51 protein-coding genes and 2 tRNA genes (1 of these 53 cut by a window edge) are annotated in these 57,671 nt (G+C 38.2%); 28 read left to right on the top strand and 25 right to left on the bottom strand.

Annotation, left to right across the window (positions count from 1 at the left end; all coding sequences use genetic code 11):
* Positions 1-41: 41 nt before the first annotated feature.
* The 6 genes from yihA (at position 42) to rpsA (ending at position 5,702) form a co-directional block, all read left to right on the top strand.
* On the top strand, positions 42-647 hold the full coding sequence (yihA, locus tag G7Y56_RS03215) for a ribosome biogenesis GTP-binding protein YihA/YsxC (protein WP_165023733.1): 606 nt from the start codon (positions 42-44) through the stop codon (positions 645-647).
* Positions 648-676: 29 nt separating this feature from the next.
* Positions 677-1,126 carry a nucleoside deaminase gene (locus G7Y56_RS03210; protein ID WP_165041088.1) on the top strand — a complete coding sequence of 150 codons (450 nt, stop codon included), beginning with the start codon at positions 677-679 and terminating at the stop codon, positions 1,124-1,126.
* Between the two features lie 43 nt (positions 1,127-1,169).
* Positions 1,170-1,814, top strand: a complete 645-nt coding sequence (locus tag G7Y56_RS03205; protein WP_165041030.1) for a carbohydrate-binding family 9-like protein — start codon at positions 1,170-1,172, stop codon at positions 1,812-1,814.
* 172 nt (positions 1,815-1,986) lie between these two features.
* Entirely contained in the window at positions 1,987-2,637 is a 651-nt protein-coding gene (locus tag G7Y56_RS03200) for a DUF47 domain-containing protein (RefSeq protein WP_165023739.1), read from the top strand.
* 12 nt (positions 2,638-2,649) lie between these two features.
* Entirely contained in the window at positions 2,650-3,690 is a 1,041-nt protein-coding gene (locus tag G7Y56_RS03195) for an inorganic phosphate transporter (protein ID WP_165023742.1), read from the top strand.
* Positions 3,691-3,887: 197 nt separating this feature from the next.
* Positions 3,888-5,702 (top strand): 30S ribosomal protein S1, encoded by a 1,815-nt coding sequence (rpsA, locus tag G7Y56_RS03190; protein WP_165023744.1) that lies wholly within the window; start codon positions 3,888-3,890, stop codon positions 5,700-5,702.
* A gap of 156 nt (positions 5,703-5,858) precedes the next feature.
* Here rpsA and G7Y56_RS03185 read toward each other — a convergent pair whose 3' ends face one another.
* Positions 5,859-6,641 (bottom strand): NUDIX hydrolase, encoded by a 783-nt coding sequence (locus tag G7Y56_RS03185; RefSeq protein ID WP_165041028.1) that lies wholly within the window; start codon positions 6,639-6,641, stop codon positions 5,859-5,861.
* Positions 6,642-6,672: 31 nt separating this feature from the next.
* Positions 6,673-7,506, bottom strand: a complete 834-nt coding sequence (locus G7Y56_RS03180) for a hypothetical protein (RefSeq protein ID WP_165041026.1) — start codon at positions 7,504-7,506, stop codon at positions 6,673-6,675.
* Positions 7,507-7,686: 180 nt separating this feature from the next.
* Between G7Y56_RS03180 and G7Y56_RS03175 the strand changes: the two genes are divergently transcribed.
* The 4 genes from G7Y56_RS03175 to G7Y56_RS03160 all read left to right on the top strand — a co-directional run bounded on the left by G7Y56_RS03175 (position 7,687) and on the right by G7Y56_RS03160 (position 10,456).
* Positions 7,687-9,129: a CCA tRNA nucleotidyltransferase gene (locus G7Y56_RS03175; protein WP_165041024.1), complete on the top strand. Its 1,443-nt coding sequence runs from the start codon at positions 7,687-7,689 to the stop codon at positions 9,127-9,129.
* Positions 9,126-9,626 carry a dihydrofolate reductase gene (locus G7Y56_RS03170; protein ID WP_165041022.1) on the top strand — a complete coding sequence of 167 codons (501 nt, stop codon included), beginning with the start codon at positions 9,126-9,128 and terminating at the stop codon, positions 9,624-9,626. Before G7Y56_RS03175 ends, G7Y56_RS03170 begins: the two co-directional genes overlap by 4 nt.
* An 83-nt stretch (positions 9,627-9,709) precedes the next feature.
* On the top strand, positions 9,710-9,862 hold the full coding sequence (rpmH, locus tag G7Y56_RS03165; RefSeq protein ID WP_165023758.1) for a 50S ribosomal protein L34: 153 nt from the start codon (positions 9,710-9,712) through the stop codon (positions 9,860-9,862).
* 99 nt (positions 9,863-9,961) lie between these two features.
* The gene (locus tag G7Y56_RS03160; protein WP_165023761.1) at positions 9,962-10,456 is read left to right on the top strand and encodes a CvpA family protein; all 495 of its coding nucleotides are present in this window, start codon (positions 9,962-9,964) and stop codon (positions 10,454-10,456) included.
* Here the strand turns inward: G7Y56_RS03160 and trxA are convergent.
* Entirely contained in the window at positions 10,446-10,880 is a 435-nt protein-coding gene (trxA, locus tag G7Y56_RS03155) for a thioredoxin (protein ID WP_165041020.1), read from the bottom strand. The two genes, G7Y56_RS03160 and trxA, sit on opposite strands and share 11 nt — an antisense overlap.
* Before the next feature lie 182 nt (positions 10,881-11,062).
* On the opposite strand from trxA, the gene G7Y56_RS03150 reads away from it, so the two are divergent.
* Genes G7Y56_RS03150 through G7Y56_RS03130 form a run of 5 tightly spaced genes read left to right on the top strand, consistent with a single transcriptional unit; the run spans position 11,063 to position 16,409 of the window.
* Positions 11,063-11,893 carry a 1-acyl-sn-glycerol-3-phosphate acyltransferase gene (locus G7Y56_RS03150; protein ID WP_165041018.1) on the top strand — a complete coding sequence of 277 codons (831 nt, stop codon included), beginning with the start codon at positions 11,063-11,065 and terminating at the stop codon, positions 11,891-11,893.
* Positions 11,894-11,896: 3 nt separating this feature from the next.
* Positions 11,897-12,892: a GNAT family N-acetyltransferase gene (locus G7Y56_RS03145; protein WP_165041016.1), complete on the top strand. Its 996-nt coding sequence runs from the start codon at positions 11,897-11,899 to the stop codon at positions 12,890-12,892.
* A gap of 7 nt (positions 12,893-12,899) precedes the next feature.
* The gene (locus G7Y56_RS03140; protein ID WP_165023773.1) at positions 12,900-13,361 is read left to right on the top strand and encodes a methylated-DNA--[protein]-cysteine S-methyltransferase; all 462 of its coding nucleotides are present in this window, start codon (positions 12,900-12,902) and stop codon (positions 13,359-13,361) included.
* Positions 13,362-13,364: 3 nt separating this feature from the next.
* Positions 13,365-13,940: a Maf-like protein gene (locus tag G7Y56_RS03135; protein WP_165041014.1), complete on the top strand. Its 576-nt coding sequence runs from the start codon at positions 13,365-13,367 to the stop codon at positions 13,938-13,940.
* A 21-nt stretch (positions 13,941-13,961) separates the two neighbouring features.
* Positions 13,962-16,409 (top strand): P-loop NTPase fold protein, encoded by a 2,448-nt coding sequence (locus G7Y56_RS03130; protein WP_165041012.1) that lies wholly within the window; start codon positions 13,962-13,964, stop codon positions 16,407-16,409.
* Between the two features lie 74 nt (positions 16,410-16,483).
* On the opposite strand, the gene G7Y56_RS03125 is transcribed toward G7Y56_RS03130, so the two are convergent.
* The 10 genes from G7Y56_RS03125 to lysS form a co-directional block, all read right to left on the bottom strand.
* On the bottom strand, positions 16,484-17,779 hold the full coding sequence (locus G7Y56_RS03125) for an inositol-3-phosphate synthase (RefSeq protein ID WP_165023779.1): 1,296 nt from the start codon (positions 17,777-17,779) through the stop codon (positions 16,484-16,486).
* A gap of 230 nt (positions 17,780-18,009) precedes the next feature.
* The gene (locus G7Y56_RS03120) at positions 18,010-18,735 is read right to left on the bottom strand and encodes an HAD family hydrolase (RefSeq protein WP_165041010.1); all 726 of its coding nucleotides are present in this window, start codon (positions 18,733-18,735) and stop codon (positions 18,010-18,012) included.
* 22 nt (positions 18,736-18,757) lie between these two features.
* Entirely contained in the window at positions 18,758-19,672 is a 915-nt protein-coding gene (locus G7Y56_RS03115) for a CDP-alcohol phosphatidyltransferase family protein (RefSeq protein ID WP_165023785.1), read from the bottom strand.
* 43 nt (positions 19,673-19,715) lie between these two features.
* Positions 19,716-20,579, bottom strand: a complete 864-nt coding sequence (locus G7Y56_RS03110) for a hypothetical protein (protein WP_165023789.1) — start codon at positions 20,577-20,579, stop codon at positions 19,716-19,718.
* A 28-nt stretch (positions 20,580-20,607) separates the two neighbouring features.
* Entirely contained in the window at positions 20,608-21,303 is a 696-nt protein-coding gene (locus G7Y56_RS03105; protein ID WP_165041008.1) for a sugar phosphate nucleotidyltransferase, read from the bottom strand.
* A gap of 83 nt (positions 21,304-21,386) precedes the next feature.
* Entirely contained in the window at positions 21,387-22,469 is a 1,083-nt protein-coding gene (pdxA, locus tag G7Y56_RS03100) for a 4-hydroxythreonine-4-phosphate dehydrogenase PdxA (RefSeq protein WP_165041006.1), read from the bottom strand.
* Between the two features lie 8 nt (positions 22,470-22,477).
* Positions 22,478-23,524: a 23S rRNA (adenine(2503)-C(2))-methyltransferase RlmN gene (rlmN, locus tag G7Y56_RS03095; protein WP_165041004.1), complete on the bottom strand. Its 1,047-nt coding sequence runs from the start codon at positions 23,522-23,524 to the stop codon at positions 22,478-22,480.
* Positions 23,525-23,534: 10 nt separating this feature from the next.
* Complete coding sequence (locus tag G7Y56_RS03090) at positions 23,535-24,881, bottom strand: glucose-6-phosphate isomerase (RefSeq protein ID WP_165023800.1); 1,347 nt, start codon at positions 24,879-24,881, stop codon at positions 23,535-23,537.
* 15 nt (positions 24,882-24,896) lie between these two features.
* Positions 24,897-25,895 carry an NAD(P)H-dependent glycerol-3-phosphate dehydrogenase gene (locus tag G7Y56_RS03085; protein WP_165023802.1) on the bottom strand — a complete coding sequence of 333 codons (999 nt, stop codon included), beginning with the start codon at positions 25,893-25,895 and terminating at the stop codon, positions 24,897-24,899.
* A gap of 31 nt (positions 25,896-25,926) precedes the next feature.
* Entirely contained in the window at positions 25,927-27,654 is a 1,728-nt protein-coding gene (lysS, locus tag G7Y56_RS03080) for a lysine--tRNA ligase (RefSeq protein ID WP_165041002.1), read from the bottom strand.
* 253 nt (positions 27,655-27,907) lie between these two features.
* Here lysS and G7Y56_RS03075 point away from each other — a divergent pair, with 253 nt between their 5' ends.
* Entirely contained in the window at positions 27,908-29,275 is a 1,368-nt protein-coding gene (locus tag G7Y56_RS03075; RefSeq protein ID WP_165041000.1) for an MATE family efflux transporter, read from the top strand.
* Between the two features lie 15 nt (positions 29,276-29,290).
* The gene (locus tag G7Y56_RS03070; RefSeq protein WP_165040998.1) at positions 29,291-30,718 is read left to right on the top strand and encodes a TldD/PmbA family protein; all 1,428 of its coding nucleotides are present in this window, start codon (positions 29,291-29,293) and stop codon (positions 30,716-30,718) included.
* Positions 30,719-30,889: 171 nt separating this feature from the next.
* On the opposite strand, the gene G7Y56_RS03065 is transcribed toward G7Y56_RS03070, so the two are convergent.
* Positions 30,890-33,190: an outer membrane beta-barrel protein gene (locus tag G7Y56_RS03065; RefSeq protein ID WP_165040996.1), complete on the bottom strand. Its 2,301-nt coding sequence runs from the start codon at positions 33,188-33,190 to the stop codon at positions 30,890-30,892.
* Between the two features lie 153 nt (positions 33,191-33,343).
* Between G7Y56_RS03065 and G7Y56_RS03060 the strand changes: the two genes are divergently transcribed.
* The 3 genes from G7Y56_RS03060 (at position 33,344) to G7Y56_RS03050 (ending at position 36,604) form a co-directional block, all read left to right on the top strand.
* Positions 33,344-34,663: a TldD/PmbA family protein gene (locus tag G7Y56_RS03060; protein WP_165040994.1), complete on the top strand. Its 1,320-nt coding sequence runs from the start codon at positions 33,344-33,346 to the stop codon at positions 34,661-34,663.
* 3 nt (positions 34,664-34,666) lie between these two features.
* Complete coding sequence (locus tag G7Y56_RS03055) at positions 34,667-36,115, top strand: glycoside hydrolase family 10 protein (RefSeq protein ID WP_165040992.1); 1,449 nt, start codon at positions 34,667-34,669, stop codon at positions 36,113-36,115.
* Between the two features lie 78 nt (positions 36,116-36,193).
* The gene (locus tag G7Y56_RS03050; protein WP_165023821.1) at positions 36,194-36,604 is read left to right on the top strand and encodes a group III truncated hemoglobin; all 411 of its coding nucleotides are present in this window, start codon (positions 36,194-36,196) and stop codon (positions 36,602-36,604) included.
* Here G7Y56_RS03050 and folK read toward each other — a convergent pair.
* From folK to G7Y56_RS03010, 8 genes are all read right to left on the bottom strand, one after another.
* The gene (folK, locus tag G7Y56_RS03045; protein WP_165040990.1) at positions 36,578-37,066 is read right to left on the bottom strand and encodes a 2-amino-4-hydroxy-6-hydroxymethyldihydropteridine diphosphokinase; all 489 of its coding nucleotides are present in this window, start codon (positions 37,064-37,066) and stop codon (positions 36,578-36,580) included. The two genes, G7Y56_RS03050 and folK, sit on opposite strands and share 27 nt — an antisense overlap.
* Complete coding sequence (queA, locus tag G7Y56_RS03040) at positions 37,067-38,116, bottom strand: tRNA preQ1(34) S-adenosylmethionine ribosyltransferase-isomerase QueA (RefSeq protein WP_165023826.1); 1,050 nt, start codon at positions 38,114-38,116, stop codon at positions 37,067-37,069. It abuts the gene before it with no gap.
* Positions 38,117-38,128: 12 nt separating this feature from the next.
* Positions 38,129-38,833 (bottom strand): tRNA pseudouridine(55) synthase TruB, encoded by a 705-nt coding sequence (truB, locus tag G7Y56_RS03035; RefSeq protein WP_165040988.1) that lies wholly within the window; start codon positions 38,831-38,833, stop codon positions 38,129-38,131.
* The gene (locus G7Y56_RS03030; RefSeq protein ID WP_165040986.1) at positions 38,833-39,720 is read right to left on the bottom strand and encodes an undecaprenyl-diphosphate phosphatase; all 888 of its coding nucleotides are present in this window, start codon (positions 39,718-39,720) and stop codon (positions 38,833-38,835) included. The genes truB and G7Y56_RS03030 overlap by 1 nt, the downstream gene beginning before the upstream one ends.
* Before the next feature lie 29 nt (positions 39,721-39,749).
* Complete coding sequence (locus G7Y56_RS03025; RefSeq protein WP_165040984.1) at positions 39,750-40,004, bottom strand: DUF3098 domain-containing protein; 255 nt, start codon at positions 40,002-40,004, stop codon at positions 39,750-39,752.
* Between the two features lie 4 nt (positions 40,005-40,008).
* Entirely contained in the window at positions 40,009-40,887 is an 879-nt protein-coding gene (locus G7Y56_RS03020) for an ABC transporter permease (RefSeq protein ID WP_165040982.1), read from the bottom strand.
* A gap of 146 nt (positions 40,888-41,033) precedes the next feature.
* On the bottom strand, positions 41,034-41,975 hold the full coding sequence (gene coaA, locus G7Y56_RS03015) for a type I pantothenate kinase (protein WP_165040980.1): 942 nt from the start codon (positions 41,973-41,975) through the stop codon (positions 41,034-41,036).
* 166 nt (positions 41,976-42,141) lie between these two features.
* Positions 42,142-43,224, bottom strand: a complete 1,083-nt coding sequence (locus G7Y56_RS03010) for a choloylglycine hydrolase family protein (RefSeq protein ID WP_165040978.1) — start codon at positions 43,222-43,224, stop codon at positions 42,142-42,144.
* A gap of 208 nt (positions 43,225-43,432) precedes the next feature.
* On the opposite strand from G7Y56_RS03010, the gene G7Y56_RS03005 reads away from it, so the two are divergent.
* Positions 43,433-43,780: a hypothetical protein gene (locus G7Y56_RS03005; protein ID WP_165040976.1), complete on the top strand. Its 348-nt coding sequence runs from the start codon at positions 43,433-43,435 to the stop codon at positions 43,778-43,780.
* A 224-nt stretch (positions 43,781-44,004) separates the two neighbouring features.
* A complete protein-coding gene (gene sufB / locus G7Y56_RS03000; RefSeq protein WP_165040974.1) occupies positions 44,005-45,462 on the top strand; it encodes a Fe-S cluster assembly protein SufB in 1,458 nt (485 codons plus the stop codon).
* Between the two features lie 77 nt (positions 45,463-45,539).
* Here sufB and G7Y56_RS02995 read toward each other — a convergent pair whose 3' ends face one another.
* From G7Y56_RS02995 to G7Y56_RS02985, 3 genes are all read right to left on the bottom strand, one after another.
* Positions 45,540-47,666 carry an alpha-L-fucosidase gene (locus G7Y56_RS02995; protein ID WP_165040971.1) on the bottom strand — a complete coding sequence of 709 codons (2,127 nt, stop codon included), beginning with the start codon at positions 47,664-47,666 and terminating at the stop codon, positions 45,540-45,542.
* Between the two features lie 88 nt (positions 47,667-47,754).
* Complete coding sequence (locus tag G7Y56_RS02990) at positions 47,755-50,415, bottom strand: transglutaminase domain-containing protein (protein ID WP_165040969.1); 2,661 nt, start codon at positions 50,413-50,415, stop codon at positions 47,755-47,757.
* A 52-nt stretch (positions 50,416-50,467) separates the two neighbouring features.
* Positions 50,468-53,224, bottom strand: a complete 2,757-nt coding sequence (locus G7Y56_RS02985) for a putative LPS assembly protein LptD (RefSeq protein WP_165040966.1) — start codon at positions 53,222-53,224, stop codon at positions 50,468-50,470.
* Between the two features lie 193 nt (positions 53,225-53,417).
* Here G7Y56_RS02985 and G7Y56_RS02980 point away from each other — a divergent pair, with 193 nt between their 5' ends.
* The 6 genes from G7Y56_RS02980 to hflX form a co-directional block, all read left to right on the top strand.
* Positions 53,418-54,698 (top strand): M64 family metallopeptidase, encoded by a 1,281-nt coding sequence (locus G7Y56_RS02980; RefSeq protein WP_165023857.1) that lies wholly within the window; start codon positions 53,418-53,420, stop codon positions 54,696-54,698.
* A gap of 98 nt (positions 54,699-54,796) precedes the next feature.
* Entirely contained in the window at positions 54,797-55,507 is a 711-nt protein-coding gene (locus G7Y56_RS02975) for a hypothetical protein (protein WP_165040964.1), read from the top strand.
* 188 nt (positions 55,508-55,695) lie between these two features.
* On the top strand, positions 55,696-56,193 hold the full coding sequence (gene ribH / locus G7Y56_RS02970; RefSeq protein ID WP_165023862.1) for a 6,7-dimethyl-8-ribityllumazine synthase: 498 nt from the start codon (positions 55,696-55,698) through the stop codon (positions 56,191-56,193).
* 36 nt (positions 56,194-56,229) lie between these two features.
* Positions 56,230-56,312, top strand: a tRNA-Tyr gene (locus G7Y56_RS02965).
* Positions 56,313-56,321: 9 nt separating this feature from the next.
* Positions 56,322-56,394, top strand: a tRNA-Gly gene (locus G7Y56_RS02960).
* 229 nt (positions 56,395-56,623) lie between these two features.
* Positions 56,624-57,671, top strand: partial view of a GTPase HflX gene (gene hflX / locus G7Y56_RS02955; RefSeq protein WP_165040962.1) — the 5' portion only. Its footprint extends 176 nt past the window's final position; 1,048 of the gene's 1,224 nt are visible here — the first part of the coding sequence; it begins with the start codon at positions 56,624-56,626; the stop codon falls past the right edge of the window.

Below are 57,671 nucleotides of genomic sequence, written 5' to 3'. Positions count from 1 at the left end.
TTAGTGTATTTTCGTGTAATCAAATCAATCTCAATCAGAAGATGATAATTAAAGACGCTAAATTTCTAATAAGCAATACCGATTATAAACTTTGCCCGCAAGATGGCAGAGCAGAATATGCTTTTATCGGACGTTCCAATGTAGGTAAATCCTCTTTGATCAATATGATCACCAATCGCAACGGACTGGCGATGACATCGTCGAAGCCCGGAAAAACCCAATTGATAAACCATTTTATCATAAACGATGAATGGTATTTGGTCGATCTGCCCGGATATGGATATGCCCAACGAGGAAAAGACGGACGTGAACAGATACGTAAAATCATTGAAAGTTATATATTAAACAGAGAAGATCTTACGTGCCTTTTCCTCCTACTCGACTGTAGGCACGAACCTCAAAAAGTAGATATGGATTTCATGAACTGGCTAGGAGAACTAGGTGTGCCGTTTTCGATCATATTCACTAAGATCGACAAGATCAGCAAAAGCCGCCTAAAAGAAAATATTGCTGCATATACCGACAAACTAAAGGAAACATGGGAAGAACTGCCTCCTATATTCTACACATCAGCCGAAGCGAGAGTAGGTGCAGATGAAATACTCAACTATATAGATCAGATTAATAAGGATTTACAATCAAAATGAAAAAACAAGACGAAATAAACCCTGAATATATGCTCAAGGCCATAAAATGGGCAGAAAAAAGTGTAACCAAAGGTGGTGGCCCTTTTGGAGCGGTTATCGTAAAAAATGGAGAGATTATAGCACAAGGTCACAACTGCGTAACGTTACATAACGATCCGACGGCACATGCCGAAGTCACCACAATACGTAAAGCTTGCAAAAAGCTGAATACTTTTGATTTAGCTGGCTGCGAAATATATACATCTTGCGAACCATGCCCCATGTGTCTTGCTGCAATCTATTGGGCACGAATGGATAAGATATATTACGGATGTACAAAAGATGATGCTAAGAATATAGGCTTCGACGACTCGTTCATCTATGAGCAGATAGATTTGAAACCAGAGGATAGGAGTATTCCTGCAAAGCAAATTCTTCACGACAAAGCAATAGTCGCTTTTCAAAAATGGGAAGAGAAAGAGGATAAAATAGAATATTGAAAAATACAACCCAGATATATTATTATACCTAAATCTGAGTACAATGCTAGTACCAAAAATCAGAATCACAGAGACTAACAATGCAAGCCTGATAACAGAGGCGCTGGATGCAGTATCGTTAAATGCAATAGGCTCTGTCAATTGGGAGAGTCAATATCCCTACAAACCCGATGTTTCGTTTAAGATTGCCCATAATGGAGATTATCTATTCCTTCAATATTTTGTTGAGGAAAATGAAATATTAGCAAAGACAACCAAAGACAATGGCCCTGTCTGGACAGATTCGTGTGTCGAATTCTTCATTTCCTTCGGAGAGTCTCCCTATTATTACAATGCCGAATTTTCGTGTATAGGTAAAGCCTTGTTTGGCTACCGCAAAGACAGAAAAGATTCCGTATATGGTGATTTTGACACAATGTCATCTATAAAACGATATCCAAGTCTGGGAACCGACAATTTCGAAAGAAAAGAAGGCAATTTCAAATGGAATCTACTTCTTGTTATGCCCACTTCCGTTTTTTGGAAAGACGACATTAAATCATTTAATGGAGTAAAAGCTCGCGCCAATCTCTACAAATGCGGAGATGATTTGTCTAAACCTCATTTTCTTTCATGGAACCCTATAAATAACGAGAATCCTAATTTTCATTTACCTAACTTCTTCGGATTTTTAGACTTTGAAGATTAATATAACGAATCCACACAAGTATCAGTAAATCAATACCATATATTGCGCTAATTTTGTGTTAAAAAATCTTTCGTTATATGTTTTTTTTCTTATCTTTGCGCCAATTCAGAGTTTTAAGATAGTATTAAGATGCTCTTAATTTTCTGTTAAATATGGATATATTTAATTTTTTATGAAAAATAATCTATTCGATAGGTTTAAACCTAAAGAAACTAAGTTCTTTCCACTTCTTAGTGAGATGACGGAAGTTATAAGTGCAGCTTCCGACCTGATCGTTGAATGCGTTCAAACAGCAGCAGACCATAATTCTGCAGTAGAGTACTACAAAAAAATAAAAGAGCAGGAACGCCGTGGTGATCAAATTCAAAACCAAATTTTTGAAGAGTTGAACAACACATTCATCACTCCATTCGACCGAGAAGACATCAACAACCTCTCTTCTAAAATGGACGATGTGACCGATCTTATCAATAGCTGTGCCAAACGCATCATGCTATACAGCCCGAAAACAATGCCCGAAAGCGCAGTTCGTTTAGCTTTATTGGTTAAAGAATCGGCAGCTTGTCTTAATCTGGCAATCAAAGAGCTGGACGTTCTAAAGAAAAGTCCTGCAAAAATTAAAGAATACTGCGCACAATTAGATGTGATAGAAACAAAGGCTGACGACGTATACGAGCATTTCTTAATAGACTTGTTCGAAAACGAAACAAACGCCATAGAAGTTATCAAACTAAAAGATATCCTTCACGAATTGGAACGCGCAACCGATGCAGCCGAAACTGTAGGTAAAATAATCAAAACAATTATTGTTAAGTACACATAACTAAAAAAAGAAATGACCCTACTTATAATAATTATTGTATTAGCCATTGTTTTCGACTTTATCAACGGATTCCACGATGCAGCTAACTCAATAGCCACTGTGGTATCCACAAAGGTACTGACACCTACACAAGCCGTTATCTGGGCGGCATTTTTCAATTTCGTTGCATTTTTTATCGCTAAATATATTATTGGTGGTTTTGGTATTGCCGATACTGTATCCAAAGTGGTAAATATGGGAGTGGTCGCAAACCCTTCTCATGTTATCATAGCCGGACTAGTCGCTGCCATTACATGGAATCTTGTAACCTGGTGGCTAGGCATCCCTTCCTCATCATCGCACACCCTTATCGGTGGTTTTGCAGGCGCAGGTATTGCAGGCGCAGGCTTCCATGCGGTGCACGCAGGAGTAATCGGTGTGATAGCACTATTTATCGTTGTAGCACCACTTATCGGTATGGTGGGAGGTAATATCATTACACTCATCACCCTTCATTTTGCCCAAAAGGCAAAACCGGGAAAAGCCGACCGGTGGTTCAAGAATCTCCAACTCATATCATCCGCATTGCTTAGCATAGGGCATGGACTGAACGACTCACAAAAGGTAATGGGTATCATCGCCGCCGCCTTGATAGCATTTACACAAACAAATCCGGAGGTTCACGAATGGCTGCGTATGTCATCCATGGACGACATGCACGACTGGGTTCCGATAGCCTGTTTTACGGCTATTGCAATAGGAACGATGTGTGGTGGATGGAAGATTATGAAAACTATGGGTAACCGTATTACGAAAATCACTCCTATCGAAGGCTTCTGTGCCCAAACGGCAGGATCATTAACCCTCTTTATTACTGAGATACTACACGTACCGGTAAGTACTACACATGTTATAACAGGTAGTATAATCGGAGTAGGGTCGGTAAAACGCCTTTCGGCTGTTCGCTGGGGTGTAACAAAAGACCTTTTGATTGCATGGATACTAACAATACCCGTTAGTGCAGTTATGGCAATGCTTTGCTATTATGCACTAGGAATATTTATTGTAGATTAAAATATTACCAGACAAATAGATACAAAAGAGGATAACCTTAAGCGGTTACCCTCTTTTTTCATTTAACACCTAACATTTTCCAGATTAAAATATTGCTTTATTCATTGAAAAACAATATCTTTGCACCGCTTTTAATTAAGCAATTATGTTTAACCCTTTAAAATTACTGATCAGATCAGGTATCAGATCCTTATTAGATGATTGAATCAGAAATATTGAAACACGTACAACCACTTGCAGATTTTGATTGGGATTCGTACGAAAAAGGTGACACTTATTCAGATAAGAGTCAAGAAGAATTAGAAAAAACCTACGACCAGTCGTTAAGTAAAATCAACGACAAAGAAGTGGTAATGGGTAAGGTAACATCGATGAACAAACGTGAAGTTGTTATCAACATCGGTTACAAATCGGATGGTGTTATTTCACTAAACGAATTCCGTTACAACCCTGATCTTAAAATTGGTGACGAAGTAGAGGTATACATCGAAAGCCAAGAAGACAAAAAAGGACAACTTGTTCTTTCTCACAAGAAAGCACGCGCTTCTCGTTCTTGGGAACGTGTTAACGCAGCTCTTGATAATGATGAAATTATTAAAGGTTACATCAAATGCCGTACTAAAGGTGGTATGATTGTTGACGTATTTGGTATCGAGGCGTTCTTGCCGGGTTCTCAAATCGACGTTAAACCAATCCGCGACTACGACGTATTTGTTGGTAAAACAATGGAATTCAAAGTTGTTAAGATCAATCACGAATTCAAAAACGTTGTTGTTTCTCACAAAGCTCTTATCGAAGCTGAACTGGAACAACAAAAGAAAGATATTATTTCGAAATTGGAAAAAGGTCAAGTGCTTGAAGGAACTGTTAAAAACATCACATCATATGGTGTATTTATCGACCTTGGTGGCGTAGATGGTCTTATTCATATTACTGACCTATCTTGGGGACGTGTACAACATCCTGAAGAAGTGGTTAAATTGGATGAGAAAATCAACGTTGTTATCCTTGACTTCGACGATGATAAAAAACGTATCGCTCTCGGCTTGAAACAATTGACTCCACACCCTTGGGATGCACTAGATGCTAATCTTAAGGTAGGTGACAAAGTTAAAGGTAGAGTAGTGGTAATGGCTGACTATGGTGCATTTATCGAAATTGCTACCGGAGTAGAAGGTCTTATCCACGTATCTGAAATGAGCTGGGCTCAACATCTACGCAGCGCACAAGACTTTATGAAAGTTGGTGACGAAGTAGAAGCTGTAGTTCTTACACTCGATCGCGAAGAGCGCAAAATGTCTCTTGGTATCAAACAATTGAAACCAGATCCATGGGAAAATATCGAAGTGAAATATCCGGTTGGAAGCAAGCATACTGCAAAAGTTCGCAACTTCACTAACTTCGGTGTATTTGCTGAAATAGAAGAAGGTGTTGACGGACTAATCCATATCTCTGACCTTTCTTGGACTAAGAAAATCAAACACCCTAGCGAGATGACTCAAATAGGTGCTGATATCGATGTTCAAGTGCTAGAAATCGACAAAGACAACCGTCGTTTGAGCCTAGGTCACAAACAACTTGAAGAAAACCCTTGGGATGTATTCGAAACTATCTTTACAGTAGGTTCAGTACACGAAGGAACAGTTGTAGAAATGGTAGACAAAGGTGCTGTAATCTCTCTTCCATACGGTGTTGAAGGTTTTGCGACTCCAAAACATTTAGTGAAAGAAGACGGATCACAAGCTAAAATCGAAGAAAAACTAGATTTCAAAGTAATCGAATTCAACAAAGACTCTAAGAGAATTATCGTTTCTCACAGTCGCGTATTCGAAGACGAAAGACCAGAAGCTAAAGAAGCTGCTGCTGAAAAGAAAGCTAGAAAATCAGCGAAGAAAGACAAAGAAGAAGTAACAACAACTTCATCATCTAACAATGTAGAAAAAACTACATTAGGAGATATCGAAGAGCTTGCTGCTTTGAAAGAAAAACTTGCTGGAAACGAGAATAAGTAATAATCTTATCCTTATATATTGAAAAGGAGACATCTGTTAGATGTCTCCTTTTTTTTGTAACTACCTTTTATCTACTCTCAAAATAGAAGGTATATAAAACAAAAAGCGAAAAGCCTAATATGGCTTCCCGCTCTTCTTGTCTATATCTACTCGACGTTAAAAATTATTGCTCATAAATTGTATTCCATTCTTTTCTGCTTCGGCATATTTTTTCTTATCAAAAGAATATAATATGGGAGATTTATGAGGACCAATCTTCCGGGTCTCATTTAAAGGTTCAATAAGCCCGACTGATAATACCTTACGCTGAAAATTCCTACGGTCAATTGCTTTACCTAATATCGTCTCATAGATAACCCTCAACTCAGGCATTGTAAACTTCTCCGGCAACAATTTATAGCCAATAGGAATATAACCTATATGCATACGCACAGTCTCAATCGCTTTGCGAATAATTTTATTATGATCTGCGTACAATTCAGGTAATGAGTCTAGCATAAACCAGTCAAATATCTCATCATCATTCTCTTTCGACTTCATTGGCTTAATTTGATCAAACTGCACCAATGCATAATAACCAACACTCATGAAACGCTGAAGGTACCAAGGAGTTTCAACACCCTCAATATTAAATTCCTTCAACACATGGTCATTACTATCGGCTCTATCCTTTCTCCCGAAAAGATAAAATTGTCTGGGAGAAACACCCCTTATTCCTGTTCTTTTGTATAAAGTCCGCTGTGCAGATTTATCGACATCCTCGTCAATAGCAATGAGACTACCCGGAAGCATCCATTGATCATTTATTTTCAATTTTCTCAATAATACTTTAAGACCTCCTGAGTGAAATCCTAAAATAACACACTCGACTGATACACTTGGCATATATAACGCCACACCCTCCCCTGATATTCCGGAGGGCAACATATCCTTTTTCATAAGCATTTAATCGTTATTGCAATTCCTTAACTTAGTTTTCGTTTGTATTTGCGTTTTTCTTGTCTAAATAATAAATTTTGTATTCAGATTTTTCCTTTTCTGTCTTCAAACTATCCAACTGTTGCATCATCATAGACAATCTATATGACCTCGTAACAGCATTTTTCACTGGTTGTGATAAAGTATATGAGCTCTTATTTTTCCCTTCTAGTATTAGCGTTAAAGGCTTATCTGTATTCTCAAAGATGAATTTAGCTACGCCATTGTCATCTTCTCCTGCAAATCTAATAATTTCAAATTGTTTTCCAAGGTTTGAAAAGCGATAATTTAGTCCGTCATCATTAACAGGACGTGATTCTGCCGATAATCCATCTTTTGCAGACACTTTTATCTTATTATGCTTTTGACCACTTCCAATAAAAACACTTTCCAGATACATCTGCCCATCTTCACCGACACCCGAACGTAAGGTTGTAAATGTTAATGGTCCGCTCGTCGCACTTTCTTTCGGAACATAAAATCCTTTTTCTTGATATTCTTTATTCCGCTGATAAACAAATAATTTTTTCAACGAATCTAATTTTGGCTCATGTAAGGCAATTAATGAATCACAAATCGCTATGGTATGGGTATCCTGTCCTCGTCTAACACTATCCAACAACGCCAGACTAGCTCTTATTTGATCGAAAGCTTTCGGATATAAAGTCTTGATACTGTCAATTTCTGATTTTGCCTGATCATACCTCCCTTCATTATATAATTGTCGGGCATTATCTAACAACAATTGCGCTCCATCTGTTTTTGATGAACACGCCACAATAACAAAGCAGAAAAACAAAGCCAAAGCTTTAAAACACCTTCCCATACGAGTTGATTAAATTAGATAAAAAATAGTAATAAAATAACGGAAATCGTTCTTTTGTTTGTAATTTTGCAATACAAATAAAATAATTTTTTTCGACTAAAGTGGCTTTTTAAGAGTTTATTTGCATCAAAGTCACTATTACGCAAGAATTAAAAGTTATTTTCACTAACAGATTTAAGAATGCATATTGAACACGAGGATTTAAAAAAGAAATTCTCCGGTAAAATATTTGAAATTATATCCGAAACAGCAGACGAAATGAACCTCGAATGCTATGCAATTGGAGGGTATGTACGGGATATATTTCTACACCGCCCATCAAAAGATATTGATATCGTAACCGTAGGACGAGGGATTGACCTTGCAGCAGCAATTACAAAAAAGCTCGGCAAAAAGGCTTTTCTATCCGTTTTCAAAACTTTCGGTACAGCACAAATAAAATACAAAGACCTCGAAATAGAATTTGTAGGTGCACGCAAAGAATCTTACCAAAGAGATTCCCGTAAACCAATTGTTGAAGATGGGACATTAGAAGACGATCAGAATCGCCGCGATTTTACAATCAATGCGCTGGCTGTATGTCTTAACAAAAAACGATTTGGTGAACTGCTCGACCCCTTCAATGGACTTGAAGATATGGAGAACCTTACCATAAAAACTCCACTCGATCCCGATATAACATTTAGCGACGATCCATTGCGTATAATGAGAGCTATCCGCTTCTCGTCCCAACTCGGATTCGATATTGAGGCTGATACGTTCGACGCTATTACGAGAAACAGAGAACGCATAGAGATAATTTCGAAGGAGCGAATCATTGATGAGTTAAATAAGATAATTCTCTCTCCAAAGCCTTCTATCGGATTCAGGCAACTTGATATAACAGGAATATTACCCATTATATTTCCCGAACTTGTTGCGCTCAAAGGAGCTGAAACAAAAGATGGTATAGGACATAAAGATAATTTCTATCATACACTTGCCGTATTAGATAATATCTCTCTAAAAACAGACAACCTCTGGCTTCGTTGGGCGGCTATACTACACGATATAGCTAAACCTGCGACCAAACGTTGGGATAATAAATTGGGATGGACATTTCATAATCATAATTTCATCGGTGAGAAAATGATTCCGAACATCTTTAAGCGGCTCAAATTACCACTGAATGAGAAAATGAAATACGTTCAGAAGATGGTGACGTTACACATGCGCCCTCAAGTGCTGGTAGACGAGGATATATCGGACTCTGCCGTACGCCGTCTTTTATTTGAAGCAGGTGATGACATTGATGATTTAATGACCCTCTGTGAAGCCGACATAACATCAAAGAACCCTGAACGTGTACGCCGTTATCTTCGAAACTTTGAGATCGTTCGCCAAAAGTTGAAAGACATTGAAGAGAAAGATAATGTTCGGAATTTCCAGCCACCGATCGATGGCGAGGAGATTATGCAAATATTCGGTTTAACACCATGTGCCGAAGTTGGGCGGCTAAAATCATCGATCAAAGATGCTATCTTAGATGGCGTTATCACAAACGATTATGAATCGGCATACCAACACCTGATAGCGAAAGCGAAAAAGATAGGATTAACACCCATAAAAACAGATAAAAGATGAGTACAGTATCAATTATAGTAGCAGCAGACGAAAACAACGCGATAGGAAAAGACAATAATCTACTTTGCTATCTGCCTAACGATCTGAAATATTTCAAGTCGATTACAGACGGACATTCCATTATCATGGGACGAAAAACATTCGAATCGTTACCTAAAGGAGCTTTACCGAACAGAAGAAATATTGTAATTACACAAAACAAAAGTTTGCAGTTCGAAAATTGTGAAATGTGCTCTTCGGTGGACGAAGCGATTAATTTATGCAAAAATGAAGATGAAATCTTTTTCATCGGAGGAGGTTCTATCTACAATATTGCCATCGATTTCGCTGATTCATTATACCTCACTCGCATACACCACCGATTCGAAGGAGCAGACACTTTTTTCCCTTCAATAAACGATGACCAATGGAAAGAAACCTCAAGGGAATACCATAAGGCCGACGAGAAGAATAAATATGACCATAGTTTTATTAAGTTTCAGAAAATTAAACGTTAATATACTTGTTTATTTTAAATAATCCCCCTACATTTGCAACCCGAATTTGAACGAAGAAATAATAACGAAAATAATATATAGCGATGAAAAGAACTTTTCAACCATCAAACAGAAAGAGAAAAAATAAGCACGGATTTCGCTCAAGAATGGCTACTGCTAACGGACGTAGAGTGCTTGCGTCTCGTAGAGCTAAAGGAAGATCTAAACTTTCTGTTTCTGACGAATACAGCAAATAATAGTCTGTAAAAGATATTTTGCTTTTGCAAACAAAGTAAGAATTAGTATTAATTCTTACTTTTGTTGTTTATGGATGTTTCGTTTATAAATTAGTTGATATGAATTGGTTTGATCTTGTTATAATAATTCTGGTTGCTGCAACCCTTATCAAGGGATTCACTTCGGGATTCGTTATGCAGGCCGCATCGCTGGCAGGATTAATACTTGGAGCCATATTTGCGGGAAAATTGTCGGGTTATATAGCACCTAAGATTATCAGCTTGACAGATGGATCACCGCACGTTATCGGTCCAATATCGTACGTCGTAGCCTTCCTTCTGATTATTACCTCATTAATATTACTGGGGAAAGCTGTTCAATCGGCTGTAAAAGCAATGGAAATGAATGCCCTGAATAGAATTGCAGGGGCCATATTTTGTTGTGCTAAATGGCTTATAGCAGTAAGTATATTAGTCAATCTAATTTCGGAGATAGACCAAAGCAACCTCATAATAAAAGAGGATGTGTATGAGAAATCTCACACCTACCCTCTTGTAAAACGAGTTGCGCCACTGGCGATACCCTATCTTAATTTCGATTGGATCACTCAGTGATAGCGATATATTCTTTTATTGCTTTTGTCAGATCGGCTTTTGAAATCAGCCCGACAATGCGATCTATCTCCTTGCCATCTTTATAAACAATAATTGCAGGAATCCCTTGAATCTGTTTATCAATGGCAAATTTCTTATAATTATCCACATTCAATTTCGCAATCTTGGCAGTGCCCTTAAACTCGTCTGCAACTTCTTCGAGTATCGGATTCATCTTGCGACAAGGACCGCACCATGGAGCCCAGAAATCAACCAAAACGACACCTTTAGCAGTCTCACTCTCATAGCTTGCTGCCGACAAGGTTACAATAGCAGAATCCTTTTTTTCTTCACGAGCCGATCGCCCAAACACATTAGCACTATCTAACAGGCTAAGTGACAAAAGAACCACAGCCAGAACAGAGAATAATATTTTATTTTTCATTCATTTAGTTTATTGAAGGTCCGTGACCTATTTATTATTATATGAACCGCAAATATAACCATAAGTTCATTTGCCCATACACCCCTATTAGATTTATATGAATATTTGACATATATTAAATCTTACATTGAACAAAAACAAGTATTTTTGTATATATAAAACTGTGATATAGCCTGTAAAATATGAGCCAAGAACCGATGAAATTAGATCTGGATAAAGTCCTGCAAAGCAAGGCTCCTAAAATCTATAACAAAATACCTCGTTTCGCGATCAACTACCTGAAAAGGAAAGTGCATGTGGATGAGTTGAATGAAATTCTGACCATATATGCAGATAAAAAGGGTGTCGATTTTATGGAATCCGTTGTCGGCTACTTTAACTTAACACTTGATGTGGATGGACTCGACAGCATACCAACAGATGGCAGATATATTTTTGTCTCCAACCATCCTTTAGGCGGCTTAGATGGCATCTGTCTTTCAGCTATTATTGGCAAAAAGTATGACAAGAAAATCAAGTATGTGGTTAATGATATTCTGTATTACATCCGAAACCTACAACCTATTTTCCTACCAATCAACAAACATGGTACACAGGCAAAACAGGTAGCAAAAGAAACGAACGAGGCCTTCGATTCGGACAACCAGATAATCACTTTTCCGGCAGGGCTGTGTTCGAGAAAACAAAATGGAAGAATATATGACCTCGAATGGAAAAAAAACTTCATACAAAAGGCTATAGAATCGAAAAGAGACATAGTTCCTGTCTACTTTAGAGGGCTTAATTCAAATTTCTTTTATAGATTTGCAAATGCTAGAAAACGTCTGGGTATAAAATTTAATATCGAAATGGTTTTATTACCCGACGAAATGTTCAAGAATAAAAATAAAACCTTCTCTATTACTTTCGGACAACCCATTCCTTACTCCACTTTCGATCACTCGAAAAGTGCGCAACAATGGGCTGAATATGTAAAAGAGACTGCTTATAAACTGGGAGAATCAAATAAATAATCAATGGACGCAGCTATTATTCCACCCATCGATAGGGATTTATTAAAAGCCGAACTTTCCAGAGATAAATTCTTGCGAAAGACCAACAAGGCTCATAATGAAATCTACATTATCACTCATCATAATTCACCGAATGTGATGCAGGAAATCGGACGATTACGCGAGATTGCTTTCAGATATTACGGCGGAGGCACAGGCAAACCCGTAGACCTCGACGAGTACGACATAATGGACAATCCCTACAAGCAATTAATCGTATGGAACCCCGAAGCTGAAGAAATAATTGGAGGCTATCGTTTTATTTGCGGTCCGGATATTCGTTTTGATAAAAATGGTGAGCCGATTTTAGCCACATCCCATCTTTTCCATTTCTCTAAAAAGTTTGTAGACGAATATCTTCCATATACATTCGAACTCGGACGCTCGTTTGTTACACTTGAATATCAATCTACATTGGCCGGATCGAAAGGCATATTTGCCCTTGACAATCTTTGGGACGGATTAGGAGCGTTGTCTGTTGCCGACCCATCTATGAAATATTTCTTCGGTAAGGTAACCATGTACGATACCTACAATACACAAGCCCGAGACATGATCTTATACTTCATGAACTTATATTTCCCCGATATGGAGAAATTGGTTTGGCCCAAACATGCACTTCATATCACTTCGGATAAAAGGAAATTGAGCAGGATGTTTACAGGCGAATCATTTAAGGCTGATTATCGATTATTGAATACCTCTGTCCGTAAATTCGGACTGAATATACCACCTCTTGTAAATGCCTATATGAGCCTGTCGCCACAGATGAAAGTATTTGGAACAGCTGTCAACGAAACTTTTGGCAATGTGGAAGAAACAGGTATCCTTATCAACAAGGATGAAATATTGGAGGATAAAAAGAAAAGACATATCGAATCGTATCTACGGGACAAACCTTCGAAACGCTTCTTAGGGCGGCTACGCCAAATGATAAACTGGAGCTGGAGATCTAAATAATAATATTATGAAAGTTTATTACGAGTCTCCCGTGGGCATACTTGAGATCGAGGATGATTATGGTCACATCACAGCCCTTCGTTTTGTTGAAAAAGCTCTTGATGCAGCACAGCCAATCACCGAAACACTAGCTGAAGCGATAAAGCAATTAGATGAATATTTCGCAGGAAAAAGACTTGATTTCGATCTGCCACTTATGCAGGAAGGAACAGATTTTCAACAAAAAGCATGGGAGTATCTTTGCAGTATACCTTATGGCGAAACTGTATCTTACAAAGAACAAGCCCAAGCAATAGGATCACCCAAAGGCTTTAGAGCCGTAGGGTCAGCCAACGGAAAGAATAATATCGCCATCATAGTACCTTGCCACCGTGTGGTGAACGAAGGCAAAGGATTGGGCGGATATGCCTATGGCCTCGATGCTAAACGCCAATTACTCGCCTTAGAACAGCGTTATAAAAAGAAATAATAAATGAACTTATCTCAATATCAAGTAATACTTGCGTCGAACTCTCCCCGCAGGAAGGAATTACTTTCGGGTTTAGACATCAACTACACAATCAAGATTCTACCCGATATAGATGAATCATATCCCGATAATATAAAGAAAAAAGATGTTGCTATCTATATAGCCAAAGAGAAAGCGAACGCTTACTTCGATTGCCTGGAAGATAATACCGTTCTTATTACCGCTGATACAATCGTTCTACTTGATGGGAAAGTATATGGAAAACCCATAGATGAAGAAGAGGCTAAGCAAATGCTTCGTGAGCTATCGGGCAAAACTCATCAGGTAATAACAGGGGTTTGCATCACGACAAAAGAGAAACAGCATGCTTTTGGCGTATCCTCAGAGGTCAGATTCGCCCACATCGAAGAATCGGAGATAGAGTATTACGTAACTAAATATAAGCCCTTAGACAAAGCCGGAGCGTACGGTGTGCAAGAGTGGATAGGCTATATCGCTGTGGAATATATTTCGGGCTCTTATTTTAATATAATGGGGTTACCTGTACAACGGTTGTATCAGGAGTTGAAGAAATGGTAGAGAAGACAAAAAACGAATACTATGAAAATTGCGAAATACATACAACCTTTTATTTACTTTATTATTGCACTGTTCTTAATAGAGCTTTTCCAGCCTTTTATATCCTCCGTTTTTATTAAAGCTATATGCGATAACCTAAAACTGGATTCTTGGGTTATTAAGATCGGCTTCCCTGCACTTATAGTAGCCACCTTTTATCTTTACGGAGAAAAAATAAAAAATTATAAATGGGTCTCTTTATATTATTTACTTATTGGTCTGATTTACTTGCTATACAGGTTCGATATAATATCTCATTCTGATTGGGCATTTTCCTCTTACTGTTGGGTAATTAATTTTTTTGACGTATTCTTTACAATAACCTTTATAGGTTTCACATATATAATTTGTTATAAAAAAGAAAAGAAGAAGGAGACAAATGAGAAGCAAAGTAGCACACACAGTCCTATTAAAGAATGCTCTAAAGATAAACTACAATACAAAAATGATATAGTAAACAACCTATTGCCTACCCTCCTAGATAAAGAAGAAAATAAAAAGCTCTATCAAGAAGAAGCCCTTACTGTCAGCCTGCGTGGTAACTGGGGGGCGGGTAAAACATCGTACTTAAATCTGATAGACGAACAAATAAACAAAGATTCAAAGTTTTATGGAAGGGCAATTATAGTCAAGTTCAACCCTTGGTTTAGTTCCGACACGAAACAAATAATGCAAGATTTCTTGGATACATTGAGAGAAGGGCTAAAAGATAAATTAGATCATTATACACTACAAACATCGATAAACAAATACGCACAGGCATTAGCAAAAGGAAACTTCGGTACTGCATCTAAACTCTTATCTCTTTTGCCGCTAGGCGGGGATGAATCTATCGAAAAAAGATTTAGCGAGGTCAGCAATAATATAGCTAAGCTCCCAGTTCCGCTAATGATCTTTATAGACGATATAGACCGATTGGATGCAAAAGAAATACAATATGTTTTGCAGTTGGTAAGGAATAGTGCAAACTTTAAAAACACCATATTCATTGTTCCTTATGATGAAGAATATATTGTAAAAACACTTGATACTAATTTATGGAACCCCCAAGAGTATTTACAGAAAATATTTACCCTGTCTTACTCTTTACCTATTATACCTTGGGTAGAATATGTAAAAATGGCTACAACAGACATTGCCAAGCAACTCTCTATTGAAGCAATTAGCAAGGAATATGAATGCATAAAATCATTTATTAAAGACATAAAAAAACGGCTTACGCTGCGCACATTAAGAAAAATAACCGAAAATATAAATTTCCATGACTCTTTTGTTAAAGATGATGGTGGCAATTATAACATATATTTGTACGATTTACTACTTATAGAATACTTAAACATTCTGGATAAGAATATATATACAAATTTACCTCAAGAGGATGGAATACTTTGGTTTAATGGTTCTCATTATAGTCTCAATAACCGTAATATAGAAGCAATATCAAAAAATATAGTGAATAACGAATCCAATCTGACTGTGCATCCTAACGATGAATTCATCGTCAAATCTATTAAACCTATTTGCTTAAATACAGCAAAAATCAATACTAGCTTTCATATATTGGAGTTATTATTTAATAAAAAAGGAAGTGATATATACTCATTGGGAAATCCTGTTGTACTTAATACTTATTTCGCAAAAATAAAAGGAGAAAAAATTATTACACAAAAAGAGTTTAGTGAAGGTATCAAGATGTCAGAAGATGAATTGAAGAACCAATTCTTAAAATGGTATGATCGTAATAAAACAATATTGAAAGACTTATTAAACAGCGTTGAATTTAAAACAAAGGAAGAAGGGCTGAAATTAATAAATGCATCATCTGTATTAAAACAAGAAAGGGGGCACTATTATTTAGTTATACCAGGAGTAAATTCGCTATACAAACATGAATCTGAAACCGATATATATAAATTACACACCACTACATTCAAAACTTTTCTAGATGGTTATGCTAATAAAGATATAGATACACTCAAATGCAAAAATGAAATATTACAGAGACTTAAAGAAGACCACTTTAGTCCTCTTAAATATATTTTTAGTAACAATTCTCAAGATTCAGAAAAAAAGTACAACGAACTTTACATTTCTTATCTACAAGAATATCTAAAACTTCAAAAGGATTTCGCCGATTTCGAAACCAGCTTCATAGCTAACTTAGATCAGTTATATCATAAAAACGAAGCTCAAGTATTAATCAAAGAATATCTAAAAATACATTTTAGAAGCCTTGTAAATCAGGTACAAACCACTGAAGAGTTAAGCTACAATTTTTATTTTAATAAATTATTTGATGAGGCATCAAATAAAAAAAGTAACTGGAAAGACAACTACAAAAAGTTCCTCGACCAATTTGATAAAGAAGTGAAAAATCAGCCTTGGTTTCAGCGCCATCTTGAAGCCATAGGATTCAAAACAACTACCTAATGCTAGAAACAACAAAAAAGGAGCTATTCACACGAATAGCTCCTTTTATAAATATCACTAGGAAGACTAATTAATTAGTCGATAAAATCTACAGTTTCTTCACCGATCATTTTGCGAAGCGTATTTTTTAACTTCACATATTGGATAAACAAGTCGTGTTCTGCAATCTTAGCAGGCTCATGCATAGGGCTTTTGAAATAGAAAGACAACCAGTCTTGTATTCCACTCATACCTGCACGTTTAGCCAAATCAGAGAACAACACAAGGTCAAGACATAAAGGAGCAGCTAGAATAGAATCCTTACAAAGGAAATCTACTTTCAATTGCATTTTGTAACCCAACCATCCGAAAAGGTCGATATTATCCCATCCTTCTTTATCATCTTTGCGAGGTGGATAGTAATTGATACGAACTTTGTGGTATACATTACCGTAAAGTTCAGGATACAATTCAGGTTGAAGAATATTATCGATAACAGACAGTTTCGATTCTTCTTTTGTTTTGAATGAACCCGGATCGTCAAGAACTTCGCCGTCGCGGTTACCAAGAATATTTGTAGAGAACCATCCTTCAAGACCCAACATACGAGTTTTCAACATCGGAGACAATACTGTCTTCAACATTGTTTGACCTGTTTTAAAGTCTTTTCCGCAAATTGGAGTTTGAGTCTTAGCAGCTAATTCCCACATTGCAGGAATATCAACTGTCAGGTTAGGAGCACCATTGATATAAGGTATACCCATAGACACTGCTGCATAAGCATAAACGTTTGAAGGAGCTATATCTTTATGATTTTCCTTCATTCCTTTTTCTAAAGAAGCAAGTGTTTTGTGAACTTCACCCAGTGGAGTGAATACTTCGGTACTACCGCACCAGATAACCACGATACGATCGCAATTATTTTGTTTTTTGAAGTCTTCGATGTCTTGTTTTACTTGTTCCATCAAGTCCCATTTAGTAGGAGCCGATTTCACCCAAGTACCGTGCAAACGTTTAACAAATTCCTGATCAAATACAGCTTTCATCGGTTTGATAGCTATCATTTCATCTTTCACCTTGTCCAGGTCTTCATTCGTTAAAACATCAGCATGTTTTGCAGCCTCGTATGCATTATCTTCAAAGATATCCCATCCTCCGAATACTACATCATTAAGATCTGCCAAAGGCACCGCATCTTTAATTTTAGGGAAGCGGTTTTCTTCTCTTTTCCCTAAACGCATTGTAGCCAATTGAGTAATTGACCCTACAGGAACACCTTGTCCTTTACGTGTTAACAACGTTCCTGCCATAAATGTAGTCGAAACTGCACCTACGCCAACAGTAAGAATACCAAGTTTTCCCTTGGCTTCTTTCACTTGTACTTTTCCCATTTTTTATAAAAATTTTAAGTTATACCGCAACCCGCGGCTTACATTAAATTCTGTTATTCCAACGAATAACATATAATAGAATAGCATCAAATATATCCTCACTACCATTTTATTATCCCAACCCGATATTTTCCATCTCAAACAGTGTCCGAGACTTCCATTATTGGTAGCAACAACATAGCTGGCGCTATAATATCATCAAAAAATCAAGTACATTACTTTCAATCTTCTTATTTCAGATGAAAGACATCCTTCAACTCCATGAAGTCTGTGATAACAACGTCTGCCGTAGCACTTTCGTCATCTTTTTCCCAACCAAGACCTTTCAGCCAGATAGTCTTACAATCGTTTTTCATAGCCGGAACTATATCTTTCTTGTAAGAGTCTCCTATCACAACTATATTAGATGCAGGTAAGTTTAACTTCTCTACACCCAACGTAAATATCGCTGGGTCTGGTTTTCTTATTCCAACTACCGCCGACTCGATAATCTCATCGAAACAGTCTAGTAGATCAAAATCCTTCAAAACAGCATGGATATTACCATAGAAGTTGGAAACAACTACCATCGGATATTTAGCATGTAACTGTTCCAAAACAGGTTTCTCCTTCGAGATCAAACCTTTGACAAAGTTATAACATTGGGTCGAAACCGCAAGGCTATATTCTGCTTTTTTATCATTTGCTGTTAAGTAGCCTTTTTCGAAAAGATAACCAATTTGCAAATCAACTTTTTTATTGAGTAGAATACAGAAATTATCTTCTTCTTTGATTATTGGGTGTACAGCCAAATAGCGTTCCACATAGACAAAAGCTTCGCGAAAAGCCTCCTTCGTTACAGGTATCTGCTGATCTTGATAAGATTCCCACAGCACCTCCGCCCAATGTTTTCCATTACTGTCGATAGTACCGCCATAATCAAATATAATTCCTTTTATATCTTCGAATTTGAACATTCTATTCTTAATTATTTATTTTTCAATACTTCCCTTTAGCTATTTCAGCAGAGAATTTTTTACACATTTTCTCGTGGCTTCTTACCATATAAACAAGTAGTACATTTAATATAAGAAGTTCGAAAACAAAATATATCCATGGTTCCTTGACTAGAATTGCTATAAAAAGAACGATGGCTCTCGTGTTGAACGAAAGTATATTTGTCCACTTCATCAATGGCAAACTTTTCGCTCTGAAAGCAGTTCTGAATGACTCGGGAGCTGTCTCTCCGAATTTATCTTTGAGTAACCTAAACATCTTCTGAAATGCAGGAGACCAATTTTCCTGATCTTTCGTATAATTACGATAAAAAAATGCCACAAGTTTGGCAAAGAAGTTTTTGCTCCACGACAAACTGTTATATTTAGCAGTCAGTTCTATTGTATTATCAAGCTCACTACCCGATTTACCTTTTAGAAAAAGTAAATGTACATTACGATAATAATCAGCCATAGCGGCTTGTTTGGCATGGAAATATCCGGCAGATGCAGCTAACACCCATATCCAACCGCCCCACTCATCATCTAATCGCATGCAAATGGCAATATAGATAGCAGCAAACCACAGATCACCTGCAAAACCATCGAGCACGCGACCTAAAGCCGAGAACTGTTTTGTCATACGGGCCAACTGTCCATCCGCACTATCGTATGAATTAGCCCATACTAACAAGACAATGCCAAGTATTGAGATCCATAAATTGTCAAAATAGAAACAAACTCCGGCTCCCACCCCAAGGAATATACTGGCAATCGTTACAGCATTAGGGCTGATGCCTAGTTTTTGAAACAATAAGGCCCAACGGTAACCGATAGGTCTGTAAAAATAGATATCTATAGGCTCTTCTGTGTCCATCGACTTGAGCGTCGATTCAATTGAGGGTTTAGTATTTTCCATCTTGTTCAATATAACTATCTTTTTGCTAAGGAAAAAATAATCCTCAACTATTCTTTATTATTTGCTTATGGATACATTCGGCAATTTTTGGTGCGGCCTCTTCTCTACAAGGTGCGAAGCTAGGCCAGTCGTTAAAATCGATAATCTTAAATGATCCGTCGGCTGCAACAACACAGTCGCCACCATATATTCTCACGCCGAGTATTTCTCCGGCTTTGTCACATTCTCGTTTCAGGTCTTCTGCCGAAAAAGGAAATTCTTTTGCTGTTCCATTTATCACTTCCAATCCGAATTTACTATGATTCAAATCGTAAGGATAGAACCAATAGAAGAAATCGGTATCGGCAACACCATAAAATTTAACAAGGTCACCTACCAAATGTTCATTTATCACAGCATTGGGAATGTCGCGAAATGCAAACTCCTGTAAAATAGACTTCACCTCTTCCATACTTCTGGCATAAGTTACATCTTCTCTATGAATAGCATGGAAATCTCCTCTTTTTATCCAATACGCCTTAGCACCTATCTCGTTAAGACCTTCGGTAGGGTCATCGTTTACATCTATTATTATACTTGCAGGGTGTGGTATATTATTATCCAATAAAAGACGCGTCATTTTACCACGTGTACAATTATCTATTCCGAAAGCCGAATTGATGATAACAGAACCCTGTTTCTCCAGCTTCTGTAGCCTTCTTATTGTACTTTTATCGCGAGCCATATTAAATATGTATTGCCCACTTTCGCTACCTACTACAAATTCCGCCTCTGTGAACTCTTCTACTTCATAACCCATTTCGCGTAAGCTATCTGTAGTCAGATTAAAAATCATACCATCGTTACCGATATGATTGGGCGAATACTTTGTCTTTCTTTTGACTCCTACGATTTTCGTTTTTGACATAACTATTTCTATATAGTGCAGTTACAATTTAGCTTTTCAGAAACTGCTCTGCTTTTATAATATCTTCTGCATGGTCTACATCCACAATTTTGGCAAACGGAAATGCTTTCAGATTCAATTTATCTGAAACCAGTTGTCGCTGAAAATTGCGCATGCGGGATTGCCCTGTATTGAGACAATCTTCAAGCGTTTTAATCGCTTTAGGTGTTAATCCGTAGATACCACCTGATATATATTTACAATTATCAGAAGAATCCAAGAACCCTGTGATCTTCATATCGTTGTCTACACCAACATAAAGCGGCTTCTCGTCATCGATATAATCCGTCACAGCCATCATGCCATCGGCATCTTTGTCTGCAATAAAGGCTTGTATATATTTACTGAATTCTTCTTCTTTAAATATTGTATCGACGGTTGTTAAACAAAACTTCCCATCACGAAGGAAGTCACGAAGTTCGAAAAAACTATGCATCGAACTAGGTGTAGATTTAACTACAATATTTAATGGCACATCTAATTTCAAACCCGAAACATACTCCTGTACCTGAGTCATTTGCTCGTTTACAATAATGCTTATCGAAGACGCATCGTTTGCAAGAAAGATATCGATGAGACGTCGAATCATTTCTTTTCCATTTAGTTTTACCAAAGGTTTTGGTAAAGCAACGCCTTCTTGAGCAAGTCTTGAACCTTCTCCGGCTGCTATTATAGCATAATTCATATAATCAATCTGAATATTCTTTGACTGAAAAACAGTCAAAAAGTTTAATCAAGGTCTATAAGACCTGTTATATTAAAAAGAAGTTATTCTTCCTTTGTTAAATCGAGTACTTCGTTGTCTCCACCTCTCTCAACATAAAGTTTCCTTAGTGGATTAACATATGCCTTATCGTATTCTGTTCTGTTTTGATATGTATCGATAGCCATATAAACAGCCTGACGGAACGACTCTTCCGATGCTTCATTCTTTCCGGCAAGAGCATAAGCTGTGCCATGTGCAGGTGAGGTACGAATAACAGGCAGACCTGCCGTAAAATTGACACCCTCTTCCATCGCAATTGTTTTGAACGGAGCCAAGCCTTGGTCGTGATACATCGCTAAAATACCATCGAAGTTCATAAAATCCGAAGAACCGAAAAACCCATCGGCAGCATAAGGACCAAAACATAAACTATGTTTCTCTTGTAGTTCTTTTATGGCAGGAATGATAATATCATTTTCCTCCGATCCCAGCAAACCATTTTCTCCAGCATGCGGATTGAGCGATAATACTGCAATACGAGGATTACCTACTCTAAAATCACGTTTAAGACTTGTTTCGAACAGCTTCGCAGCTTCAACAATTCTTTCTTTTGTAAGTTTTTGAGGAATTTCGGACAAGGGAATATGTCCTGTTACCAAAGCAACACGAAGATTGTCTTTTGCAAGAATCATCAGGCTCTTGTCTCCTGCTTTACCAAATTTCTCTTCCAGATATTCGGTATGCCCGGGAAAATGAAAATCTTCACGTTGGATATTATGTTTATTGATAGGTGCTGTTACCAGAACATCGATCAATCCGTCTTGAAGGTCGGCACATGCACGTTCCAATGCAGCAAATGCAGCGTTACCTGCAGCTTCACTCGAAACACCAAGCTCAACCTTAACATCCTCGCCAATACAGTTTATTATATTCACCTTATTCACCACCGCTTCTTTCGCATCAGTTATCTGATTGAATGCTACGGCAGGCAAATCCAGTGCCTTACGATGATAGGCTGCCGCCTTAGGCGAACCGTATATAACAGGGATACACATTTCTGCCATACGGATGTCGCCAAAAGTCTTTAGTATAACTTCATAGCCTATTCCGTTTATATCTCCGTGCGTAATTCCTACTTTTATCATATTATAGATTAATCATTATTTTGTTTACTCTTCACTGTCGACAACATACCGCAAGCTGCAAATATATCTTCACCACGTGAAGAACGAATAGTAGAAGTAACCCCTTTCTTAGTCAGATAATCTCTGAAAGCTTCCATCTTCTCCTTTGTCGATGTCTTTAAATCGACATTAGGGATAGCATGGAAACGAATCAGATTTACTCTGCAATCTAATCCCCTTATTTCCTGCGCCAACTCTTTGGCATGAATAATAGAATCATTGAAATTGTCGAACATAATATATTCGAACGATAGACGACGCTGTTTAGACCAATCGTACTGACGAAGCAAGTCTAACACATCTGCCATCGGAAATGCTTTTTCGACAGGCATAATAGATAACCGTTGCGCCTTCTCGGGACTATGAATACTGATTGCCAAATGAGCATTGCTTTCATCCAGAAAACGCTTCAACTTAGGCGTTACCCCTGTTGTTGAAACCGTTATACGCTTCGGACTCCAGGCCATACCATAGTCGGCAGTCATTATATCGAGTACCTTTTTCAATTCTTCGTAATTATCTAAAGGTTCTCCCATTCCCATAAAAACGACATTCGTCAATGCTTCGGCTTCACGAACCGAATACATCTGATTCAATATCTCATTTGCAGTCAGATTACCATTAAATCCTTGCTTACCTGTCATACAGAATAAACAATTCATTTTGCATCCTACCTGCGACGAAACACAAAGCGTAGCTCTGTCGTCTTCGGGAATCATTACCGATTCGATCAGTTTGTCTTTCTCTGTCTTGAACAGATACTTAACCGTACCATCTACCGACTCTTGAAATTCGAGAGGGGCATAACGCCCTATATCGTATTTTTCTGACAACAATGCTCTGTTTGCGACAGAGATGTTTGTCATTTCGTCTACAGACGATACATTCTTCTTATATACCCAATCGGCTATTTGTTTAGCAGCAAATTTAGGCAAACCACACTCTTCTGCCACCAAACGTAATTCGTCCAGTGTCATGCCTAACAAGTGTTTTTTCTGCTCCTTAATTTGCTCCATTTTCTATTTATTACAAACGTTTTTTAATAGCTTCACTATCTTTTTCAAAACCCGGTTTGTCAAGTAGCGCAAACATATTTTTCTTGTATGCCTCTACTCCCGGTTGGTCGAATGGATTCACTCCTAATATATAACCGCTGATACCGCAAGCTTTTTCGAAGAAGTAAAGTAATTGACCGATACTGTATTCATCCAAACGAGGAATCTCTACTTTAATATTAGGAACACCTCCGTCTACGTGAGCTAGTTGAGTTCCCAACTCTGCCATTTTGTTTACGAAATCGACACGTTTACCTGCAAGGAAGTTCAATCCGTCTAAGTCTGCCTCATCAGAAGGTACTGTAAGTGTTTCGTTCGGGTTCTTCACTGAAAGAACAGTTTCGAAAATAGTACGCTCTCCCTCTTGAATCCATTGACCCATAGAGTGTAAATCGGCTGTAAAGTCAACCGCAGCATTGAAAATACCTTTATGGTCTTTACCTTCACTTTCGCCATAAAGTTGTTTCCACCATTCAGCGATATAATGTAGTTTAGGATTAAAGTTAGCAAGTATTTCTATTTTCTTTCCTTTCTTATATAGTTCGTTACGGGTAACTGCATATATCTCTGCAATATTCTTTTCGAACGGAACAGAAGGTGCAGTTTGCTCTTCCATGTGAACAGCTCCGGCTACCAGTTGACGGATATTAACCCCAGCCAATGCGATAGGTAATAAACCAACAGGAGTCAATACAGAATAACGACCACCTACATTATCAGGAATAACATATTTCTTATATCCTTCTTTTGTTGCTGATGTGTATAATGCTCCGCGAGCGGCATCTGTAATAGCTACAATACGAGATTTAGCTTCTTCTTTACCAACAGCTTTTTCCAGTTCCGCTTTCAAAATACGGAAAGCCAAAGCAGGTTCAGTAGTTGTTCCCGATTTAGAGATATTGATCAAACCAAATGATTTACCTTTCAGATAAGCAAGTAGTTCAACCAAGTAATCTTCTCCGATATTATTTCCTGCATAAAGAATAACAGGATTTTTGCGGTCTGTTTGCAACCAGTCGAAAGCATTCGATAGTGAATCGATAACTGCTCTCGAACCTAAGTAACTACCTCCGATACCAATAAGAACAATTACATCGCATTTTGCTCTTAGTGCTTTTGCTGTATCTTCTATATCTTTCAGTTCAGCATCTGTAATTGATGAAGGTAGGTTTAACCATCCTAGATAGTCGTTTCCTTTACCTGAACCGTTATGTAATGTTTCGTTGCACTTTTTAGCTAAAGCAGCTTGGCTGTTGATTTCGTTTTGGTCAACGAAGCCTAAGGCTTTAGTAATGTCTAAATTGATATTTTTATCCATAGCCTAATTTATTCTTTATTTTAAAATTTGTTCTCTTAATCTTTTTATCTCCTCTCTAGCTGAAACATTCTCGTACAAAATACGATAAACTGTATCTGCAATAGGAATCTTTATCTGGCACTTCTCGTTCATTTCCATAATACACTTCGTGCCGTAATAGCCTTCCGCTACCATTTCCATCTCTATCTGGGCTGCTTTTACCGAATAGCCTCTACCGATCATCGACCCAAAAGTACGATTACGGCTAAAACTCGAATAGCATGTAACCAAAAGATCACCCAAATAAGCCGAATCCTGAATATTACGTTCGATTGGAGAAACAGCATCCGTAAAGCGTTCCATTTCGGTTATAGCATTCGATACCAAAACTGCTTGGAAATTATCACCATATTTCAATCCGTGGCATATACCTGCAGCGATAGCGTATACATTTTTAAGCACGGCAGCCAGCTCTATACCTGTAACATCAGTAGAAACAGATGTTTTAATAAATCTATTATCAAAAAGGTAAGCCAAAGCTTTTGCTTTTTCAACATCGGCACAGGCAATAGTCGGATATGTCAGACGCTCTAATGCGACTTCTTCGGCATGGCAAGGTCCTGCTATAATGGCGATATTCTCTGCCGGAATATTGTAATATTCGGATAGATAATCCGTAACAACAAGATTCTCGGGAGGAATAATACCTTTTATTGCCGAAACTATAAATTTATTACTGATATCTGTTTTCAATTTTTCAAGATGTATCTTCAAAAACGGCGAAGGTACAGCGAGAATGAGCGTATCCGAATTTTCGAACACTTCAGTTATATCAGAATAAAATGTAATCCTATCCAGATTGAATTCGACATTGGACAGATAAGAAGGGTTATGCCCTAGTTTCTTAAAGTCCTCAATCTGATCGGGACGGCGCATATACCAATTGATATGCTTTTCGCGAACCAGCACAATTTTGGCTAATGCGGTCGCCCATGTACCACCCCCTAATATTGCAACTCTTCCGGGAAAACTCATAGTTTTTTGTTCTAGTTAAAAAATTAGTCGTTTAATTGATTTTACTTAACCAACCGGCAACTTCATCTACTGAAGGTAATGCCAGATCTAATTTATATTTCTTATTTATATCCCCTAAGTCTTGACGTATTTTCTGAGGATTTACTTCTTTCATATCCTCGACTGTTAAGTATCCGGCTTTTTGAATAGCAGGCACTAAAGCCTCAGCTATACCTAATTCGGCATATTTAGCCACAGGGTCTTTCTTCGCTACTTTTTCAGGACGCATCTGAGGGAAAAACATCACCTCCTGAATACTTTCCTGACCGGTCATAAACATTACCAAACGATCCATTCCTATACCGATACCACTTGTTGGAGGCATACCATATTCCAAAGCTCGCAAGAAATCCTGATCGATAAACATCGCTTCATCGTCTCCTTTTTCAGATAATGTCAACTGATCTTCGAAACGCTCACGTTGGTCGATAGGATCGTTCAACTCCGAATATGCATTTGCCAACTCCTTACCATTTACCATTAGTTCGAAACGTTCGGTAAGTTCAGGATTGTTCCGATGTTTCTTTGTCAAAGGCGACATCTCGATCGGGTAATCGATAATAAAAGTGGGTTGAATATAATTCCCCTCACATTTTTCACCAAATATTTCGTCAATCAGTTTGCCTTTACCCATTGTTTCGTCCTGCTCTATATTCAATTGTTTGCAGACTTCACGCAATTGATCCTCATCCATTCCACTGATATCAATACCTGTGAAGTGTTTAATAGAATCTATCATAGTCACACGAGGATAAGGCGCTTTATAGTCAATCTCATTGTTGCCCATCTTCACTTTAGTGCTTCCATGTACATCGATACAGATTTTTTCAAGCATACGCTCTGTAAAATCCATCATCCAATTATAGTCCTTATAGGCAGCATAAAACTCCATTACTGTAAACTCAGGGTTATGAGTCCTGTCCATTCCCTCATTACGGAAATTACGCGAGAATTCATAAACTCCGTCAAAACCGCCGACAATCAACCTTTTCAGATAAAGCTCATTTGCTATACGGAGATATAGTGGTATATCTAAAGCATTATGATGTGTTGTAAAAGGACGAGCAGTAGCTCCTCCCGGAATACTTTGCAGAACAGGCGTATCTACCTCAATATACCCATGTCCATTGAGGAATTCACGCATAGAGTTAAAGACTTTCGTTCTTTTCATAAAGACATCTTTAACCCCTTCGTTCACTATCAGGTCAACATAACGTTGGCGATAGCGCTGTTCCGGATCAGAGAAACCATCATAAGTCACACCGTCTTTCACCTTAACTACAGGCAACGGGCGCAATGATTTAGCAAGAACGGTTATTTCTTCGGCGTGAACAGAAATCTCTCCCATCTGTGTGCGAAAAACGAATCCTTTCACTCCTACAAAATCACCTATATCTAAAAGTTTCTTGAATACAACATTGTATAAATCTTTATTTTCATCGGGACAAAGATCATCGCGAGAGATATACACCTGTATACGTCCCTCAGCATCCTGAAGCTCCATAAAAGAAGCCTTCCCCATGATACGACGTCCCATAATACGACCTGCGATAATTACCTCGCGGCGTTCGGCTTCGTCCTTAAATTCATTTTTTATATCTGTAGAATATGCGTTCACATCATATAGAGCAGCAGGATATGGCTCTATACCCAACGATCTCATCTCTTCTAAACTACCTCTTCGAACAACCTCTTGTTCGCTCAATTCTAATACATTCATTATTAATCTTGCTTAAGATTATTATATTTCAAATAACTAACTTCTGCTCTGTCCAGAACAATCTCGCAAATTTAAGAAATATAATTACAATATGGCATTCAATAGCGTAAGTAAATGAAAATAACTTTAATTTATAAGAAATTTTTCACACTTTTTATTTCAGGCTAAACGGGTAAAAAAGGAAATAGAATCGTACCTTTGTATTCGCAAAAAGATGGGAGGAACACACTCCTTAATATTTAAACATTGAGAAATGCTTAAGACCGCAAATATAGACGACTTAGAAAATAAAAAAATCAGCAAACTCCTCTGGCAATACGCAATTCCAGCTATCATAGGAACCACAGTAAATGCTTTATACAATATCATCGACAGGTTCTTTCTCGGTAATGCTCCCGATTTGGGAGACGACGCAATAAGCGCTATTGGTATTGCTCTACCTTTAATGACAGTTATGACGGCCGTTGGGATGCTTGTCGGGGCTGGTTCTGCCAGCCGTATATCCATCTACATGGGTATGGGGGATAAGGAGTCTGCCGAAAAAGTATTAGGGAGTGCCTTGCTCCTATCCTTAATATTTACATTACCCACAACCGTTATCCTGCTTGTTTTTACAAATTCAATTCTTACACTGTCAGGGGCGGATGGTAAGGTATTCGAATATGCACAAGAGTTTTTATACTATCTTCTGCCGGGTAGTATTTTTGCTACCATGTGTTTTGGATTCAACAATATGATGCGTGCATCGGGTTATCCTCAAAAAGCCATGTTCACAATGCTGATTAGCGTTGTGGCAAATATCATACTTGCTCCTCTTTTTATCTTTGTATTTAAATTGGGAATAAAAGGTGCTGCTATCGCAACTGTTATATCAATGTTTATTGGTTTGTGCTTTGTGATGCATCACTTTATGAACAGGAATAGCATGTTGCGGCTTCGCTGGTCTTATGTGAGACTGGATGCCAAGATAGTTAAAGCAATCGTGAGCATCGGCTTATCGCCTTTTTTCATACAAATCTCTGCATCCACCGTTATATTCCTCATTATACATCAGTTGCAAATATATGGCGGAAAGGTTGCCGTAGGTGCTTATACTATCGCCAACACGTTAGTAATGCTTATCCTGATGACAATGATAGGACTGACGCAAGGTATGCAACCAATAGTCGGTTATAACTACGGAGCAAAAAGATTCAACAGAGTAAAAGAGACTTTAAATTATACAATAAAAGTAGGTATCTGTATCGGAGCAATAGGACTGGTTATCGGTCTTTTAATACCGGATATGATTGTAAAGCCGTTCAACCCGAGCCCTCTACTTGCTGCAGAATCGGCAAGAGCCCTAAATATTGTAACATTGATGCTACCACTTGTCGGATTTCAAATAGTAGTAACTAACTTTTTTCAAAGTATCGGGATGGCTAAGAAATCGATTTTCTTGAGTCTTTCCCGCCAATTTCTAGTGTTGGTGCCGGCATTATTCATCCTTCCTCATTTCTTTCATATAGACGGAGTATGGATGTCGCTACCCGTAGCCGACCTTTTATCAACTTTATTGACTACTGCGTTGTTCTTATGGCAGCTTCGTCAATTCAAAATGATGAATATAGAACAAGCATAAATTATCAGACAGATTATGATAGATATAAAAAACATACACGATATACTTCAGCACTTTACCGTTAGCGAAAATGACCTGAAACAAGTAATAGCCGAAGCGTTGAGCAAAGGCGGAGATTATGCCGACATATTCTTCGAACATACATTCAGCAACAACATTGCCTTACGCGACGGAGAAGTAAACAGAGCATCATCGAATATCGATTTCGGTGTAGGTGTTAGGGTGGTATCAGGTGATCAGACAGGGTATGCCTACGTAGAGAATACAAATATTAAGGATCTGCTAAAAGCTGCGCAAACAGCAGCAAGCATAGCAAGTTCTTCTAAAACTGCGAATCCAGTTGAAATAAAGGATACGCATTTCAAGAATTATTACAAAATAGAAAAGCCTTGGCTAGGCGTATCGGTTGCTGACAAGAAATCGTTTGTTCAAAAACTGAATGATCGTATTTTTGAATTAGACAAACGAACTATTAAAGCTTCTGTAAGTTTAAGTGATTCTACTTCTTATATCTTGTTCTTCAATTCGGAAGGTACATTAACATGGGATTATCGTCCGATGTGTGTTATGTACGGCTCGTGTACGATGGAAGAAAACAGTAAAATAGAAAACGGTTATGCTTCGCGCGCTTATCGTAAAGGTTTTGAGTTCTTATCGGAAGACTTAATCGAAACCCTTGCAAAGGAAGCTGTAAAGCAAACATCTCTTATGTTTGAAGCCGTAAAACCTAAGGGTGGAGAAATGCCCGTAGTTATGGGTGCCGGAAGTTCCGGCATTCTATTGCATGAAGCAATCGGTCATTCGTTCGAAGCTGATTTCAACAGGAAGAATGTTTCTATTTTTACAGACCAATTGGGCAAAACTATTTGCTCGCCACATATCAATGTAGTGGATGATGGAACAATGGACAATGCGCGTGGTTCTATTAATTTCGACGATGAAGGCATTGAGAGCCAAAAGACATATATTGTTAAAGACGGTGTATTGGAAAGCTATCTTCACGACCGCATCAGCGCTAAACATTACGGTGTAAACCCAACTGGAAACGGTCGCCGTCAATCGTTCCGCTACGCTCCGCTACCCCGTATGCGTGTTACATATATGGAAAATGGCAATGAAGATGAAGCCGACATTATAGCATCTGTAAAGCAAGGTGTATATGTAGATAACTTCACGAATGGACAAGTACAAATAGGCGCAGGAGATTTTACTTTCTTCGTGAAAACAGGATATCTGATTGAGAATGGAAAACTCACCCAACCGATAAAAGATATAAACATAATAGGAAATGGCCCGAAAGCACTTGCCGACATAACAATGGTAGGTAATAACCTCAAAATAGATGAGGGTTCATGGACTTGTGGCAAAGACGGACAGGGTATCCCCGTAGGACAAGGCTTGCCATCGGTATTAGTTAGGAAATTAACCGTAGGCGGAGAATAATAATACAATAGAAGAGGGTGTGTCATAAGTAAATTTTCGTACGATTCTGTCATCCTGAACGGAGAGAAGTATCTCTTATGGATAGCTGGGATTCTTCACTTCGTTCAGAATGACAAAAGAGTGTAACACTTTTACAATGTATTTTTACTTATGCTACACCCTCTTTTATTTTCAAAGTGTTCCTTTATCAGTATCTGCATTTTCCAGACTCTTTTCTGCCGCCTTATGCTTTCTTCCGAAAGACATATTCCAGGCAAACCGCACGTAAAGCATACGACCGTTACCGCCAATATACGACCACGATTCTGATGGCATAACAGCTGATATATTCCTGCTTCCCGAACTCCAATAATCTTTAAACGGATAGGACATCCCGAGTGATAGCTTCGCTTCTTTATGTTTGTACCCTGCTTCTACATAATTCCAGTCTTCACCATAGTATATTGTCTGTCCCCAAAGTTCTTTGTAACGAGATTCCGCACCAACAACAAGACTGTAATTCTTGTATTGAAGATTGGAACGGAAGCCACCAAAAATCATATCATAATTATTAGTACCCGTATTATTCTTAAAATTTTCTTTTACATATCTGAACCATGCATTTACACTCCAGATATCTTTTATGATTTTGAGTGTAAGATCAGAGTTTACGGCATAATAGTTGAGCGCTCTCTGATTCTCTCTCATAGTAATCACCTTATCTCCTTCTATAAAATGCGAGTCGGCTAACGGACGGTGAAAATACCAATATTCCAAATCGGTATTTGCCGAAAATATACCCTTATTGTAACTTATCGAAAAAGTGTTACGATATACATTGCCTGGCTCTAATGATGGATTACCTCTATTTATCTGATAGGTATCTATCTGTTGTTCCACATTGCTCAACTGCCCGAGTGAAGGTGTACGGGTAAAGGCTCTTAAATTATATTTCAAGTTCAGATTATCATTTACAGGATAATTGAACTGAAGCGAAGGGCGCACAGTATAAAAGGTAATATCATTAGTTCCTTCCTGAAACCACATGCGAGAACCGCCGACACCCAGAGTATAGCCTAGTTTGCCTGCGATCTTACCCTGCACTTGCGCAAAAACATACGATTCTGCATTTTTCATGTTTGTTTTGATCGTGTTATTGCCGCTATAACTGTTATCCGCATAACCTTGAGTATGCTTTGCACCACCGCTGATAGACGTTTTGTCTAACTCCTTACTATATACAATCTCCGATATAAGGGAATACTTTCGACCATCTATTTCATTTAAAATATCGGATATGAGCACGTCGCCCTCTCTTTCTACAAATTTATTCTCACTACTCGAATTGATATATGTACCAACCACATTCAAGGCAATGGATTGCTTACTTTTCAGTTCCTGCTTGTAAAAAACATCCAATACTGGCATATACTCATTAAATTTGGCATTCGATTGTGTATGCGTCTGCCTCAAGCTATTCGAGTAGAAGATATTGCTTGCCGCATCATTTTTTTTATCGAATATCTGATTCTTAAAGATAATATTAAAAACCCGCTTATCGGGAACTGTTAAATTATAGGACAGATTGAGCCTGTGATATTGATATTGGAACGGCTGCTTTATTCCTTGTTCGTCACGAACTACAGGATTGTTAGGGAAATTGAATGTTTGAGTTTGATTAATCCACATATCATCATAAGAACGATAAGAAGCATTGTAATTCAACCCAAACTCAGACGCCTTATTATTTATTTTGAAGGTAAGATTATCGTCTCCAAAACCAACAAATGGAGCATTACGACCATCTACGGCCACATAACCACCTGTTTGCGCGCTACGGTCAACAATAATATCTACAACAGCACCAACATTCTCATCACCAAAACGAACACCGGGATCTTCAAAATATTCTACACGAAGAATATCCTGCGGACGCAAAGCTATTACCTCTTCTATGGTTGCCCTGACACCGTTTATTCGCAACTGTACCTCTTCGTTCGCCACTTTTATAGTCCGGTTGACAGGATCGATATTTAGGCGGGCTAACGACATGTGCTCCAACAACTCGAATGCGTTGGTCGAACTTTTTATCTGCATCGAGTCAGGCATAATTATCTGCCGGTCTACTTTATTTATTATTCTATTACCTGTAACGGTTACCTCTCCAAGCAGTTTAGAGTCTTCTGAAAGCTCTATATCTCCTAAATCTACACTCGCTGCTAAATTTTTCAGTTGAACATAAGTGGTTTTATATCCCAAGAATGTAGCCTTAAGTAAATAATCCTGTTTTATAAACTGCCCACCAATATCAAACAATCCCATAGAATCGGATTGTGCCCCTGCCACATAAGTCGAATCAGACTTTAGTAGTACAGTTGTTGCAAACTCAACAGGCTCTTTCGTTTTAGAATCTATCAAACGTCCTTTTATATCAACAGCACGGATCGAAACACAACAAAGAAGGAGGGTAAATAGGGTTATATATGTTTTCATTTTCTTTAAATTCATAGATTATTAGAATACACCTTAATCAGTATGACGTAAAGAAAACCGAGACGTTACAAAAATGAGTAATATTTTTCTTTTAAGACATTTTTAAACTAATTCTGCGTAATTTTGTTTTTCTTAAATAGAAAGACTTATCAGATGATTACAACCGATCAGAAAAATATAGCCCAATGGGCAATGGATTTTGCATTGAAAAATGGGTGTCAGGCTGCGCGGGTTTCGATTATTACAGCAAACAATAATTCGTTTGAATACAGAAATACCCAACTCGACAAATTACATCAAAGTTCAGAGAATAAATTATATATAGAGCTATTCACAGACGGGCGTTATGGTTCTTTCTCAACCAATCGTATTGAGAAAAATGAACTAGAAAGCTTTATTAAAGAAGGAATTACTTCTACAAAATATTTAGCAGAAGACACTTTCCGCCGCTTACCCGACTCAAGCAGATATTATAAGCCCGATGGCAAAGATTTAGATCTTTATGACAGCTCATTCGATACAATAAATACAGATAAAAAGCTGGAGATTGCAAAACAAGCAGTAGAAGAAATTTATCAATCTGATAAAAGAATAATCTCTATATCATCTGCCTACGACGATGGTGTAGGGGCTGAATATATGATTGCAAGCAATGGATTCGAGGTCGAAACAATCGATTCGGCATTCAATCTTACGGTAGAAGTTGCTCTAAAAACAGATGGTGAGGCGCGTGCTGAATCCTATTGGTACGATAGTTCTATTTACTGGAACGATTTAATAAAAAAAGGTATCGGAGCAAAGGCTCTGGAACGTGCCCTGCAAAAAATAGGACAACAGAAAATAAAATCGGGCAAGTATGCGATGTTACTCGATAACACGACATCCTCACGACTACTCTCTCCGATGATTAGCGCGATGTATGGGTCAGCTTTGCAACAGAAGAATTCTTTTTTATTAGATGAACTAGGACAAAAAATAGCATCTGAAAAACTTACAATTATAGATACACCACATCTCCAAAAAGCCTTTGGAGCAAGGTGGTTCGATGGAGAAGGCGTTGCGACCAGTCAACGAACTATAATAGATAAAGGAGTACTTAATACATACTTCATCGATACATACAATGGACTAAAAATGGACGTAGAACCAACCATTGCTTCGCCTTCTATAATAAGCACTGCACTCGGCGAAAAGAATTTTGACTCTCTCTTACAATCAATGCAAAAAGGTATTTGGGTAACGGGTTTCAATGGCGGAAACAGCAATTCTACGACAGGCGATTTTTCGTTCGGCGTAGAAGGGTTTTATATCGAAAACGGTGTTGCAACAACCCCAATCAGCGAAATGAATATTACAGGAGATTTATTAAGTCTATGGGCTAATCTTATCGAAGTAGGTAATGACTCTCGTAATACTTCTTCACGACGACTTCCTTCTTTATTATTTAATGATGTTAATTTTAGTGGATTATAATATATGAGACTTATATACAGCCTCCTTACATTTATATTTTTATCTGTCAGTTGTTTCTCCAAGATTCCGGCAACAGAAGTCAGAGCCGTATGGTTAACAACCAACTGGGGTTTAGACTGGCCCAAACAGGGAACCAGCACCGCCGCTCAGAAAGAACAGCTGCGAAAGATTCTCGACGAATTGCAAGCGGATAATATCAATACTGTATTATTTCAGGCACGGGCACAAGGTTCTGTTCTTTATAGATCGTCAATTGAGCCTTTAAGCCCATACTTCAGTAAAACAGATGGTTTCGACCCACTGGCTTTTGCTATTGAAGAATGTCACAAAAGAGGAATGGAATGCCATGCATGGCTTATTACCTTCCCTATGGGGCAAGCCCAGATGACAGGTACAAAAAAGAAAAGAACGGCTGTAAAAAACAAGCCGGACTACTACAAATTAATTAATACTCAATGGTATCTCGATCCGGGCAGACCCGAAGCCAGAGCTTTAATAGTATCTATCGTAAAAGAGATTGTACAAAAATATGATGTAGACGGTGTTCATTTCGACTATATACGCTACCCTAGTAATACACGGAAATTTCCGGACGATGATACATACAAGAAATATGGCAATGGAAAAAGCCTTTATGACTGGCGAAGAGATAATATAAATAAATTAGTCACCGATATTTATGATACAACCAAAGCGATCAAAAACTGGGTACAAGTTAGCAGCTCGCCACTAGGTCGGTACAGAGTATTGTCGGAAATTGCGCCAAACGATGGCTGGACAGGATATGAGACTGTATTTCAAGATGCCGGATATTGGATGAAGAGCGGAAAACACGATCTTGTTTTTCCTATGATGTATCATAAAGAACGCTACTTCTATCCGTTTCTCGATGATTGGGTGGCCAATAGCAATGGTCGTCTTGTAGTTCCGGGATTAGGAATATATCAGATGATGTCGAACGAGCAGAACTGGGAATTACAGAATATCACCGATCAGATGAATTATACCCGTACAACAAAAGTACCGGGACAGGCATATTTCAGAACAGGCAACATCTTAAGCAATCTGAAAGGAGTCAGAGATTCTATACAAACATTCTATCCTTACCCTGCAAAGCTTCCAGCCCTGACATGGTTGGATAACGAAGCACCAAATGCACCGATCAACCTGCAGGTCTACAAGGATAGTAGCGGTTCTCTGAACATTAAATGGGAAGCACCTGATAATTCGGAAGACTTTACATATACAGTATATGTATCGTACGAAGAGAATGTGAACAAAGACGATCCTCGAAACATTCTGGCAACAGGCATACGTGGAAACAATTTCTCCTTTCCTGTCAGTGAAGGCGACTTCGGTATTTATTACACTGTTTCGGTCTCAGATAGATATCATAACGAAAGTATTACTTGCTTCCCCGCATTCTTCTCGCATGCGGCAAATGAGCAGTAGGCGACTGATATCAGGCAATAAACTCTGCATATCAGATTTCTTTGCTTATCTTGTTCACAATTTAAAGCACATTGCGTGATGGAAGAAACAGGTAAAAAAGATATAGAAAACAGGGAGGATGTAATCCTCTTAGTCAACAAGTTCTATCAACGAGTAAGACAGGACGACTTGATTGGACCCATCTTCAATGAGAAAATTGGCAAACATTGGGCTGAACATTTACAAAAATTATATGATTTTTGGGAGTCTCGTCTGTTCGATAAAGATATATATAATGGTAGACCGCTTATGGTTCATAAATCACTCCCTATATATGCCGAACACTTCGACAGATGGCTCGGACTATGGTACAAAACTCTGGATGATCTCTTTATTGGTGCGAAAACCGAGGAAGCTAAAGTAAAGGCTACAAATATCGGCAGTTTCTTTCTCGAAAAAATAACAGAGATGAGAAAGGACAACTTACACCCCCCTTTTCATCTCGAGTAAACGATTTATTGTTTTATCGAATATAGGATGTACACATCCACCTCCAATCTCAGCCAGTGGCTGAAGAACAAACATGCGTTCATGCAAGTGTGGGTGAGGCAAAACAAAGTTAGGTTCCTCTATAATCACATCATCATAAAGGAGAATATCGATATCGATTAACCGATCTGAATAGATTTTATCTTTCGACTTGGAGTTCCGTCCTAAATCTTTTTCTATAGCCTGTGTTATTTGCAGTATTTCCAGTGGAGACAGCTTCGTTTGTACATGGCACGCTGCATTCAAAAATTCGTTCTCCGAATCGAATCCGACAGGTTTAGTAGCATAAAAAGCGGAAGAGGCAATTATCTTGCCTATCCGCTCTTCTATATTTATCAATGCTTGATTAAGATTCTCAGTCTTGTTACCTAGATTGGTACCCAGACCGAGATAAACATCATGCAAGGTTTCTTTTTCCAACATTTACACAATCAACATTGCGTCGCCATAAGTACCAAAGCGATACTTCTCTTTCACAGCCATTTCGTAAATCTCCATAATACGATCGTAACCACCAAATGCCGTAGTCATCATCAACAATGTAGATTGTGGCAAATGGAAATTCGTAACCAAAGAATCAGCCACACCAAAGTCGTAAGGAGGGAAGATAAACTTATTAGTCCATCCATTATTTACCTTAAGGTGTCCGTCAGTACTTACAATTGTTTCGACAGCACGCATAACAGATGTACCAACAGCACAAATACGACGACCTTCATCTTTCGCCTTATTCACCTGATTAGCTGTTTCTACTGTAATTCGTAGCTGTTCCGAATCCATTTTATGTTTAGTCAGGTCTTCTACATCGATATCGCGATAGTTCCCTAACCCCGAATGGAGTGTTATATAAGCAAAGTCAATACCTTTTATTTCAAGACGCTTCATCAATTCGCGACTAAAGTGCAAGCCGGCAGCAGGAGCTACAACAGCACCTTCGGTCTTAGCGAATATTGTCTGATAACGTTCTTTATCTTCTGCTTCTTCGGTACGTCCCAAATACTTAGGTATTGGTGTTTCACCCAACGAATAAAGCGTCTTTTTAAACTCTTCACTCGGTCCGTCGTACAAGAAACGAAGTGTACGACCACGTGAAGTTGTATTATCTATAACTTCGGCAACCATAGAATCATCGTCACCAAAATATAATTTATTACCAATACGGATCTTACGTGCAGGATCTACCAACACATCCCATAAATGGAACTCTTCGTTCAGCTCTCTTAACAAGAATACTTCGATTGTCGCACCTGTTTTCTCTTTATTTCCATAAAGTCGTGCAGGAAATACTTTCGTATCGTTAAATACGAATACATCCTTATCGTCGAAGTAAGTAATAATATCTTTGAAGACCTTATGCTCAACCTCTCCCGTTTTACGATTAACAACTAACAATCGAGACTCATCTCTATTTTTAGCAGGATGGGTAGCAATAAGCTCCTCTGGAAGATCAAACTTAAATTGGGACAGTTTCATAATATCTATATATTAATTTTTATTTTCTACAATTACTAAGGCATCTACAAACTCTTCTACTTGCTCTCCGGCAATACACTGATCGAGAGTCACCTCTCCTATCCGTGTGCGCTCCAAACCAATCAGGTGCCCTCCTGATCCCAGCGCCAGACCTATATCGCGAGCCAATGCTCTTATATATGTTCCTTTACTACAAACAACCCTTATCTTGATAACGGGTAAATCACACTCCAGTAATTCAATTTCGTCTATTACCAACAACTTGGGCTGCAATTCGACCTCTTGCCCTTCGCGCGCAAGATTATAAGCCCGTTCTCCATTTACTTTACATGCCGAATAGGCCGGTGGTATTTGTTGAATTTCACCTACGAAATCCTTTATCTTATCAGCAACCAGTTCCTTTGTAATATGCTCTATCGGATAAGTTGCATCCACTTCCGTTTCAAGATCGAAAGAAGGCGTTGTACTTCCCAATCTGATAGTTGCAACATATTCTTTTGTCTGATATTGAAATGTTTCTATCAGTTTCGTCTTTTTCCCTGTACAGACAATCATTACACCTGTAGCTAATGGATCCAGAGTACCTGCATGACCAACTTTCAACTTCTTAACACCTAAATTGCGACAAAGTTTATTTCTTAACTTTCTCACCAAAGTGAATGACGTCCAATGCAATGGTTTATTTATATATAATATTTCTCCTTCTATAAAATCCATTACATAATATTTAAGTCATGACCGGTAAGCAATAATATCAATAGAACTCCTCCGAGTACAATACGATACCATCCGAATAATTTAAAACCATATTTAGTTACAAATCCGATAAAGAATTTGATAGCCAATAATGCAACGATAAATGCAACGACATTACCAATTATCAGCACGCCTATATTTTCCTGCAACAATTGGTAACCGGTTGGCGACGTTAACAGTTTCAATAATTCATAACCTGTGGCGGCAGCCATTGTCGGCACAGCAAGAAAGAATGAAAATTCGGCGGCATTCTTACGGGATACCCCCCGGCTCATACCTCCTACAATCGTAGCCATAGAACGAGACACACCCGGTATCATGGCTATACATTGAAAACAACCGATAATAAACGCATTCTTGTATGTTATCCTTTGTTCTCCTTCTTCGGGTCTGTTGAACCAATTATCGACAAACAGCATTATAATACCACCAAGTAAAAGTGTGACAGCTACTACAGTCACATCCTCCAACAGGTCGTCGATCTTATTACTAAAAAGGAGACCTAATATTGCAGCGGGAATAAAACCTGCTAAAAGTTTCCAGTAGAACTCGAACTTATAAAATATACGTTGAACAAAAAGCGAGAAAACACCTTTAATCGAAGATTCTCCACTCGACATCAAAGATGCCGGAATACCATGATTCAAGCGAAAGAAGCGGTTCCAATATAAAACGATTACCGATAATATAGCACCGAATTGTATTATAATAGTAAAAGCTTTCACAAACTCAGTACTTTCGATACCTAATAAGCTTTGGGCTATGATCATATGCCCCGTAGAAGATATAGGCAAAAACTCTGTAAGCCCTTCAATGATGGCAATAATTATTGCCTCTATTATACTCATTCTTTATTATGTCTAGGTTAGAATTCTAATCAACGTTCTTGTTGCTCAGCAGGAATTTCTTTTTTACGAGGATATAATATGCCTACTATCATCAGAAGAAAACCGAAAAAGCAAACCATCGGTGCAACTACAATTCTCTTTGTACTGAAAATATCCGGTTCAAAACCACCTTCGATACTTGACGATGGGCCTAACATCAATACAAATCCTATGATTATAATAAGGACTGATGCAGCGCAAATAATATAGTTCAGCTTATCAAAAGCAAAATCTTTTTTATCCATATTTTTAAACGTGATATAGTTTATTGGTTGTCATTCTTAAATATCTGTTCACTGCCGATATTGTTGCCAACGCGGCAATAATTATTCCAAAAGCAAACACCGACGCATAGACCATTAACAATTCATTCATGCTAACAATAGAAATCGAAACTGGAAATACATTCGTCACATAATACACTACGCCTGTAATGGCTATATTAGCCAATATGGCAGCAATAATACCACTTCCGATCATACTCCATACAAATGGGCGACGAATAAAAGCATTGGTTGCTCCCACCAGTCTCATTGTATTAATCAGGAATCGTTTGGAATATATATTCAATTGTATAATACTGCGTATAAGAGTGAAAGATATAAAGACAAGAATAAGTGCTAGAACAAGTAAAATAGTGCCGACCATCGATAAATTTGAATTCGCATTTGCAATATCATCAGGACTGTAAACTACATTTTTAATCAATTTTCCACCTTTCAGACTTTTCTCAACCAACTTCATACTATCAGGGTTCACATAGTCTGATTTAACAAATACATCAAAATAGCTGCGTGAAGGATCGTAACCTAATACCTCTTCGGGGTCGCGACCTAAATCTTCGACCAACTGTTTCTTCACCTCTTCTTTACTAATAAAGGTTGCCGATTTTATATATGGATTCGCATCCAGATTCTTTTGTATTTTCGCAATATCAGCATCGGTCAGGTTTTCAGATAGCTCTATAGAAATACCTAAATTCTCTTTAAGATAGGATGTAAAGCCTTTTGCTGTAAAACCAACAAGAACTGTTAATCCTAAAAGAAATAGAACAAGAGTGATACTAATTGTAGTAATCACACCTGCTGTAAGCAACGACATGCTTTTTACCTGAGGTTTGTTAGACATATTATAATAAGAAAACTAATCTGTAAGACCCAAATGAGCACAATACACCCAAATTCGGAGCAAAGAAACAAAATAAATAGCGGTTTAGGTATTATTTTTGTTTTTTTTAATAAATAAAGCGAAAGGTTATAGAGTCTTTACTATTTTCATTTTCTTAGTCTCACATACTCCGTAGCATGATTCTCACCTTTATGTAGCACCAGGCTAGCTCTTTCTCTCGTTGGCAAGATGTTTCTTCGCAGGTTTTTGCTATTTATTTCGCGCCAAATTGTTTGAGCAGTCTTTACAGCTTCTTTATCTGATAATTGAATAAAATTGTGAAAGTATGATTTAGGATCGCTGAACGCACCTTTTCTGAACTTCAAGAAACGTGAAATATACCATTGTTCCAACAAATCCTCCTCAGCGTCTACATATATGGAAAAATCGACAAAGTCGGATACAAACACCCTCGGTTTATCGTGAGGATAGTCAGTTCCACTTTGCAAAACATTTAATCCCTCCAAAATAAGTATATCGGGCTGCTGAACCACTTGATATTCGTCTGGTACCACATCATATATTAAATGAGAATACTTCGGTACTTTTACTTCCGGCTTTCCCGACTTCACATCCATCACAAACTGAATCAAATGTTTAATGTCGTACGATTGAGGGAAACCTTTCTTCAACATAATACCCTTTTCCTCCAATACTGCATTCGGATATAAAAAGCCATCAGTCGTAACCAATGCTACACGTGTATTTTCGCCCCACCGACTAAGCAACGCCTGCAAAACACGAGCCGTAGTACTTTTACCGACAGACACACTACCTGCGATACTTATTATAAATGGAATTTTTTCCACTTTTGTCTTTAAGAAAGCCCTGAGAACGGACTGCCTGCCAACACGTGCATTTACGTAGTAGCTCAACAGACGCGATAAAGGAAGATATATATCCCGCACCTCTTCGATAGACAATTCATCATCTATACCTTTAAGTGTCAACAACTCCTCGGAAGTAAGAGTCAATGGTTCCGAATCACGTAGTGCCGCCCATTTTTCCCTCGAAAACAACATATAAGGACTTTCGTTCAAAGTATCCATTATTCTTCGTTTGATGTTTCACAAAAGTAGAAATCTAAATTTGAAATCTCAAACAACCAACACTTTTATTGCGAACCCTACAGATTAAATATATTTAAAATAACATTTGAATCTATGTTGTTTTTTATTTGTCAGCAATATCCATCTTTACCGAGAGGATACCCAATCAATTAACCTTCACCGACACTACTGGCTGCTGCTTCGTTTCATCAAGGGGAACAGCACTGTATTTTATGTTAACAAAGTCTATCCCACGCAAATCTATACTACGAATGGCACTATTATACATTGTACGGTAATAAATGATACGGTTTGTCATATCCGTTGCCGAAGTCCACTGGGTAGCACTAGGGATAGGGGCAGGCACCTGACCTAGCGGAAACTCAATTCCCACAGGTATATCAAAATTATTCAGTATCTGAAAGCCTTGTAGCACGGTTCCAAGTGCGGTATCTTGTTTGGGAGCAGTAGACTGATAAAAAGCAGCACGTACAAAACGAGACGGGGGTGTCACATCTCCCGGAATACCTAAGAAACCACTACCCGAGCCGAAGGGCGCTAGTTGTATATCTCCAAGCGGCTTAGATTCTGCCGCACCAGGAAAGAGATTGACATAATTGTTTAGATTCGTTATTTGCCATTCAAAACCTGGCGAATTGGTAAGCACTCCTAACCTGTTCTCATAAAAATGAAGTTTACCCTCCACAATCTCCAACACTACCTGACGACCCGAAACATCGGCAATACGCCAATGCACAGTCGAAGCACGCGGATCGACCCCTGCAACATGTATAGCTTTAATGCCCTCTTTTACCTCATCAATAGTAGCAAAATTTCCCAGCATCCACGATACCAATTGTAGATCGGCAACGGTCGATGCACTCTGAGCTTCATTATAGTCTTCATATTTTCCGTATCCGGGGAAATAAAATAATCCGGCAGATAAACCAGCTTCATTTAGCCCTTCAGCTACAAACTCCTTTTGTTCTACTGCGAAGCCTATATAACCATAGTGTGCTATAAATTCCTTACCAGACAATCTGCCACCCGGCAGATAGGAATATTGCTTATAACCACGTGGCACAACAACGTACTGACTATTTAATTCACTACCTCCCCATTCAATAGTACGTGCAAGAATAGGTGTGCCATCTTTCGCCGTCAGTGTAATACCTGTACAGGCTTCTATAGTCTGATGCTGAAAAGCAGCGGCAGCAACAATCAACAGGATTAATAATTTTTTCATCATTTTCACTATTACAATTAATCTATCAGAAGAACAAATCAACCTTCACCCCAAACTACAACCTACGCTCAATGCCAGTCAGATAAAATCATCATTATCCAACCAATCAAATATACATTAATTTAATTACACAGACATACATATTAATATTTTTTGCACATCTCGACATTTATTAATATATTTAAAAACTAAACTTTTTAAAATTTAAATCATGAAAAAAATTATCTTTCTTTTTACATTAGTTCTAATGCTATGCATGAATAGCGAAGTGAATGCCCGTACAAACGCAGATCAGGTTAATGAAACAATGATTAGCCGCACTATAGATCTAGGTGAGATTAACTCACCTCATAGATTTTCGGTATTTATTGATTCTAGCAGCGAAAAATACGTAGGGACAGCAGCAGCAATTCAAAAAATAAGTACGAACGACTACGGATGGGTAACCTTTGAAATCACTAGTGCTCTTGGAGCTGGGGATTTCTATTATGAAATCTACACTTTGGGCTCACACGGTGAGTACAAAGGCATTGCCGTTATTGGTAAACTCAAGAATTAAAGTTAAATTACAGTAAACAGAAAGGGCGGTTTCCAATATTGGAAACCGCCCTTTCTGTTTCGCAACTCACTGAGACTAGGAAAGACTAGTCATAAACAAATACGTCTTTTATCTGTTCTATAAGTGATGTAAAATATCTATAATCATGGTTTACATCGTAGAATGTAATATATTTGTAGTCCTAAAAAGCAAAAGAAGTAAATCTTTTGCCAAATTAAATAAATATGCAAGAAGATCAAGATAAAATTTTAGACGAAATCACATCCGGAGAATACAAGTACGGATTTGTTACAGATATTGACACCGACGTTATTCCTGTTGGCTTAAGCGAAGATGTAGTGCGCCTTATTTCGGCAAAGAAAAACGAACCTGAGTGGATGCTTGAGTTCAGATTGAAAGCCTACAGACATTGGTGTACACTGAAAATGCCTGAATGGGCACACCTGAATATACCTGAAATAGATTATCAGAGTATTAGTTATTATGCTGCCCCTAAAAAGAAAGATGGACCTAAGAGCCTCGACGAGGTAGACCCTGAACTATTAAAAACTTTCGACAAGCTAGGTATTCCGTTACATGAACGCGAAATGCTTGCCGGAGTCTCTAATATGGCTATAGATGCCGTAATAGATAGTGTATCGGTAAAAACAACATTCAAAGATGTATTAGCTGAGAAAGGAATTATATTCTGTTCGTTTAGCGAAGCTGTACAAGAACATCCCGAATTAGTAAAGAAATACTTGGGTACTGTTGTTCCTTACAGCGACAATTTCTTTGGTGCTCTTAATTCTGCCGTGTTCAGTGATGGGTCGTTTGCCTATATACCTAAAGGCGTACGCTGCCCAATGGAACTATCTACTTATTTCCGTATAAATGCTGCTAATACAGGACAGTTTGAACGCACATTGCTTGTTGCCGACGACGACTCTTACGTGAGTTATCTGGAAGGATGTACAGCCCCAATGCGTGATGAGAATCAATTGCATGCTGCGATTGTAGAAATTATTGCTCTCGATCGTGCCGAAGTCAAATACTCCACAGTTCAAAACTGGTATCCGGGAGATAAAGAAGGCAAAGGCGGAATTTACAACTTTGTAACGAAAAGAGGAATCTGCAAAGGCAGAGGCTCTAAAATATCGTGGACTCAAGTAGAAACAGGCTCGGCTGTTACGTGGAAATATCCATCGTGCATACTTGCCGGCGACGATTCTATCGGCGAATTCTATTCGGTAGCTGTTACTAATCATCATCAACAAGCCGACACAGGTACAAAGATGATACATTTAGGTAAAAATACTAAAAGCCGCATCGTATCGAAAGGTATATCTGCCGGACAAAGCCAAAACTCATATCGTGGATTGGTAAAAGTCTCAGCAAAAGCAGAAGGAGCCCGTAACCATTCACAATGTGATAGTTTACTATTGGGTGACAAATGCGGTGCACACACATTCCCATATTCTGATATTGCCAATCCGAGTGCAGTAATAGAGCATGAAGCTACAACTTCGAAAATCAGTGAAGATCAAGTATTCTATTGTAATCAACGTGGTATTTCTACCGAAGATGCAGTAGGACTTATCGTAAATGGTTATGCAAAAGAGGTTATGCAAAAGCTCCCTATGGAGTTTGCGGTAGAGGCTCAGAAGTTGCTTCAAATCAGCCTAGAAGGTAGTGTTGGATAATTATTATCAACTTATATACAAAACAGGAAAGGATAGCACATGCTATCCTTTCCTGTTTTATATGTTTTACCGTTCTTTTATTTCAAAGGAAAACTAAGATTCAAATTAGGCAAATTCATAGTTTCATGTATTGATATCGGTGCTTTCACACTCCAATTCACAGGAAAATATTCATTCGCTTTGAATTGAATTTCAGGTAATGTTTTCGTATAAATACGCTGTGGAACATTGTTATCTATACCGAAAGTTATTTCTTTCTGGAAGTTGCTGTAGAACTTAACAAATAGCAGATTCTTTCCTTTCTTCAAATCAAGAACTACAATATCTTTCAATGTTTCTACTTTTTCCAGATTTCCGTGATTAACAGCAATCGTACCATTCAGCGCAACAACTACACCATCGCCCGAAGTTACCGATACAACAACCTGCTGATCGACAGGCGAAGTTATCTCTTGTAAGGTATAATACGCATTAAGCAGACCACCCGGTAATGAATAATGTTCATTATTCTTATAAGTTGTTTTTCTCCAAGACTTTCCGCCCCAATCTTTAGCTATATCAGCTTTCTTTATGTCATCGGGCATACCCATCAACGAAGACCAGCGAGCATCTTGCATGTAAATATCTCCCCATGTAATTCCAGCTATATCATTATCCAATATTTGAGGAGAAGATGCATCCAGCCACACATCAGTAGTTTGCTTATTCAACTGCAAATGAATGGTCTTACCCAATTCCTGATCGGAATATACTAATCGGGGAACACGTTTTTCAGTTTTAGCAGGCGACAATGTCCATTCTTCCTTAATTGTACTTTGGTATATTGAATTATAATCGACTCCACTATTACTAAAGTATTTGAATGCATTGTATTGATTCAAGACAAGATCGGATGTTAGTAGCTTTATATTCAACGGAGGAACTGTATATCCTTTTTTGATAGAAATATCTATTACATTTATTAGGTCTGCATCCACAGAATTAGGAATCGTAACCACAACACCTTCTTTCGTTTTTTCATATTTGCATACTGTCTTCTCACCCAACACTTTTACTCCTGAGATACTTCCGACAAGACCCGGTAATAAGATTTTACGATCGGCAGGCATATCCAATATATGCAAATAAAGCTTATCCGATTTTGATGTTATCGAACCCCAAGTAAACGCCAGATGAAAAGGATCGGCATCTGTGTTATAAATAGCCTCTCCATTTTTATCAAGCCATTTGCCTATATCCAGCAATACATCTTTTTCGAACTCAACAATTGAGCCATCGCCACGAGGCCCGATGTTTAACAGAAAGTTACCACCTCTGCTTGTTACACGAATCAGACTTATCAGCTTCTCTCTCATTTTGTCTTTTTCGCTTCCTCTCTCCTGCCATGAGCGGTAGCTCCATGTTTCGTGAAAGAATGAAGCAGGAGATTGCCAAGGCACCCCGATTATATAGTCTGGCTCCTGATTGTCGCCCATCACCATAAAATCACCCTGTCCATTACCAATGCGACCTCCTACCATACAATTGGGCTGAAACTTTCTTACCCATGCTTTCATTTCTTTACTTTGCTCTAATGAGTGAGAACCCATATCGAACCACAGTTCGGAAATATCACCATAATTGGTAAGCAGTTCTTGTATTTGTTTCTTATTATATTCGAAATGTTCGGCAGGAATAAGATCCGAGTTATGACTCGAAATAGGCATCGCTGCCGGAAAATGCCAGTCGATAAGTGAATAATATAGTCCAAACTTCAATCCGTGACGAGCACAAGCTTCTGATAGCTCTTTCAATACATCCCTTTTGTAAGGCGTTGCGTCCACTACATTAAAATCTGTAGTATTCGTTTTATACATACAAAATCCATCGTGATGCTTCGATGTAAATACTATAGATTTCATCCCTGCTTTTTTAGCAAGAATAACAACACTATCGGCATTCCATTTTTCGGGATTGAATCGTTTTGCAACATCGGCATAAGTATCACTGTATATACCGGCATGTGCCTGTATTTGTTCACTCAGCCCTGTGGAGATATTCTTGCCTTTCCACACACCTCCCAGTTCTGCATAAATCCCCCAATGGATAAACATCGAGTATTTACGTGCTTCCCATTTAGCAAGCTCATTCGCATCTATTTGCGCAGACATACTGAGTGTACTAATAAACAAAAATGATAAAATAATGGTAAATGTTTTTTTCATGATATTTAATTTTGAAACAAAGGGTATTCAATCTGTCTGTTAATTCAGATAGAAAGAATACCCTACTATTTTTCTCTTTAAAGTATTTTTACTTTGTTGATTGCTCTTCTCTGATAGTTTTAAGGATATTCTCACCTATACCGATACGGTATCCTTGCGAGGAGAATAAGATTCCTCCATTAGAATTCAGGTAAACAGTCAAAGGGAAGTTATTAGAGAACTCTATTTGAAGAGCACCTGCCACAGCATTAAGTAGTGCACGATTATCATCGACGCTCCATTGCGATTGCTTAGGAAGACCTTTGAATACCGAGGCATCGAAAGCCTTACTCAATTTATCATTAGGTATTGCAAATAAGATTCCGCCACCCCATTCTTCTAATGGTGTTTGCACAACAGGCAGATCTTGAAGAATATGTTTAGTCGGCTCTTTATCCGGATCGGCAAAACAAAGGATCAGACCTTTACCATTCATTAATTCTTTCAATGTTTTTTTGTTACCATCTGTCAGACTAATAATTGTATTTGGGTCTACTATGCCTTGTACCTGTATGCGTCCTTCAACTCGAGGAAGTTTTATTTCAAGAGACTTAGTCTCATTCTCTTTTATTGCAAAATACTGAGTATTTACTGTTACCGAACCATCATTAGCTCTACTACCAATCATTAATCTGTAATATCCGACATCGACTGTTACTTTTCCGGGTAGTTCTTTAAGTGATTTGTCTCCTCCAAAATTAAGAGTAACAAAATTCCCATTTTCGAAACGAGCCAATGTATAATGAGTAGAATATGCAGGTTTTACAATATTGTCTTTATAGTTGGTAAATACAACCGAAGCCTTTGGCAAAACAGGAGCTTCTGCTTCGAAGCTAACATCTTTCCATTGGTTATTTTCGAAATATTGAGGACGAGATGTCGATGATTCTAAACGGGATGGGATACCCATTGTGCGACACAATGCAACAAAAAGAATATCACGAGAGCGTTTGTCTGCGATCTTCAATTCATGAGATCCTCGTGGAGAAATCGGACACTTATAATAATTTTCCGTTTCACTTATCTTAATATTATCACGAACATAATTTACTATTTCCACAGGATTAGCTTGTGCTATTGCTACCCAATCGGCAGGAATTTGCTCTTGCGCAAACGCTCTCCATGGACGAATTAATTCCAATGCAATGCGTGGCGAAAATATAGTACTCGCATACATATTTTTAGGTGTACCTTCTTTTACTCCTAACTTCTCACCATTTGTTAAATGATCCAATAGATAATCGGCAGGTGTGTCGCGCAAATCTTTTTCACGTAAGGCTGCCAGAAAATCAAACAGATAAGGATTGGCTTTTTCTTTCAACATAAATGCTTTCATTTCATCCCAATTCCCTTGCGACTTACTTAAGTAATTCCATGCTTCATCTGCATTTAAATTATTTTCTGCAGCAAATTTACGAGCGGCATCTTCAGCAATAAATGTTCCCATATAAGCATTACGGATAGAATCCTCATGAGCCAGACGCTTTGCATTTTCTGCAATTTTCTCTGCCGATAGCTCTTTAATAGGTTGCTCGGCTGGAGCTTCCATCACAAACGTTTCTTCAAATACTTTTCCTGCTTTTTGATCCAGTTTTATTGTTATTTCGGAATCTTTAGTTGCAGACTTGCCATAACCGTAATTGTCTCCTTTGTTTACCCATACAAATACATCACCCATTCCCGAAAGAACAGATGTAGCACCAGCAGCATCTGTGGTAGCAGTAGTAATAGGGTAGAATTCTGCATAATTATAGACATTATATCTCACTGTAGCTCCTTCTACCGACTTACCCGACTCATCTACAACTTTCACCTTCACTTCGCGAGTTGTTGTATAATTACCAAGCAAGTTAATCACCGAATATAGTTCTGTTTCTTCATTTTTTTCTTCCGGGCCATTATACACTCCAAAAACATTGGTATGTACCATCATAGCTCGTTTCCCCGGAGCTGTAAACCACGCCACATCTAATTCCGGTTCCGGTTCGCAAGCACCGATATAGTGCCATTTACCATCAACCCAAGCCTCTACCCATGCATGATTGTCATCGGTATGTGCCCAACGGGGTGTATAACACTGACGGGCAGGAATACCCACAGCACGCAGCGCTACAGTTGTAAATGTGGATTCTTCTCCGCAACGTCCCCATGAAGTGCGAGCCAAGGCCAATGGAGATGATGTACGACCATCCGTTCCCCGGTAAGTCACTTTCTCGTGACACCAATGATTCACTTCCAGCACAGCCTTCTCCATAGTCATACCCTTCACACGATCTTTCAGTTCGCCGAAAAATACTTGACGGGCAGTATCTAAATTCTCATTATTTACACGATATACTAATACGAAATGGCGGAAAATATCCTCCGGAATAGTTTTACCCCAGTCAAAATAATCGCGAGCTTCGAAAGCTGCGTCTACCTGTCCTAAGAAATAATCACCATCATAGTCTGCCAAATCCGACAATGGCATATAAGCGTACAGAAACTCTAAAGCTTCACGTTGCTCGATTGTTAAATCAGGTTTGTCGAATACGGAAAACAGCTCTTGACTACGACCCGCAGCCAGTTCTTTTCTTTTCTCGAATTGCAGATGAACTTGCTCTCTGTATTTTTCATCTTTCAAGAAATGGGTTTCAGACGGTTTACAGGAACCAAACAAGAAGAGTGCTAAAGCACTGAAAAAGACTAGGGAAGATGCTATGCTTTTCATAATATTAAATATATTTATTATAAAATATCTAGCAAAGATAAAAAATCTTCTCTTAATCCCAAGCAGGATCGTAACTAGATGAGCGTCCACGTTTATCATACTTCAAATCTTGAAGCATAGATGAGTTTGCACGGATGGAAACGAAGTACGACTGATAAGGGCCTAGGGGAATAAAACTCGCTGTAAGAGTCCAGCAATGGAGATTACGACTGAGGTTACAATTCAGATATGAAATTTGATTGGTTTCGAAATCGTAAGCAGAACTAAAATTGAAACTCCAATTTTTAGTAGGCTGAATACTTCCATTGAAACCCAGATTATGTGTCAGTTTATATTTAAACTCTCGGGTTTTCTCATTCCATCTGGTCATATCGTAAGCATAGTTGAAGGAATAGTTTGCCGACAAACTCCATTTGACATCGTTTTTCAGATAGCCATCGGCATCGTACTGCCCATCGTCTTTCTTACCTCCTAACAGACTTTTTCTCTCGGTTCCCTCTGCATCCATCCCATCTGTAGTCTCATCCATCGGATCGCCTTCAATCGGATTATTTTTATTGGGGTCACCTTTTTTATCTTCACTTCCACCAAACCACTTTTTGAAAGTATCTTGATTAATAGAAGGAGAAATTGCATACCCTACACGCATCAAGCGCCCAATGGTACCTTTTTTGGATATACGAAGTTCGTCAATACGCCTAAGTCCTGTCACTTTCCCATCTCTGTCTTTCACCAAATCGTAAGTATAAGGGTCGAATGTGGCGTTGATATTGACAGTCACAGATTTGCTCAACTTCAAACGGGTATTGGTTGCAATATCAGTCCATTTAAAAGAGTCTGCAACCATATTATAGCTGAAACTGGTACTAAAATTATCTATCAGACTAATTTTCTTAATCGTATCATTTGCCGCATATTTCATTTCGAGGTTATTCTCGAACTGAAAGTTGATCATTCCTTGCTTACCTGCAGGTGGAGAACCAAACATACCATTTTTAAATAGAGAATAAGTATGGGTCTGCAAGTCTCCATTCGCGTCATAATATTTATATGAATCGTAGAAACCAAAACGCGGGTCACTAAAATCGGGAGCATAACTAAAACCTATACTAGGTGAGAATATGTGCCTGATTGTAGTACTTTTAGAAAATAGAGGTGTAAAGAAACCGTAAATCCGTGTCTGTACACTTACTGCTGCATTGAAATCATAAACACGACTAAATGTATACGTTGTATCTGCATCGACATGTCTCGAACCATCCCATTTTTGAGTTACCTTGTCTGTATACCATCTTTCATTATATTGAATGGCAGGTGTTATATGAAAGTTGTTGAAGGCCGTATATGTCGCTGATATGGGAATGCTATGCCTCATCGCATGCTTCCAGTCTTTTTGAAGGCTGGAACTAAATAGCATATTTTCCTTTGTCAGAATGCTGTTACGAAGTTCTCCGTTATAATTTAACTGAATCTTCTCATACCAGCGTTCTGCTCCCACAGCCCCTTTTCGCTTGAAAGGGAAAATACGGCTCATTGTAAATGTCATGTTTGGCAATGTCATTGATATGGTAGAATCTCGTGTACGCTGATCTATATTCATTGTTGCCGATACACTCCATGGAGAATTCGGAAATCGTTGAGTTAAATTTACACTCGAACTTTTAGTACTTTGAGTAAAAAGGTCAGAATTATATACCGAATTTATCTGATTACGGTCGTATGAACTTGTAGAATAATTAACACTGGCAGACAATGTCCTGTACATATTAAACTTAGGATCCTGAGAGTGAGTCCATGTTATCCTTCGGTCTTTCGACACTGAATAATCAGGCAATAATTTATCACCGATTTTCGTAACCAAATAACCGACATCAAACGACCCTGAGTATTTATAGCGCTTGCGATAAGAAGAACGCGCATTTAGCCCCCATGAGCCCTTAGTATATATCTCGCCCGTAAGAGCCAAATCTATATTATCATTAATTGCAAAATAGTATCCCCCATCGCGCAGAAAGAAACCTCGTTCCATTTCATCCCCGAATGTAGGCATAATAACCCCCGATGAGTATTTGTCTGAAAAAGGGAAGAAGCCAAAAGGAAGGCCGATAAAAGGAAGAGGTAAATCCTCTATTACCAGATAAGCAGGACCCGTTATTACATTTTTCTTTGGACGAACTTTTGCTCTTGTTAATGCTAAATAGAAATGGGGATGATCATGATCATCGCAAGTTGTATAGCGTCCGTCTTCCATAAAGAAAGCTTCGTCTTGTGTTTTCTTAGCTTTTTCTGCAACAATATAGCCTTCGCCTTGTTGAGTTATTACATTATTTATATAGCCCTTCCTTGTCTTGAAATTATATTTCATCGCTTTAGACTCATAATCTACTCCCCCATCGGAGAAAACGGGGTAACCAAACTCGTCACCAACAGAATCTAAGCCGAACGTTGCTCTCACAATACTACTATCCATACTCATGGATATTTTCTCGGCTTTAAGTTGAATGGTAGTATATTTCACCTCACCATCGCCATATAAATACCCCCAGTTATCGGAAGTCATTACAATAGAATCTTTTGCCTGATAGTCGACTACTGCATCTAAAACGCTTTTTTTCTTAGTCGAAGAATCGGACGGTAAGCTATCTTTTTTAATTTTAACGGAATCTACCTGAACAGATAGAATAGAATCTTTCACCTTAAATGAGGATACACCAATAGCACCTGCTGTAAACGAAGATACTGCACCCCAGAATGGTACAGAGAACATTACAAACAGAAATATATAAGTAAAGACGCGTATTTTTCTCATCAATGAGATCCCATGCTTAGTGTATTCAGGATGCAAAGCTAATCAATTATACAAGAATGCATAATATGATAAATCAAAAAAAGTATAAATTTAATTACCCAAACCTCTTTTTCAGACCTTTATAATAAGCTACATCCAAATTGTTTATTATTAATAATTCATATATTTGTCATACTATTAAACGATACTTACTATGAAATATTTTCTACTTTGGTGTTCTATTTCTTTTTCGTTGCTAAATGTAACCGCTCAGAATTTTGATGATTACTTCATAGAGAAAACATTACGAATCGATTATATATTTTCAGGCAATGATCATTCTGAAACTATATCTCTCGATCAAATGAGCCAGTTACCACAATGGGCAGGACGAAAACACAATTTATCTGAAATCATAAGAGATGGTAATGGACAAATAAGTGTTTTTAGTAGCGAAAGCAATAAATGCATATATAAAAATTCGTTCAGTACTCTTTTCTTCGAATGGCAAACAACACCCGAAGCTAAGACTGTAAGAAAAAGTTTCGAGAATACCTTTTTAATCCCCTACCCCAAAGAAAAAGTATGGGTAGAGATTAAGCTCCGTGATAAAAAAGGATTTTATCAGTTGGCCATAAGACACCTTGTAGATCCTAATGACATTCTAATAAAAAAGAAAGGTGCAAGCAACCCGACACCATACCATATGATACATCGTGGCGATTCGACCCAAAACTGTATTAATGTTGTAATACTTGCAGAAGGTTATACACAAGTGGAAATGAGTAAATTCAGAAAGCACGCCCAAATAACCTGCGATGAGATATTTAAACATAGTCCATTCAATAAGCTGCAAGATAAATTTAATATTATTGCAGTAGAGACTCCATCTAAAGATTCGGGAGTCAGTGTTCCCCGAACTAATAAATGGAAAGAAACAGCTTTAAGTTCGCACTTCGACACATTTTATTCTGACAGATACCTCACAACAAGCAATGTAAAAGATATGCACGATGCTATTGCAGGTATTCCATACGCCCACATTATTATTTTAGCTAATACGGAAGTATATGGAGGGGGTGGAATATTCAACGCATATACACTGACAACAACAGGACACCGTGATTTCAATCCCGTAGTGGTTCATGAATTCGGGCATAGCTTTGCCGGACTTGCGGACGAATATCACTACGAAGGAGGAGATATATTTGATGATACTTATCCGCATAATATCGAACCATGGGAACCCAACATCACGACTTTAACTAAATTTGCTGTTAAATGGAAAGACATGCTCGCTCCGCAGACACCGATTCCGACACCTATCGAGTCTGCCGACAAATATAAAGTAGGTGTATTTGAGGGTGCAGGCTATTCAGCTAAAGGAATATACCGTCCTGCGTACGACTGTAGAATGAAGACAAATACATGCAAAGATTTCTGTCCTGCATGCCAAAGAGCTATCGAACAGTTAGTAAAATTCTATACGGAATAAAAAAAAGCATCTAAGATTTTATTTATAGATAGAAAACACCTATTTTTGTCGCGACTAATTAAGAAACAATAAAATAAACAATATAATTCATAGTAACAATGTCTCTATCAAAAAAGAAACAAGCCGAATTACGCGAAGAGAAAGACTGGCAACGTATTGATAATGCCGTTTTCGAATCAGAACATTTCATCGAAAAATATCAAAAACAGCTATTGATAGCTATAGGTATAGTCGTTCTTGTAGTATGTGCTTATTTAGCATATAACCATTTCTATATTGCACCTAAAGCGAAAGATGCTCAAGTGGCATTATTCAAAGGTGAACAATATTATAGAACAGGACAAGATTCGCTTGCTATCTATGGAGATGGAAATGGCTACATTGGCTTTGAAAGCATCATCAATGAATATGGTTCAACAAAACCGGGAAAACTAGCAAAATTATATGCAGGTATAAGCTATGCTAACCTAGGTAAATACGATCAGGCATTGGCTTACTTGAAAGATTATGATGGTAGCGACAAAATACTAAGCCATCTTGTGAACGGAACAATTGGCGATTGCCTTGCCAGCACCGGTTCAGCAGAAGAAGCTATACCATATTTCGTCAAAGCAGCTAAAGGCGTAGACAACGAAGTACAAAGCCCTGTTCTATACAAAAAAGCCGGAATCATCTACAGAGAGCTTGGACAATACGATAAGGTTATCGAAATGTTTTCTATCATAAAGAACCAATACAACAGTTCTGAATTAGCATTAGAGGCTGATAAATATATTCAAGAAGCAGAAATAATGAAAGGAAGTAAATAATACTCCTTCACTCTCAATATAAAAAAGGTCTTGCACGTAGCGAGACCTTTTTTTTTGTAGAAGCTAAACAATATATACATAGCACCATTTGATATTATAACTTTCTTTAGAGAAGATCAACGAATCCTTAATAGGTTTATCGAACAGAAATAAATATCTTTGTAGGATAAATCAAAAAACAAGAACAAATGGCAACAGCATACCATAACTTATCATCATACGATCCGGCAAAAGTACCGAATGGCGAAGAGATGACAATCGCAATTGTGGTTTCCGAATGGAATGAAAACATCACAAAACCATTGCTCGATGGTGCATATAATACATTAATCAAGCACGGAGTAAAAGAAGAAAACATTCTAATCGACTATGTACCCGGAAGCTTCGAGCTTGTTTTTGGGGCAAAACACATGGCAGAAAACAAAGAAGTGGATGCCGTAATTACTTTTGGATGCGTAGTAAGAGGAGATACCCCCCATTTTGATTACGTTTGTGATGGCGTTACGCAAGGTATAACAGATTTGAATATCCGCTACGATATACCATTCATTTTCGGACTATTAACAACTGATGACATGCAACAAGCCATTGATCGTGCAGGTGGAAAACATGGCAACAAAGGCGATGAATGTGCGATAACTGCAATAAAAATGATAGATTTTTACCGTAGAAATTTGGAAGAATAAATAAAAGCGTTATCTTTGCATCGCTAAAGAAAAGAAGGGCAGTTACCAGAGTGGCCAAATGGGTCTGACTGTAACTCAGATAGCTTACGCTTACGGTGGTTCGAATCCATCACTGCCCACACTATTTTGCGAAAGTAGCTCAGTTGATAGAGCATCAGCCTTCCAAGCTGAGGGTCGCGGGTTTGAACCCCGTCTTTCGCTCTAAGATAAAAAAACGATTGCAGATATGTGATCGTTTTTTTTATTTTGCTAAACATAAATACAAAAACCGAAACCGGGAGGTAAACCAAATGTAATTTACAACACTTCTTTTCCAGTGATTATCACATACACACTATAATCTGCTCCTTATACCAATATTATTTTTTACCTTTAAACGCTGTTTTGAGACCTACCATCTCATAACACATCTCATTATCTAAAAGATTATATGAAAGATTTTATTATATCAGAATCAAAAAACAAAGAAGCTGTTCTTGTCGGTTTAATCACACAGGGGCAGAAAGAAGACCAGGTTAAGGAATATCTGGACGAACTGGCATTTCTTGCTGAGACAGCAGGCATGGTTCCCGTAAAAAGTTTTACGCAAAGACTCGACTACGCCAATCCTGTAACATTTGTGGGCACAGGGAAGCTACAAGAGATAAAGGAATACATGGAAGAGCACGAGATCGACGTTGTGGTATTCGATGACGAGTTATCTCCGAAACAAATTCGCAATATAGAAGCCGAACTGCAAGCAAAGATATTAGACAGAACAAGCCTTATTCTCGATATTTTTGCCATGAGAGCTCAAACTGCTTATGCAAAAACTCAGGTCGAACTGGCTCAATATCAATACCTGTTACCCCGCCTGACACGTATGTGGACTCACTTAGACCGTCAACGAGGCGGAGGCGCTATGATGCGTGGTGTGGGTGAAACCCAATTAGAAACCGACCGTCGTATTGTCTTAGATAAAATATCCTTTTTGAAAGCGGAGTTGAAAAACATCGACCGACAAATGATTTCGCAACGCAAGAACAGAGGCAAGATGGTGCGTGTTGCCCTTGTTGGATACACCAATGTGGGCAAATCGACACTGATGAACTTATTAAGTAAATCGGATGTTTTTGCAGAGAATAAACTTTTTGCGACATTAGATACTACTGTGCGCAAGGTTATTATCGACAATCTACCATTCCTGCTTTCCGATACTGTTGGATTTATCCGCAAGTTGCCGACACACTTAGTCGAATCATTTAAATCGACTCTGGATGAGGTACGTGAAGCTGATCTACTTATACATGTAGTAGATATTTCACATGCTAATTTCGAGGAGCAAATAGAGGTTGTAAACAAGACATTGCTCGATATAGATAAAGAGGAAAAACCGACTATTCTTGTTTTCAACAAAGTGGATGCCTTTACTTACAAGCCTAAAGATGAAGACGATTTAACACCAAGTACGAAAGAAAACATCTCGTTAGAAGAACTGG

Source organism: Dysgonomonas sp. ZJ709, assembly GCF_011039195.1.
In the GTDB taxonomy this organism is placed as follows: domain Bacteria; phylum Bacteroidota; class Bacteroidia; order Bacteroidales; family Dysgonomonadaceae; genus Dysgonomonas.
This window is presented reverse-complemented; position numbering and strand designations above follow the sequence as displayed.

What these genes read in the sequence shown, in the direction of transcription:
- yihA (WP_165023733.1), top strand. Translation starts at nt 42, where the DNA reads ATGATAATTAAAGACGCTAAATTTCTAATAAGCAATACCGATTATAAA.
- G7Y56_RS03210 (WP_165041088.1), top strand. Translation starts at nt 677, where the DNA reads ATGCTCAAGGCCATAAAATGGGCAGAAAAAAGTGTAACCAAAGGTGGT.
- G7Y56_RS03205 (WP_165041030.1), top strand. Translation starts at nt 1,170, where the DNA reads ATGCTAGTACCAAAAATCAGAATCACAGAGACTAACAATGCAAGCCTG.
- G7Y56_RS03200 (WP_165023739.1), top strand. Translation starts at nt 1,987, where the DNA reads ATGAAAAATAATCTATTCGATAGGTTTAAACCTAAAGAAACTAAGTTC.
- G7Y56_RS03195 (WP_165023742.1), top strand. Translation starts at nt 2,650, where the DNA reads ATGACCCTACTTATAATAATTATTGTATTAGCCATTGTTTTCGACTTT.
- rpsA (WP_165023744.1), top strand. Translation starts at nt 3,888, where the DNA reads ATGATTGAATCAGAAATATTGAAACACGTACAACCACTTGCAGATTTT.
- G7Y56_RS03185 (WP_165041028.1), bottom strand. Translation starts at nt 6,641, where the DNA reads ATGAAAAAGGATATGTTGCCCTCCGGAATATCAGGGGAGGGTGTGGCG.
- G7Y56_RS03180 (WP_165041026.1), bottom strand. Translation starts at nt 7,506, where the DNA reads ATGGGAAGGTGTTTTAAAGCTTTGGCTTTGTTTTTCTGCTTTGTTATT.
- G7Y56_RS03175 (WP_165041024.1), top strand. Translation starts at nt 7,687, where the DNA reads ATGCATATTGAACACGAGGATTTAAAAAAGAAATTCTCCGGTAAAATA.
- G7Y56_RS03170 (WP_165041022.1), top strand. Translation starts at nt 9,126, where the DNA reads ATGAGTACAGTATCAATTATAGTAGCAGCAGACGAAAACAACGCGATA.
- rpmH (WP_165023758.1), top strand. Translation starts at nt 9,710, where the DNA reads ATGAAAAGAACTTTTCAACCATCAAACAGAAAGAGAAAAAATAAGCAC.
- G7Y56_RS03160 (WP_165023761.1), top strand. Translation starts at nt 9,962, where the DNA reads ATGAATTGGTTTGATCTTGTTATAATAATTCTGGTTGCTGCAACCCTT.
- trxA (WP_165041020.1), bottom strand. Translation starts at nt 10,880, where the DNA reads ATGAAAAATAAAATATTATTCTCTGTTCTGGCTGTGGTTCTTTTGTCA.
- G7Y56_RS03150 (WP_165041018.1), top strand. Translation starts at nt 11,063, where the DNA reads ATGAGCCAAGAACCGATGAAATTAGATCTGGATAAAGTCCTGCAAAGC.
- G7Y56_RS03145 (WP_165041016.1), top strand. Translation starts at nt 11,897, where the DNA reads ATGGACGCAGCTATTATTCCACCCATCGATAGGGATTTATTAAAAGCC.
- G7Y56_RS03140 (WP_165023773.1), top strand. Translation starts at nt 12,900, where the DNA reads ATGAAAGTTTATTACGAGTCTCCCGTGGGCATACTTGAGATCGAGGAT.
- G7Y56_RS03135 (WP_165041014.1), top strand. Translation starts at nt 13,365, where the DNA reads ATGAACTTATCTCAATATCAAGTAATACTTGCGTCGAACTCTCCCCGC.
- G7Y56_RS03130 (WP_165041012.1), top strand. Translation starts at nt 13,962, where the DNA reads ATGAAAATTGCGAAATACATACAACCTTTTATTTACTTTATTATTGCA.
- G7Y56_RS03125 (WP_165023779.1), bottom strand. Translation starts at nt 17,779, where the DNA reads ATGGGAAAAGTACAAGTGAAAGAAGCCAAGGGAAAACTTGGTATTCTT.
- G7Y56_RS03120 (WP_165041010.1), bottom strand. Translation starts at nt 18,735, where the DNA reads ATGTTCAAATTCGAAGATATAAAAGGAATTATATTTGATTATGGCGGT.
- G7Y56_RS03115 (WP_165023785.1), bottom strand. Translation starts at nt 19,672, where the DNA reads ATGGAAAATACTAAACCCTCAATTGAATCGACGCTCAAGTCGATGGAC.
- G7Y56_RS03110 (WP_165023789.1), bottom strand. Translation starts at nt 20,579, where the DNA reads ATGTCAAAAACGAAAATCGTAGGAGTCAAAAGAAAGACAAAGTATTCG.
- G7Y56_RS03105 (WP_165041008.1), bottom strand. Translation starts at nt 21,303, where the DNA reads ATGAATTATGCTATAATAGCAGCCGGAGAAGGTTCAAGACTTGCTCAA.
- pdxA (WP_165041006.1), bottom strand. Translation starts at nt 22,469, where the DNA reads ATGATAAAAGTAGGAATTACGCACGGAGATATAAACGGAATAGGCTAT.
- rlmN (WP_165041004.1), bottom strand. Translation starts at nt 23,524, where the DNA reads ATGGAGCAAATTAAGGAGCAGAAAAAACACTTGTTAGGCATGACACTG.
- G7Y56_RS03090 (WP_165023800.1), bottom strand. Translation starts at nt 24,881, where the DNA reads ATGGATAAAAATATCAATTTAGACATTACTAAAGCCTTAGGCTTCGTT.
- G7Y56_RS03085 (WP_165023802.1), bottom strand. Translation starts at nt 25,895, where the DNA reads ATGAGTTTTCCCGGAAGAGTTGCAATATTAGGGGGTGGTACATGGGCG.
- lysS (WP_165041002.1), bottom strand. Translation starts at nt 27,654, where the DNA reads ATGAATGTATTAGAATTGAGCGAACAAGAGGTTGTTCGAAGAGGTAGT.
- G7Y56_RS03075 (WP_165041000.1), top strand. Translation starts at nt 27,908, where the DNA reads ATGCTTAAGACCGCAAATATAGACGACTTAGAAAATAAAAAAATCAGC.
- G7Y56_RS03070 (WP_165040998.1), top strand. Translation starts at nt 29,291, where the DNA reads ATGATAGATATAAAAAACATACACGATATACTTCAGCACTTTACCGTT.
- G7Y56_RS03065 (WP_165040996.1), bottom strand. Translation starts at nt 33,190, where the DNA reads ATGAAAACATATATAACCCTATTTACCCTCCTTCTTTGTTGTGTTTCG.
- G7Y56_RS03060 (WP_165040994.1), top strand. Translation starts at nt 33,344, where the DNA reads ATGATTACAACCGATCAGAAAAATATAGCCCAATGGGCAATGGATTTT.
- G7Y56_RS03055 (WP_165040992.1), top strand. Translation starts at nt 34,667, where the DNA reads ATGAGACTTATATACAGCCTCCTTACATTTATATTTTTATCTGTCAGT.
- G7Y56_RS03050 (WP_165023821.1), top strand. Translation starts at nt 36,194, where the DNA reads ATGGAAGAAACAGGTAAAAAAGATATAGAAAACAGGGAGGATGTAATC.
- folK (WP_165040990.1), bottom strand. Translation starts at nt 37,066, where the DNA reads ATGTTGGAAAAAGAAACCTTGCATGATGTTTATCTCGGTCTGGGTACC.
- queA (WP_165023826.1), bottom strand. Translation starts at nt 38,116, where the DNA reads ATGAAACTGTCCCAATTTAAGTTTGATCTTCCAGAGGAGCTTATTGCT.
- truB (WP_165040988.1), bottom strand. Translation starts at nt 38,833, where the DNA reads ATGGATTTTATAGAAGGAGAAATATTATATATAAATAAACCATTGCAT.
- G7Y56_RS03030 (WP_165040986.1), bottom strand. Translation starts at nt 39,720, where the DNA reads ATGAGTATAATAGAGGCAATAATTATTGCCATCATTGAAGGGCTTACA.
- G7Y56_RS03025 (WP_165040984.1), bottom strand. Translation starts at nt 40,004, where the DNA reads ATGGATAAAAAAGATTTTGCTTTTGATAAGCTGAACTATATTATTTGC.
- G7Y56_RS03020 (WP_165040982.1), bottom strand. Translation starts at nt 40,887, where the DNA reads ATGTCTAACAAACCTCAGGTAAAAAGCATGTCGTTGCTTACAGCAGGT.
- coaA (WP_165040980.1), bottom strand. Translation starts at nt 41,975, where the DNA reads ATGGATACTTTGAACGAAAGTCCTTATATGTTGTTTTCGAGGGAAAAA.
- G7Y56_RS03010 (WP_165040978.1), bottom strand. Translation starts at nt 43,224, where the DNA reads ATGATGAAAAAATTATTAATCCTGTTGATTGTTGCTGCCGCTGCTTTT.
- G7Y56_RS03005 (WP_165040976.1), top strand. Translation starts at nt 43,433, where the DNA reads ATGAAAAAAATTATCTTTCTTTTTACATTAGTTCTAATGCTATGCATG.
- sufB (WP_165040974.1), top strand. Translation starts at nt 44,005, where the DNA reads ATGCAAGAAGATCAAGATAAAATTTTAGACGAAATCACATCCGGAGAA.
- G7Y56_RS02995 (WP_165040971.1), bottom strand. Translation starts at nt 47,666, where the DNA reads ATGAAAAAAACATTTACCATTATTTTATCATTTTTGTTTATTAGTACA.
- G7Y56_RS02990 (WP_165040969.1), bottom strand. Translation starts at nt 50,415, where the DNA reads ATGAAAAGCATAGCATCTTCCCTAGTCTTTTTCAGTGCTTTAGCACTC.
- G7Y56_RS02985 (WP_165040966.1), bottom strand. Translation starts at nt 53,224, where the DNA reads ATGAGAAAAATACGCGTCTTTACTTATATATTTCTGTTTGTAATGTTC.
- G7Y56_RS02980 (WP_165023857.1), top strand. Translation starts at nt 53,418, where the DNA reads ATGAAATATTTTCTACTTTGGTGTTCTATTTCTTTTTCGTTGCTAAAT.
- G7Y56_RS02975 (WP_165040964.1), top strand. Translation starts at nt 54,797, where the DNA reads ATGTCTCTATCAAAAAAGAAACAAGCCGAATTACGCGAAGAGAAAGAC.
- ribH (WP_165023862.1), top strand. Translation starts at nt 55,696, where the DNA reads ATGGCAACAGCATACCATAACTTATCATCATACGATCCGGCAAAAGTA.